This is a genomic window from Nonomuraea sp. NPDC049421, assembly GCF_040677005.1.
Taxonomy (GTDB): domain Bacteria; phylum Actinomycetota; class Actinomycetes; order Streptosporangiales; family Streptosporangiaceae; genus Nonomuraea; species Nonomuraea salmonea.
On record NZ_JBFAQA010000004.1, the window covers coordinates 53,713 to 108,530 of the forward strand.

Here is a 54,818-nt window from a genome sequence, read left to right on the forward strand (position 1 = left end):
TGGTGGCCGGCGCCGGTGACGGAGGTGTGCACGAACTGCGCCACCCCGGCGGCCCTGGCGGCCTCGATGAGGTTGACGCCCATCCGCACCTCCTCGTCGAAGTCGGCGCCGGCGGCGGTGAAGGGCGGCATCTGCACGGAGAAGACGGCGCGGGCGCCCTCGGCGGCGCGGGCCACGGAGTCGCGGTCGCCGAGGTCGCCGGTCACGAGTTCGGCGCCGAGCGCCTCGACGGCCTTGGCGCGTTCCGCGGCGGGGTCGCGGACGAGGGCGCGGACGGGGACGCCGGCGGCGAGCAGGGCGCGGGCGGTGGCGCCGCCCTGCCTGCCGGTCACGCCGGTGACCAGGACGGGTGCGGTGGATGCGGACATGATGCTCCTCATGAAGTACGGAAAATGGCGGGGCCCGCCGTTTCCTCTTGCGGTACGATATGGCGACCCCCGCCACTTAGCAACCCGAAACGGCGGGGCCCGCCATTTAGTGAGGGGGAGACGACGCCATGCCCGAACGCCAGCGCGCGGACGCCCGGCGCAACTACGCGCGCATCCTCGCCGTGGCCGAGCAGGAGGTCGACGCCCACGGCGCCGCCGCCTCACTCGAACAGATCGCCCGCGTCGCGGGCGTCGGCTCGGCCACCGTGCGCCGCCACTTCCCGACCCGCCGCGCCCTGCTGCAGGCGGTCTCCCACCAGCGCATCGACGCCCTGTGCGAGCGCGCCGACGAGCTGGCCGGCAAGGACGACGCCCGCGCCGCCCTGCTCGACTGGCTGAACGACCTGCTCACCTACTGCGTGGCCGCCCGGGGGCTGGCGGCCGCGCTCGTCTACGACGGCGAGAGCGAGCCGGTGCACCAGAACTCCTGCTCGACGCGCATCGAGGAGGCCGGCGAGCCGCTGCTGCGCCGGGCCGTGCAGGACAAGGCGGTGCACGGTGACGTCACCGTCTCCGAGCTGGTGGCCCTGATCATCGGCATCGTCCTGACCACCGAGCACCGCCCCGACGCCCAGGAGGCGGCGGAGCGCCTGTTCACCCTGACCGTGGCCGGCATCAGCCCGCAGCCCTGAAGTCTTGTCTTGGGTTGTTGACCAGTGAGGCTGAGGACGCCCCGGACCGGCTGCTGGACTGGCATGTCGCCCATTCAGATCAAGGGTTCGACCACCTGAGTGATCGAGGTCGGCGTACTGATTGACGTGCAGAGCCGCGTACGAGCAGACGTGCAGAGATGATCAGTGAATCTGCCTCTGGCACTGAAGAACGGGCTGCGAGTGGTGCTGATCCGCGAACCGTTTGAACATGGATACCGCGGTCAGGAGGAGCTGACCAGGTCGTGCGCGGCCTTGGCGAAGGCGCGGACCCGAGCGGTGGCGCCGTCGGTCCGCCACAGCAGGCCCCAGCGCAGCGGCGGGGCGTCGCTGATGGGGATATAGGCGACGTCGGGGCGTGCGTAGTAGCGCCTGGCCTGGGCGCCGACGGGGAAGGCGCCGTGGCCGGCGCCGATGAGGGTGAGCATCTCGTTGAACGTCGAGGCCAAGGGGCCGGGGTCGATCGGCCGTCCCGCAGGAGTGGCGCGCGGAGTGCGGTCCTCTCGCAGCGAGATCGGCAGGGTGTCCGGCAACTGGAGGAGCTTCACCCTGGCGAGATCGTCGAGCGAGACCGACGTACGACGGGCGAACGGATGCTGGGACGGCACGGCGAGCATCCGCATTTCGGACACCAGCACCGGACCGGTGACGATGCCCGGCTCGTCGATGGGGAACGTGCCCAGCGCGAGGTCGACCTGGTCATCGCGCAGCCAGGGCATCAGGTCGACTATCTGCGCTTCGCGGAGCTGAACCTCGCAGTCCGTCAGGCGACGGCGGAACAACTCGGCGGCCCCGGCGAGCAGTTGCCCACCCGCCGCGCCTACGAAGGCCACCCGCAGGGTGCCGGTGAGGCCGCGCCCGGAGTCGATCGCGCGCGCGACCGCCGCGGCGATCTGGTCCCAGGCGGGCCGGACTTCTTCGTACAGTTGCCGGCCAACCGCGGTCAACTCCACCCGGCGACTGGTGCGGGTGAACAACGGCACGCCAGTTCGGCGCTCCAGCTTGGCGATCGTTTGGCTGATCCGGGCGGTGGACACGCGCAGGCGCTCGGCGGTGCGGCCGAAGTGCAACTCCTCGGCCAGGGTCAAGAACGCCTCCAGCTCGTGGCGCTCCAGCATGTCACCCCCAGATCGTTAACTCCAGCTTCACGATTCTTCCACAGAGCCGCATTGATCTGCCCGTCGCTCCCCAACGAAGGTGGAGCACACCAATCGTCATTGTGACCTGCACGGGAGCAAGCATGTACGTCACCGCAGAGCACGCCCTGTCCGCTCCGACCACCGACGCGAACGCAGTCGTCCAGGAGCTACGGGACCGCGCCGAGATCCTCGATGCGCTCTACCGGTTCGGCCTGGGTCAGGACCTGAAGGACAAGGCCCTGTTCGCCTCGGCCTTCGCCCCCGACGCTGAGCTGGACTTCCGCCCGGCCGCCGCCAAGTGGGGGGCCAAGCCGCCGCTGATGTCCGGGCGCGACACCATCGTCACCACCATTCTGGCCTTGTTCACCGGCCGGGTGGACACCACACACCAGGTCACCAACACGCGGATCACGATCGATGGCGACACCGCCCGGCTCACCGCCCTGGTGGAAGCTCAGCACCTGCTCATCGCCGACTCCACCACACACGCGCTGCTGAAGAACCCCTACGACGTCGACCTGGTCCGCGACGGTGACCGCTGGGTGATCCGTCGGCTTCGCATCGACAACACCTGGTACACCGGCGACCCCACCGCGATCTTCGACAACTGACGGTCCCTTCCCTCCACCCAAGATCGGAAGAAAGATGACCAACAAGGTCAACGACCTGCGCACCATCGTCCGCGGACGGGTTCTGCTTCCCGGAGACGACGGTTTCGACCAGGCCCGGCGCCCCTGGAACCTCGCCGTCGAACAGGCCGTTCCCGCCGTGGTCGAAGCGGCCGACGACGCCGACGTCGCGGCCGTGGTCCGCTTCGCCCGTGCCCGCGAAATGGCCGTCTCGGCCCAGCCCAACGGCCATGGCGCCACCACCGAACTGGACGGCGCCATTCTGCTGCGCACCCACCGTCTGGATTCCCTCCAGATCGACCCGGCCGCCCGACGCGCCCGCGTCGGCGCGGGCGTGTCCTCGGGCGGCCTTCAGGCAGCCGCAGCGCCGTACGGCCTGACCGGCCTGCCCGGCAGTTCCCCGGTCGTCAGCGTCACCGGTGTCGCGCTCGGCGGCGGACTGAGCTGGTTCGGCCGCAAGCACGGCTGGATCGCCGACAGCGTCACCGCCTTCGACATCGTGGACGCGGAAGGGCGGCCGCGGCGCATCACCGCCGACACCAACCACGACCTGTTCTGGGCCATGCGCGGAGGTGGCGGCTCCTTCGCGATCGTCACCGCCCTGGAACTCGCCCTCCACCGCGCGCCGCACCTGTACGGCGGCCGGCTACTGTGGCCCGCCGAGCACGCCCCGGACGTGATGGACGCCTACCGCCAGATCACCGCCACCGCCCCCGACGACCTGACTGTCTGGCTGGACCTGCTGCACTTCCCCGGCTCCGACCCCATGATCGCCGTCGATGCCGCCTACCTCGGCCAGGCCGCCGCCGCCCGCGACCTGCTCAGCCCCCTGGACCGCCTGCCCCGCCCCCTCACCGACAGCAGACGGACCATGACGGTCGCCGAACTCGGCACCATCACCGCCGAACCGACCGACCCCAGCGCGGGCTCCTCACGCGCCGAACTGCTCACCCAACTGGACGACACCGCCGCCAAGACCCTGCTGGCCGACCCGATCGCCCCGCTGATGAGTGTGCAGATACGCCACCTGGGCGGCGCATTCACCCGCCCGTCCGACAGCCCGCACGGCCCGATCACCGAGCCCTACGCGCTCTACCTGTTCGGTGTGCCGGCCGACCCGGCAACCACCGAGGCCATCACCGCCAGACAACGCGCGCTCACCGACGCTCTCCCGGTGAGCGGACGCAAACCCTTCACTTTTCTCAGTCCCGGCGAATCAGTGGCCGACGCCTTCCCTCCCGCTGCGCTCCGTCGCCTTCGCGACCTCGAACGCCACCACAACCCGCGCAACACCTTCCGTGCCAACTTCCCCATCTCCGGCTGAATGCATCCCCTTTATGCCCGTCAGCGCGGGCTCGTCGCCGGTTCTGTGGGGCCGGCCTGGCGCAGCAGGGTGACCAGGTGGGTGGCGACCACGCGGCGAGCCTCCGGCGACGAGGATCATGGGACGAGCATCACTGTCAGCTGGCGGTCAGGGTGTCGCCCAGGGTGGTGCGTTCGTAGCGGACGCTGCGGCCGGTCCTGGTGCGGGTGACCAGGCCGGATCCGCGTAGGACGGCCAGGTGGCCGCCGACCGCGCCCAGGCTGAGGCCCAGCTGGCGGACCAGCTGCGTGGTCGTCGCGGGCGCCTCCAGCGCTCGCAGGATCTGCGCGCGGTGCGGGCCGATCAGCCGGGCCAGGGCGGCCGCGCCGCCGTGCGCGGGTGGCGGCCCGAACAGGTTCGCGACGCCGCGCGCCGGATAGACCAGCGCGTACGGCCAGGGCGGCTCGACGTAGCTGATGAGGGTGCCGAAGACGGTCGGCATCAGCAGCAGCCCCGTGCCGTCGAGCCGGTGCCGCTCCTGCACGTCCCGGGGGCCGGCGTGCACCTCGATCACGCCGCGCTCTGCCTCGGAGCGCCAGCGTACGCGCGGGTCCAGGTCGGACAGCGCCGCGGCCCAGCCGTCCATGGCCAGCTGCCCGGCGCGGTGCACGAGGTCGCGTTCCAGCACCGTGCGCAGCCGCGGCCAGTCGGGCTCGACCAGCGCGTGCCAGGCCGCCTCGATCGCGTCCGCGAGCCGCGTGAGCACGTCGGGGGCGGTCAGGATCTGCTGGACGTGGCGCGGCGGCGTACGCATCCCCGCCAGGTTGCGGGCGAGCTCCGCGCGCACCCGCGCCAGCGGGGTCGCCCGCACCACGGCCAGTTCGGCGGTGAAGTCACCCTCGCGGCCGGTGGGGGTGGTGAGCGCGGTGGAGTTCGGTCTGCGGGGGGTCGGTGGGGGGTGGATGAAGTCGGCGTTGTAGGCGTCGCGGCGGAACAGCGTGGTCAGGGCCCCGACCTCAGGGGTCTCGCGCAGCAGTTGCCTGTAGCGGGGGGCGATGCGTTCGGCCCAGGGGCGCAGGGGGCCGGCGGGTTGCTCGCCGGCTGCGACGCGGAGTGCGTTCATCGCCTCTCCCAGCGGGGAGATGGCGTAGCGGGTGTGGGCCACGTCGAGTGGGCCTACCTCGATGAGCAGCACTTTTCGCCTCCACCCGAAACCTTAACGCCCGCGCGGGCACCGCCCCGAGACTGGCCCGCATGATCACTACCCGGGCCACGTACCGCGAGGTGTTCGCGGTGGGCCAGTTCCGCGTGCTGTTCGCCGGTTACACGCTTCACCTCGGCGGCGAGACGGTGAAGATGCTCGCGCTGTCGGTGACCGTCTACGCCGGCACCGGATCGCCGCTGCTGGCCGCGCTGGCTTACGTGGCCGGTTTCCTGCCGTACGCGCTCGGGGGCACGTTCCTGCTGGCGTACGCCGACCGGTGGCCGCCCCGGGCGGTGATGGCCGGATACGACCTGGTCAGGGCCGGCGTCGCGGCGGTGCTCGCGGCCGGGGTGCTGCCGCCGGCGGCGATGCTGGTGCTGGTGTTCGTCACCGGCGTGCCGGGCGCGGTCGCTTCGGCGGCGCGCAGCGCGTTGCTGCCCGATCTGCTGGACGGCGACCGGTACGTGCTGGGCCGGGCCGTGTTCTCCATGGCCGCGGGCGGCACGCAAGTGCTCGGCTTCGCCGTGGGCGGGATGCTGATCGCCGCGGTGGGCCCGTACGGGGCGCTGTGGATCACGGTGGCGAGCTGCCTGGTGTCGGCCGCGCTGCTGCGGTTCCGGCTGGCCGATCGGCCGGGCCGTGGTCCGGCCGTCGGGTCGGCGGTGGGGCGGACCTGGCGCGTCAACCGCGAGCTGCTGCGCCGGCCGGATGTCCGTGCGCTGCTGTGGGCGCAGTGGTTGCCGCCCACGCTGGTGGTGGGGGCCGAAGGGGTGCTGGTCCCGTACGCGGCTCAGGTCGGGGTGCCGGGTGCGGCCGGATTGCTGTTCACCGCTGTGGCGCTCGGCATGCTCGCCGGGAACCTGGTGATCGGGCGGCTGGTCGCCCTGCGGCTGAGGGAGCGGCTGGCGGGGCCGCTGGCGCTGCTGCTCGGCGGGCCGCTGCTCGGGTTCGCCGGCTCGCCGGGACCCGTCGTGGCGGGGGTGCTGCTGGCCGTGTCGGGGTTCGGGGTGGCGTACCAGCTGGGGCTGGCCCGGCGGTTCCTCGAGGTGGTGCCGGAGGCGAACAGGGGGCAGGCGCTCGGGCTGGCGCTGACCGGGACCATGACGTGGCAGGGGCTGTTCGCGGCCGGTGGCGGAGCGCTGGGTGAGGCGGTGGCGCCGGGCCAGGTGGTCGCCGCGGCGGGCGCGGCGTCCGTGCTGGCCGTGGCGGGCCTGTGGCGCGTGCTCACGCCAGGCGGGATCGGGTGATAGGGTGCTTTCGATCGTGAGAGGGGAGGTGAGGTTGATGACCGCGGCGAAGACCGCTGCCCTGGGCAGCGCCCGGACCGACCTCACATCCCGGGCCCCGGTCCGCCCGCAGGCCTGAGCCGAACGGGCCGACCTCGTCGGGGCCCCCTTTCTCACAAGGGTTCTTACGTTGTCTCATTCCTGGATCACCCGTCCCGAGGGCGCCGGTGACGTCGCCGCCATCCGCGACATCAACCTCGCCGCCTTCCCCACCGCACACGAGGCCGACCTCGTCGAGGCGCTGCGGGCCGACCCGCAGGCATGGCTGCCCGGCCTGTCCTGGCTGGCCGAGACCCCCGGCGGCGAGCCCGCCGGGTACGCGCTGCTCACCCGCTGCCACGTCGGCGGCGAACCCGCCCTCGCTCTCGGCCCGTGCGCCGTCCTGCCCGGGCACCAGCGGCGAGGAGCCGGCGGCGCCGCCATCAGGGCCGCGCTCGACGCCGCCCGCGAGCAGGGCGAAAACCTGGTGGTGGTGCTCGGCCACGCCGAGTATTACCCGCGCTTCGGCTTCACCCCGGCCTCCGGGCACGGCATCCGCCCGCCCTTCGAGGTCGAGGACAAGTACATGATGGCCCTCGCCCTCGACCCCGGACGGCCGGTCCCGACCGGCCTGATCCGCTACGCGGCGCCGTTCGGCGTCTGATCCATCCAACCGGCGGCTCCCAGCACGACTGGGGGCCGCCTCATCCCATGCGGATGGGCCCCACGAGCATCCGCCGCCGCAGGAAGTCCTCGGTGAACGGCACTTCGGTGACCTTCGCGGCCACCGCGAAGGTCACCGCGAAGGTCACCGCGAAGGTCACCGCGAAGGTCACCGCGAAGCTCTCCGCCACGGGGTCGTCATCGTCGGAGAACTCGCCGTCGAGGCCGGTCCACAGGCCGGTGTCCCCGGTGAAGCGGCGTACCACCCCGACGGGGGTGAGGCCGCGGAAGAACGCGACGCTGAAGATGAAGCCGAGCGGGCCGCCGCCCCGCACTTCGGAGACGCTGAGCCAGCGGAACGGGGCCAGGGGAGTCATGGCGGCACCCTAGCGGGCGAGCCGGTCGAGCCAGTCGCGCAGCAGGGCGGTCTCGGCCGGGCGGAGCGGGAGGGTGTCCTGTGGCGCGGCGGTGAGTGCGGCGTCGAGGGCGAGGGCCCGGGAGGCGAGGCCGGTGTCCTCGGCCGGCGGCGGGTCGGTGGTGAGCGAGGCGATGAGGGTGTCGCGCATCCTCGCGGACAGCTCCGGCAGGCGGGACTCCTGTCCTGAGGTCTCAGGTACGCGACCGTCCGGCCCTTGAGGCCCTGCGGCGGGGGCGCCGATCAGGGACAGGGCGACGCCGGTGACGGCGGCGTGCAGGAGGCCGGCGGCGGTGCGGGGCGGCACGCGCAGGCGGCCGGCGGCGGCGATGCGCTCGAGGTAGCCCAGCAGCAGCTCGTGCGCCTCCTGGGCGGCGGGCGGGCGGCGGCCGGGGCGGTCGGTGCCGAACATCAGCACGTAGAAGGCGGGGTGGCGCAGGCCGAAGTCGACGTGCATGTCCCAGCCGCGGCGCATGTCCTCGACCGGGTCGCCGCTGTAGGCCAGCTCGTGCTTCTCGGCCAGGTAGAGGTCGAAGCCGTGCACGGCCAGGGCGGCGAGGAGGGCGTCTTTGTCGCCGAAGAGCTGGTAGAGCGAGGCGGCGCGGATGCCGGCCGCCGCGGCGACGGAGCGGGTGGAGACCGCGTGAGCGCCCTCGCGTTCGAGGATGCCGGCCGCCGCGGCGAGGATCCGCTGCCTGGTCCTGGTCTTCTCGTCGTCCACGTTGCGATGTTACGGCATTTGGCGTAACACTGGAACGGAACAGTGCTACGCATAGAAGCGTCGCAGTGATACAGCGAGGGAGAAACCGATGAACCGGATGGGATACGGCGCCATGCAGCTCGCGGGACCGAACGTGTGGGGCCCGCCGCAGGACCCCGAGGCGGCACGGCAGGTGCTGCGCCTGGCGGTCGAGCTGGGCGTGACGTTCTTCGACACCGCGAACGCCTACGGGCCCCGCATCGTGAACCAGCTGATCGGCGAGGCGCTGCGCCCGTTCCCCGACGGGGTGATCGTCGGCAACAAGGTCGGCGCGGGGCGCGGCCCCGACGGGTCGTGGATCATCACCGACCACCCGGACACCGTACGTAGGCAGGTCCACGAGGCGCTGGCCGACATGGGCGCGGAGACGAGCGAGCTGACGTACCTGCGGCTGCCGGGCGACATGCCCGGCACGCACACCGACGTGCCGCTGGAGGAGTCGCTCGGCGTGCTGGTCGAGCTCCGCGAGCAGGGGCTGATCCGCCGCATCGGCCTGTCGGGCGCCTCGCCGGAGCTGCTGGCCCGCGCGCAGGAGATGACGCCGATCGCGGCCGTGCAGAACCGCTTCAACCTGCTCGACCGCAGCGGCGTCCAGGTGCTCGAGGCCTGCGAGGAGCAGGGCATCATGTTCGTCCCCTACTTCCCGCTGGCCTCGGGGCGGCTGGCCGGCTACGCCGAGCTGGCGGGCCCCGCGCAACGCCTGGGCGTGACGCCGGCCCAGGTGGCGCTGGCCTGGCTGCTGCGCCGCTCACCCGCCATGCTCGTCATCCCCGGCACGGCGAACCCCGCCCACCTGCGCGCCAACGTCGCCGCCGCCGGCATCGCCGCCGATCTGACCGACGACGAGGTGGCCCGCCTGACCGGCCTGGTCGACGAGTCGCAGGCCAGGCTCGGGCAGCCGCACCAGTCCACGCTGGACGCGCTGACGGCGGCGGCGGAGCGCCACGCCGGCAATGTCCGGTGAATGTCCCTCCCGTGCCCTGGCGGGACGGGCGGGCGCCGGTGAGAATCGGCGGAGCCCGGCGGCGATGAGTTCCGGGCCGATGCGTGGTCTGTGAGGACGAACCCGATCGCCCGTACGCGAGGAGCAGCGCCGTGACCGTCACCTACACCTTCGACGTCTTCAGCAGTCTCGACGGCTTCGGCTCGGTGACGGCCGGCTGGAGCGGCTACTGGGGCAAGCAGGGCCCCGAACTGCTGGATCACCGCCTGGCCTGCTACAGCGAGGAGCAGCGGATGGTGTTCGGCGCCACCACCTTCCGCAGCTTCGTGGACATGCTCGCCGGCGCCGCCGACGACGCGGACGTGCGCGATCCGTGGGTGCGGCGGATGTGCGACCTTCCCGCGACCGTCGTCTCCAGCACCCTCGCCGAGCCCGTCGACTGGCGCGACGCGACCGTGGAGCGCGGCGACGCCGTCGAGGTCGTGCGGCGGCTGAAGGAGGAGTCGAAGGTGCCGCTGCGTTCGCACGGCAGCCTGGCGATGAACCGCGCGCTGATGGCGGCGGGCCTGGTCGACCGGGTGCAGGTGACGATCTTCCCGGTCATCACGGGGCAGACGGGGACGTCCCCGCTCTTCAAGGGTGCGGCGGACTTCGATCTGGAGCTGCTGGGGTCCCATACGCTCGACGGCCGCACCCAGGAGCTCGTCTACCGCCCCACCCTGCACACCTGACCGGTGCTCAGGCCAGGCTCTCACCGCCGTCGACGGTGATGACCTGGCCGGTGACGTAGCCGTTGGCCATGCAGAACAGCGCCGCGGCGGCGGCCTCCTGCGCGGTGCCGACGCGGCCGAGCGGGGCGCTCTGCCCGGCGGCGGCCACGCCCTCGTCGGAGTCGAGGCCGGGCAGCAAGCGCAGCAGCGGGGTGTCGATGCGGCCGTAGCGGATGGCGTTGACGCGTACGCGGGCGGCGGCGAGCTCGACGGCCAGTGCCCTGGTGAGGATCTCCACGCCGCCGGCGACGGCGAGCGGGGCGGTCATGGCGGGCATGGGCCGGGTGACGAGGATGCCGGAGCTGAAGGTGAGCGAGCCGCCGGCGGGCAGGCGGGTGGCCGCGGCGCGGGCGGCGGCGAAGGGCCGCCACAGGCCGTCGGCGAGGGTGGCGCGGATGTCGTCGGGCGGCAGGTCGGCCAGCGGGCCCGCGCCGCTGATGCCGCCCGCGGTGAGGTAGACGTGCTGCACCTGGCCCGCCCGCTCGAATGCCTCGTCCAGCGTGCGCTCGTCGCCGGCGTCTCCGGCCACGGTGAGCACGTCGTCCTCGCCGCCGGGTGCGGCGGCTCGTACGTGCTCCGCGGCGGCCTTGAGCTTCTCGGCGTCGCGGCCGAGGAGCACGACGCGGGCGCCGACCGAGCGCAGCAGGGTGCCGGCGGCCAGGCCGATGCCGGAGCTGCCGCCGATGAGCAGCGCGGTGGCGCCGGCCAGCGAGGCGGGCAGCGGCGTGCGGACGGGAACGGGTGTGGTCATGAGGATGCCCTTCCAGACGAAATAAACCAACCGGATGTTTTTCTTTCCGGGGTCGATACTGCCCCCAGGAGGCGCAAGAGTCAACCGGGTGGTTTAATTCCTCGCATGGCCTACGACGCGGAGGACACCAGACGGCGCATCTTCGAGGCCGCCACGGCCGAGTTCGCCCGATACGGCCTGGCCGGCGCGCGGGTCGGCCGCATCGCCGAGGAGGCCAGGGCCAACAAGCAGGCCATCTACCTCTACTACGGCAGCAAGGAGAAGCTGTTCGCCGCCGTGGTGCGGGCCAAGCTGGAAGAGGTCAGCCGCTCGGTGTCGATCGACCCCGACGCGGTGGCCGAGTCGATCGGCCAGATGTTCGACTGGTACCAGGAGCATCCCGAGCTGATCAGGCTGCTGCTGTGGGAGGCGCTGGAGGCGGGCGGCGCCGGGGCGGGTGACGCCGAGCGGCGGGAGGCCTTCCGCGGCAAGGTGCGCTTCCTCGCCGGCAGCGGCGTGGTGCCCGAGCGGGAGCAGGCCGAGTGCGTACGCGCCGGCCAGGACCTGCTGTTCACCCTCATGGGGCTCATCGCCTGGAACTTCGCGGTGCCCGGGATGTGCCGGGCGGTCCTGGACGAGGACGACGAGTGCGCCGCCTACGCCCGCCGCCGCCGGCACGTCATCGACACCGCCCGCCTGCTCACCTCCGCCTACGCCCGCAGCCTCTCCTGACCGCCGGGTCAGGCGCCGAGCAGGCGGGGCGTCCAGCGGCGTACGGCGGCCGTCACCTCCTCGGTGAGGTACTGCCGCAGGGTGTCGTCCGGCACGCCGGCCGGGCCGATCAGCGTGCCGGTGGGCAGGTCGGCCGTGGCGGCGGCCACGACGGCGGCGGCCGCCTCCGAGGCCGGGCGCTTGACGCCCTGCAGGACCTGCTCCCACAGCGGCCGCATCGGCGGCGGCAGCAGGTCGATCGTCATCTCGGCGGCGTTGGGCGTGGCGGCGGGACCCGGGTCGACGGCCACGACGTCCACGCCCTGGCCGTCCAGCCGCGCGGCCAGGTCCATGGTGTGCGCGAGGTGGGCCAGCTTGGCCCGCCCGGTGGTGGCCATCCCGTGGTAGGGGCCGGGCGGCTCGGTCTCCTCGTAGGTGGGGTCGGCCGCCATGATGGCCGAGGACGTCACGTTCACGATCCGGCTCGGCGCACCCGCCTTGAGGGTGTCCAGCAGCGCCTCGGTCAGCACGTACGGCGACAGGTGGTTGACCGCGACGCTCGCCTCGATGCCGTCGGCGCTCTCGCGGCGCCTGCTCCACATGCCGCCCACGTTGTTGACCAGCAGCTGCAGCGGCCCCTCGTCGGCGAGCCGGCCGGCAAGGGCCCGTGCGGCCTCCAGCGAGGACAGGTCGGCGGCCAGGAACCGGCCCGCCGCGCGGCCCGCCACCTCGTCCAGGCGGGCCACCGCGGCGGCGCCGCGCCCGGCGTCGCGGCCGACGACCGTGACGTCGAAGCCGGACGCGGCCAGCGCCGTGGCCGTCTCCAGGCCGATGCCGCCGGTCGCCGCGGTCACGACTGCCTTGCGAACATATGTAGACATGCGTCATCCATTCAGGAAAGGGATCGGGAAGGGCGGCGGGCCCGGCCCGCGCCTTGACCAGACAACACCGGCCGCCTGCGGCGACGGAAGTTCCTATCGGGCAGGCCGCGATGCCGCGGCGGCATAGCCGCACATGAAAGACTGCGCGGGTGAGTGATGTGGAGATCCGGCAGTTGCGCTACTTCATCGCGGTGGCCGAGGAACGCAACTTCACCAGGGCCGCCGAGCGGCTGCTGATGACGCAGCCCGCGCTGTCGCGCGCGATCAGGGCGCTGGAGCGCGAGGTCGGCGCCGAGCTGCTGGTGCGCTCACCGGGCGACGTCGGGCTCACGCCGGCCGGGCGGGTGCTGCTGGCCGAGGCCCGCACGCTGGTCGCCCAGGCGGGCAACGCGCTGGCCCGCGCCCGGCGCACCGGCGGCGGTCCGTCGGCGCTGACGGTGACGGCCTCCGGCTGCAACGCCCCGCTGATGGACGACCTGGTGCGCTCCTTCAACGACGGCGATCCCGCGGTGCCGGCGGAGGCGGTCGTGGGCAACGCCGCCGACCAGCTCGACCGGCTGCGCTCCGGCGCGGCCGATCTGGCGCTGCTGCGCGCCGCGCCCGACCCCGCCACCATGGACGGCGTGCCGCTGCTGCTCGACCAGGTGCACGTCATGCTGTCGGCGAGCCACCGGCTGGCCGGCCGTTCTTCGCTCACCACGGCCGACCTGGCCGACGAGCCGGTGCTGCGCTGGCAGGGCGGCAACCTGCAGATGATGACGCCGGAGCTGTGGCCCGAAGGCTTCCCCGGGCGTCCAGGGCCCGACGTGAGCGACGGGATGCAGCTGTTCGCGGTGGTCCGGCTGGGGCAGGCCGTCGTGCTGTGCCCGCCCCCGGCGCAGGGCTTCGACGAGCAGCCCGGCACCGTCACCCTGCCGCTGGCCGACAAGGAGCCGGTGCCGTTGCGGCTGGTCTGGCTGCGTGAGCACGCCCGGCTACCGGCGGTGCGGGCGTTCGTCCGCCACAGCCGGGCGCGGGTCGCGGCTCAGCCGGTCGTCAGTGGGTAGGTGCTGCGGGGTGAGAGCCGTCCACGCCGCCGCCGCTGCCCATGTGCCGGCGCCGCCCGAGCAGGTGTTCGCGCTGATCACCGACTGGCCGCGGCATCCGGAGTGGATGTTCATGACGACCGCGCGGCGGGTGGGCGATGACGGGCTGGAGGCGTACACCGGCCTGCGGCCGTTCGGGTTCCTCGACACGATGACGATCACGCACTGGGAGCCGCCGTACCTGATGCGGGTCGATCACACCGGGCGGGTGGTGCGCGGGCGCGGCGCCATCCGGGTGCGGCCCGAGGGTGAGGGGAGCCGGGTGGTGTGGGCGGAGGAGCTGCTGGTGCCGTTCGGGGCGCTCGGCGTGGCGGCCTGGCCGTTCATCCGGCCGCTGGTGAACGCCGTGGCCCGCCGCTCGCTGCGCAAGCTCGCGGCCCTGCTGCCCACCTCATAGCCGACCGGCCCGGTGAAGATGATCACGCGGTTCTTCCGATGAGGCGGTGGCGGGCGGCCGCGGCGGCGAAGGCGGAGATGACCGGGTGGGGCCGCCGCCCGTCGCCGGCCAGCTCGGGCTGGAACATCACGCCCAGGAAGAACGGGTGCCCGGGCAGCTCGACCGCGCGGGCCGTGCCGTCGTCGGCGTGGCCGGAGAACACCAGCCCGTGCCCGGCCAGGGTGTGCTTGTAGTCCTCGTTGAGTCCGTAGGAGCAGTTGTAGACCTCGACCGTCGAGGACGCGCCGACGATGCGCTCCATCATGGTGCCGGGCTCCAGCCGTACCCGGCTCTCGTGCCCGGCCAGCGTGCAGGCCAGCGGGGTGAGCAGGAAGTCGCGGGCGCCGGGGGTGTTCTCGGCGTGCGCGACGTCCAGCCCGCACACGTTCCTCGAGTACTCCAGCAGCAGGTGCTGGAAGCCGCCGCAGGTGCCGAGGAACGGGATGCCGCGCTCGCGCGCCACCCGTACCGCCTCCAGCGCGCCCGCCTCGTCGCGGTAGGGGCTGCCTGGCACGAGCCAGATCCCGTCGAACCCGTCCACTCCGCTCACGTCGGCGGTGGAGATCCAGTACGCGTCCACCGCGCTGCCGTCACGCTCCCGCAAGGCCCGCACCAGCAGCGGGATCCTGGCGTGGGAACGGACGGAGGGGGAGCGTTCCCCCACAAGGGCGATTCTCATGACCCCCATCGTGGCCGCCCGCGGGGCTCAAGCGCCAACGATCATTTCTTGCCGTGCTATAAGCACCTCTAATGGACCCTCATCTGCTGGCCACGTTCGTCGCCGTCGCCCGTCACGGCTCGTTCTCGGCCGCCGCCGCCGAGCTCGGCTACACCCAGTCGGCGGTCTCCCAGCAGGTCGCCGCGCTGGAGAGCGACCTGGGGCTGGCGCTGCTGACCCGCCGCCCTGTCGCGCCCACCCCGGCGGGCCGCCGTCTGCTGGAACACGCCGAGCCGGTGCTGCTGCGCCTGCGCGCGGCCCGCGCCGACGTGCTGCGCGCCGCCGCCCCGCCCGGCCACCTGCTGCGCCTGGCCGCCACCCCGCTCGCGCTCAACCCGGTGCTGGCCGGCCGCCTGGCCACGGCCTGCGCCCGCCGGCCCCGCCTGGACGTGGACGTGCACACCTGCGGCCGCGACGACGTGGCGGTCACCGTGGCCAGGGGCGAGGCGGACCTGGGGCTGGCCGACGGCATCGTGGCCCCCAGCGACCCGCTGCGCCTGCCGGAGACGGGCCCGATGACGGCCACCGGCGTCGCCGAGGAGGACCTGCACGTCATGCTCCCGCCGGGCCACCCCCTGTCGGGCCGCACGGCGCTGCGCCTGGGCGACCTGGCCGACGCGCGCTGGCTGCGCACGCCGCTGTGCCCGCTGCCGCGACTGCGCGAGCTGGCAGGCGACGGTTTCCCCGCGGCGGTCGGCTACGACGGCGAGGACGTGCACACGGTGCTGAACCTGGTGGCCGCCGGCCACGGCCTGACCCTGCTGCCCGCCCAGGCGCACCCCGGCCCCTGCGCCGGGGTGCGCCTGGCCGAGCCCCGCCTGGTGCACCGCGTGGAACTCCTGCACACCGCTCTCCCGGACGGCCCCGCCGCCGAGGTCGCCGCCATCCTGAAGGGCGGCTGACCCGGCCAGGATCGCGGCGAAGCCGAGATGCCGGCCGGCCACGATCCGCTCAGCCCCCGCCGCGTCAGGCGTGCCAGTCGGCGGGGCCGCCCGGCAGCGGGGCGGCGGGGTCGTAGGGGTCGCGGGTGAAGATGAAGGTGTTGAGGTCGAGGTGGTCGTGGGCCACCTTGAGCGTCTCGCCGGCGTAGTAGCCGTCGAGGCCGAGCCAGGTACCGTCGTCCTGGGCGACGAAGCGGGAGGCGCGGCCGCGTCCGCCGACCGGCTCCAGCGCCAGGCCGCGGTCGGCCAGCAGGCTCAGCACGTACGGCTTGGGGCCCCAGTGCCACAGGCCGGTCAGGGCGAGCAGGCCGGGGTCGGCGGGGGCGGGCTGCCATTCGTCGGGCAGGCGCGGCTCGTACTCGTGCAGGATGTCGAGCAGGTCGTCGGTGAGGGCGCCGGTGAGGCCGGAGGTGGTGTTGGCCATGAACAGCACGCCGGTGTCCTCGTCGGGGTCGGCCCACACGGTGGCCAGGAAGCCGGGCATGGAGCCGGTGTGGCCGGCCAGGCGGCGGCCGCGGGCGCGGGAGAGCTGCAGGCCGAGCCCGAACCCGCCGGTCCAGGTGTGGCCGTCGTCGACGCCGATGGGTTCGCGCATCTCGGCGAGGGTGGCGGCGGGCAGCACGCCGCTGGTGTGGCCGGACAGGAACGCGGCCCAGCGGGCCAGGTCGTGCGGGGTGGACCACAGCTGGCCCGCCGGACCCATGGCGTCGGCGTCGTGTTCGGGCTCGGCGAGCACGACGTCGGCGTAGGGGTGGACGGCGTAGCCGGTGGCGTGGGGCGGGCGGGGGCGCGGGGTGGTGTCGTGCATGCCGAGCGGGTCGAGCACCTCGGCGCGCAGGGCCTTGAGCCAGGTGGTGCCGCGCAGCCGGCCCACCAGCTCGCCGAGCAGCGCGAACCCGACGTTGGAGTAGTGGAAGCGGCGGCCGGGACGGTGTTTCAGCTCGGGTCCGCCGAGGCGGTCGAGCAGGTCGTGGGCGGGGATGCCGGGGGTGCGCTCCCACCAGTCCGTGGGCGGCTCGGCGGTCAGGCCGGCGGTGTGGGACATCAGCTGGCCGATGGTCAGGTGGCCGACCTGGGTGCCGGGCAGGTGCCGCTCGAGGGGGTCGTTGAGGTCGAGGGCGCCTTCGTCGCGCAGCCGCATGACGACGACGGCGACCATGCTCTTGGTGATGGATCCGATGCGGTATTGGGTGGCGGGCGTCGGCTGCTGGTCGCCGACGCGGCCTCTGCCGCCGAACCACGCGGTCCGCCCGTCGCGGACGATCGCCGCCGTCAGCGACGGCACCCTGCACTCGGCCTGTTCGACGGCCAGCCTGCGCAGCAGGGCGCGCGCCGTCGCCTGTCCCACCTGACTCATGAGCGACAAGAGTAGCGGCTGCTCAGCGGGAGGGTGCGCGGTCGAAGGCATCGAGGATGAGGCGGGTGGCGTCGAGGTCGCGGGTGGTGTGGCCGAGGCGAGGGACGGGCATGGCGCCGGGCCAGGTGTGGCCGCCGTCGGCGACGGTGTAGAGGCGCAGGGTGGCGCCGGGGCAGGTCCAGTCGTGCAGCCGTACGCGGGGGGCGGGGGTGGTGGTGGCGGGGCCGGTGCAGCCGAGCAGGTCGGCCCAGCCCGCGGTGGCGCGCCCGACGGGGTCCAGGACGATGAGGTCGGCGAGTTTGCGCAGGTCGCCGGTGGCGTCGCGGAAGGGGTGGCCACCGTCGTAGGGGACGATGCGGTCGTCGGTGCCGTGGAAGGCGATGATCGTGGTGGGGGCGGGCGGCTTGCAGGGGCGGGCGATGTTGATGCCGGCGACGGCGGCCACGGCCGACAGCCTGCCGTCGAGGGCGCAGATGAGGCCGGTGGCCATGGCGGCGCCGTAGGACATGCCGGCGGCGAACTGACGGTCGGCGCGGACGCACAGGCGGCGTTCGAGGTGGGCGAGCAGCGCGGTGAGGAAGCCGGTGTCGTCGGGGCCGGCGGTGCGGGGCAGGGTCCAGCCCATGCGGCCGTCGGCGGCCTGGGGGGTGGCGACGATGTAGCCGCGGCGGGTGCCGTGCTCGGCCAGGCGGCTGTAGGCGTTCTGGCGGGCGGCGGTGGAGTTGAGCCCGTGCAGGTCGAGGATGAGGGGGTGGGGGCCGTCGCCGTTGGGCAGGGCGAGCAGGAAGCGGCGGCTGAGCCCGTCGTGGGCGAGGCGGTGGGTGCCGGGTTCCAGCCGGTCGGCGGACTGGCAGCCGCTGGTGATGGCGGGCTGGGCGGCGGGGGAGGGCGGGACGGGCGCGGGCGGCGCTCCGTCGCAGCGGACGGCCAGCAGGGCGAGTGCCGCCGTCAGGGCGAGGCGGGCGAGCATGGGCGCCTCCTTCCGTCCCGCCTGCAACGCTACAGCGGCAGCCCCTGCGACGCCCCTCTTCGGCGGTCCCTTCCCCCTTGGCGGTCAGACGTCGTCGGGGAGGGTGAGCATCGTGTTGAGCACCGGGACGAGCTGCTGTTCCTCGTAGTCGAGGTGGGCCTCCAAGCGGGTGGCAAGCCGGTCGAGCTCGGTTCTCACCTGGTCGTGGCCGTGGTCGTGGCCGTGGTCGAGCAGGCGTCTGATGTCGTTCATGAGGGTGGCGACCACCTGGTGCTCCTGGCGGAGCCGGGTGAGGACGTCGGCGAGTTCGGGGTGCTCGGTGGCGAGGTGCGGGAACAGGGCGCCGTCCTCGCCCTCGTGGTGGGCGTGCAGGGCGTCGCAGAAGGTCAGGCAGTGCGTACGCAGGCCGGCCGCGTCCATCCGGGACTCGCGCAGCGCGGCGAGGTCCCGGCGGAAGCCGTCGTGCAGTTTGATCAGTTCGTCGCCCCAGGCGGCGATGCGGTCGTTCATGCCGGTTCCATCTCTCGGGTGGGTGTGTGGGTGAGGCGGGTGTGGGCGGTGGCGAAGAGGGCGGCCAGCAGCCCGGCCGCGGCGGCGACGCCGAACGTCCATGCCGGGCCGCCGGCGTCGAGCACGGCGGCGCCGACGGCTCCGGCGACGCTGCCGCCGGCGATCCTGACCAGGGCGTTGATGCCGCCGGCGGCGGCGGTCTTGGCGGGTTCGACGTGTTCGACGGCCATGGTGCCGAGGGCGGCGTAGCCGAGGCCGGTGCCCAGGCCGAGCACGGTCGCGGCGCCGTACAGGTCCATGGGGGAGGAGCCGGACAGGGCCAGCCACAGGGCGGAGGCGCTGACCAGCGCGGACCCGGCCGCCACGAGGGCTGAGGCGGTGTAGCGGCGCATGAGCGGCCCGGCGAGCACGGACGTCACGAGCATGAGCAGGGTCGTGGGCAGCAGGTAGAGGCCGACCTGCAGCACCGAGGCGCCGAGGCGGCCCTGCGCGACGGCCGAGACGGTGGTGATGGCGGTGAACAGGGCGAGCCCCATGAGGAACGACGCCACGGTGGCCCCGACGGTGGCGCGGTGCAGCAGCATGGGGATCTCGATGAGCGGGTACGGGGTGCGGCGGGCGGTCACGACCCAGACCGCGGCCCCGGCTGCGGCGGCGGCGAACAGGCCGAGGGTGGCCGGTGAGGTCCATCCCCACGCGGCGCCTTTGCTGACGGCCAGCAGCAGGCTGCCGAGCCAGAAGGCGACGAGCGCCGCGCCGGCCAGGTCGGGACGTCCGGGTGCGCGGTCGTGACTCTCGCGTACCACGGCGGTCACCAGCAGCAGGCCGAGCGCGGCGAGCGCGGCCTGGGCCCAGAAGACCGCCCGGTGGTCGCCCTCCAGCAGCCCGGCCATGATGAGGCCGCCGCCGCAGCCGACGCCGAGGGTGGCGCTGAGCACGCCGATCGCGGCGGGCAGCCGGTCGGGTGGTACGAGCTGCCTGACCAGGCCCATGGACAGGGGGAGCAGCGGCGCGGCGGTGCCCTGCAGGACGCGGCCGGCCAGCAGCAGGGGCAGCGTGCCCGCGACGGCGCTGAGCGCGGATCCGGCGGCCAGGAGGGCGAGGGTGAGCAGGGCGATGGTGCGGCGGCCGTACATGTCGCCGAGGCGGGCCAGCAGCGGGATCGACACGGCGCCGGACAGCATGCCGGCGGTGAGCGCCCAGGAGACGGTGGTGGGCGGGGCGTGCAGCAGGCGTTCGAGGCCGGGCAGCAGGGGGACGACGACGGTCATCTGCAGGGAGCCCACGGCGACGGCGAAGGCGAGGACGGGGATGGCCAACGATTTTGTATACACGTACACAAAGTAGCATGGCGGTCATGCCGACGCGTACAGGAAGGCCGCCCCGCATCTCCCGGGCGGAGATCGTCACCGCCGCCTGGCGGGTCATCGAGCAGGACGGAGTGGGCGAGCTGACCATGCGCAGGCTGGCCAGAGAGGTCGGCAGCACGCCGATGGCGCTCTACCGGCACGTACGCGACAAGGACGAGCTGCTGGTGCTGCTGCTCGACGACCACGCCGCCGGCATCCCCCGCCCCGACCTGCCCGACGACCCCCGCGAACGCGCGATCACCGCCGCGCTGGCCATGCACGAGGCCGTCTCGGGCTGCCCGTGGGCGGTCGACGTGCTGCGCGCCGACGACCTGCTGGCGGTGGGCGCGCTGTGGTACCCCGACCGGATCGTCGACGCCTGCCTGCGGGCGGGACTGACGATGGAGGAGGCGGTGGACGCGTACCGGATCATCTGGCACTACACGGCCGGCGAGATCGGCGGCCGCGCGGCCGCCCGCCGGCGCCGCGAGCAGGGCGGCCCCACCTACCGCGAGAAGGTCTTCACCGGCCTGGACGCGGCGCAGTTCCCCCGCCTCAGCGAGATCGCCGGCCGCTGGGAGGAGCTGACGGCCCGCGACACCTACGCCAAGGGCGTCCGCGCCCTCGTCACCGGCCTGCTGCCCGCGCTCAGAACCTGAGCTCCCACGACTGGTTGATCCGCCAATGCACGTAGGACTTGTCCGGGAAGCAGTCCCAGATCTGCAGGAAAGCGCCGTCGGGCGGCAGGACGGCCCGGCCGACGCCCGCGGGATTGTCGACGTCGAGACACCTGCCGCTGCCGATGTTCACCAGCCGCGTGATGCCCTCGTTGGGCCCTTTGTAGTACGACTCGATCCGCCATTGCTGGTTGGGGCCTCCATGGCAGCCCCACAGAATGACAGGAGCGCCGCGATCCGTCCGGCCGTGCGCCACGTCGAGGCAATACCGCCCGTTGACGTCGTACCACTTGATGAGGTTGCCGTCGACGAAGAAGGAGTCGTAATTGCTGCGGCTCAGCCTGATGCGCGAGCCGAGGACGCAGTCGGGGTTCTCGAGGTTGTAGGCGCAGCCGCGCGGCTCGTCGACGTGAATGGGCCAGCCCCGCCATTTGTTGGTGATCCAGGTGGGCGGACCCGAATGGTGGCCGATGCCGGCGAACGCCGCCGGCTGACCGGCGAGGAACAGCGACGACGCGGCGAACGCCTGCATCGCGATTTTTCGTGCGGACATTGCGACCCCCCGCTGACCTGCTGAGACGGAATCCTGGGAAGCAACGAGACGAGCTTATGGCGCGCACGTGCAAGAAACGCCGGCATTTCCGCAACGCTTCTGCCCGCATAACCTGACCACCGGCCCGGTTTATCGGATCGATTCCCCCATTACGCGCATGGCGGTCCGCCCGGCGGAGACGGAAAAGACCGCGCACCCGAAGCTCCCTGGCCGCCACCCGGCGCGCGTGTGACCCTGGAGCCATGGAGACCTTATTCGAGCACGCCGGCGGCCACGACAAACTGCACGAGTTCATCGACGTCTTCTATCGCAGCCTGCTGGCCGACCCGCTGCTCCAGCCGCTCTTCGGCACGGGCAGGGCCACCCACGTCGACCGTCTGACCGCCTTCACGGCGGAGACCTTCGGCGGCCCCGACACCTTCTCCACCGACATGGGCGGCTTCCCGCTGCTCATCCGCGCCCACCGGGGGCTGCGGATCACCGAGGAGCAGCGCTCGCGCTTCGTCGAGCTGTACATGCGGGCCGCCGACCGCGCGGGGCTGCCCGACGACGAGCCGTTCCGCGCCGCCCTGCGCTCCCACGTGGAGTTCGGCACGGAGGTGGCCAAGCAGAACTCCCACGCCGAGACCGACGACCAGCTCCATCCGCTGCGCGAGGTGCCGCTCTGGACGTGGGAGTGAACGCGGCGCGCACCACCGGCCGGGCCGGGTGCCGCGGCGGCGAGGATCTCCCCTAATCTCGTCGGTGTGGTGGACCGCGAGGCGGGCCCGGACGCGGGTTCCAGAGAAGCCGGCACTCAGTTGAGCGCCGTCCTTGAACGCATCACCTACGCCAACGAGGAGACCGGCTACACCATCGCGCGCGTCGCCACCGACCGCACCGGGGCCGACCTGCTCACCGTGGTCGGGCCGCTGCTCGGCGCGCAGGTGGGGGAGTCGCTGCGGCTGCACGGCCGCTGGACGTCGCATCCCCGCTACGGCCGCCAGTTCGAGGTGTGGTCCTACACCACCGTGCTGCCGGCCACCGTGCAGGGCATCCGCCGCTACCTCGGCTCCGGGCTGATCAAGGGCATCGGGCCCAAGATGGCCGAGCGCATCGTCGACCACTTCGGCACCGACACGCTCGAGGTCATCGAGCAGCAGCCCGGACGCCTGGTCGAGGTGCCGGGGCTCGGCCCCAAGCGCACCAGGATGATCGCCGCCGCCTGGGAGGAACAGAAGATCATCAAAGAGGTGATGATCTTCCTGCAGGGCGTCGGCGTGTCCACCTCCATCGCGGTGCGCATCTTCAAGCAGTACGGCGAAGGCTCCATCAACGTCGTGCGCACCCAGCCGTACAAGCTGGCCGACGACGTGTGGGGCATCGGCTTCAAGACCGCCGACACCATCGCCCAGGCCGTCGGCATCCCCCACGACAGCCCCGAACGCGTCAAGGCCGGGCTGCGCTACACCCTGTCGCAGGCCGCCGACGACGGCCACTGCTACCTGCCCGCCCCCAACCTCGTCGCCGACGCCGTCAAGATCCTCGACGTGCCGCCCGACCTCGTCACCACCTGCCTGGAGACGCTCGTCGCCGAGGAGGGCGTCGTGCGCGAGGAGGTGCCGGCCGGCGACAACCACGTACCGGCCGTCTACCTGCCGCCCTTCCACCGCGCCGAGACCTCCCTGGCCGGCGGCCTGCTCACCCTGCTGCACAACGGCCACGACCGGCTCAAGAGCTTCGCCGACGTCGACTGGGAGCGCGCCGAGCGCTGGCTGCACGGCCAGACCGGCGCCGACCTGGCCGCCGAGCAGCGCCAGGCCGTCCGCCTGGCGCTCACCCACAAGGTCGCCGTCCTGACCGGCGGCCCCGGCTGCGGCAAGAGCTTCACCGTACGCTCGATCGTGCTGCTGGCCCGCGCCCGCCGCGCCAAGGTCATCCTGGCCGCCCCCACCGGGCGCGCCGCCAAACGCCTGGCCGAGCTGACCGGCCACGAGGCCACCACCGTGCACCGCCTGCTGCAGCTGCGCCCCGGCGGCGACGCCACCTTCGACCGCGACAACCCCCTCGACGCGGACCTGATCGTCGTGGACGAGGCGTCCATGCTGGACCTGCTGCTGGCCAACAAGCTCGTCAAGGCCGTCGCGCCCGGCGCACACCTGCTGTTCGTCGGCGACGTCGACCAGCTCCCCTCGGTCGGCGCCGGCGAGGTGCTCAAAGACCTGCTGGCCGCCCCCGACATCCCCCGGGTGCGGCTGACGCAGATCTTCCGCCAGGCCCAGGAGTCCGGCGTCGTCGTCAACGCCCACCGCGTCAACACCGGCCGCCACCCCGTCCTGGAGGGCATGAAGGACTTCTTCCTGTTCCCCTGCGAGGAACCGGAGGAGATCGCCGCGCTCACCGTCGACGTCGTCGCCCGCCGCATCCCGCGCCGCTTCCGCCTCGACCCCCGCCGCGACGTGCAGGTCCTGGCCCCCATGCACCGCGGCGCCGCCGGCGCCGGCGCGCTCAACACCGCCCTGCAGGAGGCCCTGACCCCCGCCCGCGACGGCATGCCCGAGCGCCGCTACGGCGGGCGCGTCTTCCGCGTCGGCGACAAGGTCACCCAGCTGCGCAACAACTACGACAAGGGCGCGGCAGGAGTGTTCAACGGCACGGTCGGCATCGTCACCGACATCCGCCCCGACGAGCACAAGCTCACCGTCCTGACCGACGAGGACGAGCCGGTCGACTACGCCTTCGACGAGCTCGACGAGCTGGCCCACGCCTACGCGGTGTCCATCCACCGCTCCCAGGGCAGCGAATATCCGGCCGTGGTGGTCCCGCTGGCCACCAGCGCCTGGATGATGCTGCAGCGCAACCTCCTCTACACCGCGATCACCCGCGCCAAGAAGCTCGTCGTCATCGTCGGCTCGCGCCGGGCGCTCGCCCAGGCCGTACGCACCAAGGGCGCCGGACGCCGCCACACCGGCCTGACCCACCGCCTGGCCCGCACAAGTAATTGAAATGTGATCGAACTCTCCCAAACGATTCGGCGTCTTACAGGCAGGAGCATTAAGGTTTTTGGAGTGCCCTTTGCGGCGCCGTTGGCGAGAGGAAGAACTTGAACGCGCAGACCGGCCCGAGGAGACCCGCCACCGCATTCGCGCTGCTGGCAGCGGCTGCCCTGACGGCGTCCTGTTCAGGCGGTCCCGCGAGCCCTCCGCCCGACGCGCCCGACGCCACCATCGTCGCCACCCCGCAGGCGCCCACGGTCGCGATCAAGCCCGCCGAGGGCACCAGCAAGGTCCACCCGGACAAGAAGGTCGTCGTCTCCGCCGCGGGCGGCGCGCTGGAGAACGTCACGGTCGAAGCCGACGGCGAGCAGGTCACCGGGAAGTTCAACGCCGACAAGACCCGCTGGATCTCCAAGACGCCGCTGAAGCCCTCCACCCGCTACAACGTCTCGGCCACCGCCGGCGCCACCACCGCGACCAGCACCTTCACCACCGCCAAGCCCGAGCGGCCGCTGCAGGTCGCCGACGTCACCCCCAACGCCAAGGGCGAGACGCTCGGCGTCGGCGCCCCCATCATCGTGACGTTCAACCAGCCCGTCACCAACAAGGCCACCATCGAGCGGGCCCTGGAGGTCGAGGCGGAAAAGCCCGTCCAGGGCGCCTGGCGGTGGATCAACGACAAGGTCGTCATCTACCGCACCGCGAAATACTGGCCCGCCCACCAGAAGGTCACCTTCAACGCCAACATCACCGGCATCAAGGGCGGCAAGGGCCTCTACGGCGTCAAGGACTACACCGCGGACCTGAAGATCGGCGCCAAGCAGATCAGCAAGGTCGACGTCGCCAAGCACATGATGTACGTCTACAAGGACGGCAAGCGGGTCCAGACCATGCGCATCAGCGCAGGCAAGGGCAACACCCGCGAATACACCACCACCTCGGGCGTGCACCTGACCATGGAGCGCGGGAACCCCGTCCGCATGATCTCGCCCGGCCGCGAGAAGGACGACCCCGAGTACTACGACGTGATGATCAACCACGCGGTGCGGATCTCCAACTCCGGCGAGTACGTCCACGCCAAGGACAACGTCTGGGCCCAGGGCCGCACCAACGTCAGCCACGGCTGCGTCAACGCCCGCCCCGACCAGGCCAAGTGGTTCTACGACCACATGCAGCGCGGCGACGTCGTGGAGATCACCGGCACCAACCGCGAGCTGGAGTGGAACAACGGCTGGGGCTACTGGCAGATGCCGTTCTCCCAGTGGAAGAAGGGCAGCGCCCTGAGGACGGTCAAGAAGAAGTGATCCGCGTCCGTCCCGCCGGGCCGGGCGACGTGCCCGTCACGCTCGCCATGTTCGACAGCGCCGTGGCCTGGCTGACCGCCCAGGGCCGCACCGGCCAGTGGGGCAGCCGCCCCTTCACCGGCGACGAGCGCCGCACCGAGCAGGTCGCCTCCTGGCAGCGCGGCGGCGGCATGCACATCGCCGAGCACGACGGCGAGCCCGCCGGCACCATCTCCATCGGCCCCGCCCACGCCTACGTCACCCCCGCGACCGAGCCCGAGCTGTACGTCCAGGCCCTGGTCACCGACCGCCGCCACGCCGGCCACGGCATCGGCCGCGCCCTGCTCGACTGGGCCGCCGAGCAGGCCCGCGAACGCGGCCTCGGGCTGCTGCGCGTCGACTGCTACGCCGGCGACGACGGCCGCCTGGTCGCCTTCTACGAAAGCTGCGGCTTCACCCGCCTCGCCCCGTTCACCGTGGGGGAGTGGCCCGGCATGCTCCTTGAGCGCCGCATCACGGGCTGACGTCCACCAGCACCTTGCCGACCGCGCCGCCCTCCACCGCGCGGTGCGCGTCGGCGGTGCGCTCCAGCGGGAAACGCACCAGCGGCAGCCCGTGCTCCTCACCCACCGGCAGCGCGCCGCCGGCGACGGCCGCCGCGACGTCCTCGGCGCCCGCGCGCAGCGCCTCGTCGCCGACCGTGTAGAGCACCAGGAACTGGAAGCGGGTGTTCAGCGTCATGTTCTGCCGCACGTCCAGCGAGACCGGCTTGCCGCCGTCGTTGGCGTAGGTCGCGATCACCCCGCGGGTACGCAGCACCGCCAGATCCAGGGCCAGGTTCGCGCCCAGCGCCACCTCGGCGATGATGTCGACGCCGTCCGGCGCGAGCTCCCGGATCTGCGCCGCCGGATCCCCCTTCCGATAGTTGATGACGTGGTGGGCGCCCGCGGCCGAGGCCAGCCGCGCCTTCTCCGGGCCGCTGATCGTGGTGATCACCGTCGCGCCGGCCCAGCGGGCGAGCTGGATGACCGCGTGCCCCACCGCGCCCGCCCCGCCCGCGGCCAGCACCACCTTGCCCTCCAGCGCGCCGGGCCCGAGCCGCCGCGGCCCGTCCTCGGCCACCGTGAGCGCCCGGTGCGCGGTCAGCGCCGGCACCCCGAGGCTCGCCCCGACGTCGAACCCCGCCTTCTCCGGCAGCGCGACCGCCTGAGCGGCGTCGAGGAGCGCGTACTCGGCGGCGGTGCCGGTGGAGCCGCCCTGCGTGGCCATGAACAGCCAGACCCGCTCACCCACCCGCCCCCGATCGACTCCCTCGCCGACCGCGTCGATCACCCCCGCACCGTCGAGGTGCGGGACGACCTCGGGCACGCTCTGCGGGTTGGTGGCGCCCGAACGGGTCTTCCAGTCCGTCGGGTTCACCCCCGACACGGCGACGCGCACCCGCACCTGACCGGGGCCGGGCTCGGGCAGGTCACGCTCGACGAGCTGCAGAACGCCGGCGTCGCCGGTCTCGCGGTAGATGATGGCCTTCATATCGTGCCGTCCCCGTTTCTCGATGGTTGCCGTGGCCATGCTCTCCTACCCACGCCCGTGATCAGCCGATCCGGCCCCGCCTCGGCCAGCACCGCCCGCGCCCGCCCCTCCAGCAGCCGGAACCGGCACGCCGCCGCGATCTGCGCCGCCTGCCCGGCCGCGTCCCGCGCCCCCGCCACGTCACCGGCGCGCGACCGGGCGGCGGCGAGCCCGGCCAGCGCCCGCGCCTGTCCGTACGGATAACCACCGCGCGCCAGCTCCACGCCCCGCTCGAACCACGCCGCCGCCGTGCCCGCCTCACCCAGCGCCAGATACGCCTCCGCCACCGTCGCCGCCGTCTGCGCCGTCGCCTTCCTGTCGCGCACCGCGATCGCCATGTCATAGGCCCGCCGCGCCACCTCCAGCCCCGTCGCGGCGTCCCCGCGCTGCAGGTGCAGCAGGCTCAGCTCATCCAGCGTCGACAGTTCACCGCGCAGGTTCGCCGCCTTCCGGTACGCCGCCAGCACCTCGCCCAGCAGCCCGGCCGCCCGCTCCTCCGCGCCCAGACCCCGCAGCGCACCGGCCAGATTGCCCCGGTTCACCAGCGCCGAGGTCAGCCGGCCCGTCTCCTCGTTGATCGCCAGCGCCGCCCCGAACAGCCCGGCCGCCTCCCGCAGCTCACCCTGACTCAGCCGCAGCACCCCCAGCCCGTTGAGCGCCACCGCCCGCACGTGCCCGCGCGGCTCGTCCTCCGTCCGCGCCAGCGCCCGCCGCAGCCACGTCTCGGCCTCGGCGAGCCTGCCCTGCTCCAGCCGCAGCCAGCCGATCTGATGCGCCAGGTACGCCGCCGCCCTCGGCTGACCGGTGTCCGCCGCGAGCCGCTCACCGGCCAGGCAGTCCGCCAGCGCCTCCTCGTCCCGGCCCGCCGACCACAACGCCTGCCCTCGGCTGATCAGCATCGCGGTCCGCGCCGCGTCGTCCCCGGCCCGCTCGGCCGCCTCCATGCCCGCCTGCGCCGCCGGCAGCCACCCCTCCACGTGCCGCCGGATCAGGAAATAGCCACGCAACTGGTCGGTGATGCGCCACGCCGCCGCCGGATCGTCCGACGTGGCCGCCAGCCGGACGATCGCCACCAGCGCCGGCAGCTCGCCGTCCAGCCAGGCCAGCGCCTCGTCCTCACCGGCGAACACCTCCTGCCTGCGGACGTGCCTGCCGAGCCTGACCAGCTGCGGGTAGACCCACTCCATCGCCGCCGTCACCGTGTCGGTGTACCAGGCGTGCAGCCGGGCCCGCGCCGCCTCACCCTCCGGGTCCTCGGCCAGCAGCCGCCGCGCGTACAGGCCGAGCAGGTCGTGGAAGCGGTAACGGTCGGCCGCGTACTGCAGCAGCATGTTCGCCTCCAGCAGCTCCTCCAGCACCCGGTCGGCCTCGGCGGCCGGCAGGCCGAGCAGCACGCCGGTCGCGCCCGCCCCGAAGTCGTCGGCCGGATGCAGGCTGCACAGCCGGAACGCCCGCCGGGCCGCCCCGCTCAGATCGGCGTAGCCGAGCTGGAAACCGGCCAGCACGCTCGACTCGCCGGTGGACAGCTCGGCCAGCCTGCGGTTGTCGTCACGCAGCCGCCTGGTCAGGTCGCCGATCGTCCACGCCTGCCGGGTGGCCAGCCGCGCCCCGGCGATGCGCAAGGCCAGCGGCAGGTGCGCGCACGCCTCGGCCAGCGCCCCCGCCGCGCCGGGATCGGCCTGCACGCGGTGCGCTCCCGCCGTCGCGGCGATCAGCGTGACCGACTCCCGCGCGTCCAGCGGCTCGAGGTGCACCGTACGCGCCCCGGCCAGGCCCGCCATCCTGCGCCTGCTGGTGACGATCAGGTCGCTGCCGCCCGCGCCGGGCAGCAGCGGCAGCACCTGGCCCGCGTCGTGCGCGTTGTCCAGCAGCACCAGCATCCGCCGGTCGGCCAGCTCGCTGCGGAACAACGCGGCCGCCTCGGTCTCGTCGGTCCCGATCCGCCGGCCCGGCACGCCCAGCGCCCGCAGGAACCGGCCCAGCACCCGCATCGGCTCCGGCGCCGCGGAGCCGCGCAGGTCGGCGTACAGCTGGCCGTCGGGGTAGCGGCCGCGCAGCCGGTGGGCTGCGGCCAGCGCCAGCGCCGTCTTCCCGACCCCCGCGATCCCGTCGATCAACACGACCCTGGGCGGCACCCCCACCTCCTCCCATCTGCCCCTCCCGTCGGGGGTTTCCTCGCGCCGGCCGGCCGCGTCGGGGGTCTCCTGCCGCTGGCCTGCCTCCTCCAGGGTTTCCTCATTCCGGCCGGCCGCGTCCCGGGCTTCCTTGTGGCGGATGGTCAAGGCGGCTTCGATGGCGGCCAGTTCGGACGTCCGGCCGACGAAGTCCGGGGGCGGGGCGGGCGCCTGCTGGATCGCCGTCCATCCCGCCGCGTGCCGCTCCTGCCGGCGCAGGACCGCGAGGTGGGCCTCGCGCAGCCGCTCGCCGGGGTCGATGCCGAGCTGGTCGGCCAGCGCGGCCCTGATGCCCTCGTACGCGGCCAGCGCCTGCGCCTGCCTGCCGCTCGCGGCCAGGGTGAGGATCAGCTCGGCGTGCAGCGGCTCGTCGAGCTCGTGCCGCCGCGCCAGCTGGCCCACCGGCTCCAGCGCCCGTTCCGGCACGCCGAGATCGCGCGCCAGGGCGGCGAACCTGCGTACGGCGGCGGCGTACTCGGCGGTCACCGCGGCCTGCAGCGGGCTGGAGGCGAGTTGCGGCACGTCGAGGTCGCCCCGCCACAGCGCGACGGCCTTGCCGAGCCGGGCCAGCGCCTCCTCAGGCCCGTCATCGGCCGCCCGCGCGGTCAGCTCGCGAAAGCGCAGCAGGTCCAGCTGGTCGGCGGTGACCGCGAGCCGGTACCCGCCACGCCCGCCGGGCAGCACACCCCCGCCTCCAGCCCCGCCTCCAGCCCCGCCGCTGGAACTGCCGCCGGAGTCGGCCCCGCTTCGGGGCCCGCTTTCGGGGCTGGGTCCGCTTCCAGGGCCGGGTCCGCTCCCGCCTCCTGGCCCGCTCCCGCCTCCCGGTCCGCTTCCAGGGCCGGCGCTGAGGCCGGAGCCGGGTCGGGAGCCGGGTCGGGAGCCTTTTTCCAGGAGCCGGCGTAAGCGGGCGACGTGCGTGTGCAGCAGGCCCACCGCGCGGGAGGCGTCGCCGTCCGGCCACAGCAGCTCGATCAGCTCGTCCTGCCCGGCCGGAGCTCCGGCGCCGAGCGCGAGCCGGGCCAGCAGTGTGCGTTGCAGGCCGGAGCCGAGCGGGGCCCCCAGCTCGCCGTGCCACACCTCGACGGGGCCGAGCACCCGGATGCGCAACGGCCCGCCCCCGAGGACCTCGGTGTGCTGGGCGGGCCGGGCGTGCGCGGCGGCGTGCAGCCGTGCGGCCTCGGCGTCGTTCAAGGCGAGCGCGGCGGCGATGGCGCGTACGGAGTCCTGTTTCGGGGTGCGCGTCCTGCCCTGCTCGAGGTCGCGGATCGCGCCCGCGCTCACCCCGGCACGGGCGGCGAGCTGCCGCTGGGTCAGCCCGGCGCGGCGGCGCAGGGCGCGCAGCAGGTCACCGAAGCTCTCCTGCGTCACCGGTGACCGCACCCGGTGACCGTGACGTGCGACACCGCACGATCTTAGGTCAAAGTACACGAAAGGCCCAGAGTGCCGAGGCACGCTGAGCCGTTCGCAGGGGGACGGGCTAGGACACGGTCGTCACGCCCAGGATGCGGAAGGCCGCGACGCGCGCGTTGCGCAGGCTGCCCTCCGGGTGCACGGCGACCGTGGTGCCCGGCTCGAGCGCGTCGAGCACGTTGCCGTCACCCTCCCAGAACGCCACGTGCCCGACGGCCTCCGAAGTCGTCTTGTAGAAGATCAGGTCGCCGCCTTTGAGGTCCGGCCAGGCGACCGACTTGGCGTAGAACTTCGACGGGGTCTGGTGGTTCTCGGCCCACTGCCACATGTCCACCGCGCGGCGCACGGGCCAGCCGGGGAAGTGCGGGATCGCGTCGTAGCCGACCTTGACCAGGCCCGAGCAGTCCAGGCCGGGCTTGGCCGCCGTGTCCTCGCCCCCGAGCCGGTACGGCACGCCGCGCTTGGCCATGGCGTTCTTGTGGCCGATCATGCTCCAGTTCCAGATCTCCCGCACCTGCGTGCAGTGGACGCCCTGCGCGGCGGTGCCGTTCTGGACCTGCACCCGCAGGTGGTTGATGTTGTCGATGGCGGTGGGGTTCCAGTTGGACTTCAGGCCCACCTCATGGGTGCCGTTGCCGCCGTTGTGGATGTAGTAGGCATCACCCGCGGGGAAGATGAACGCCGACCCCTGGTGGTCGGAGTCGTGGGCCGAGATGCGCAGCACGGGGGAGACGCCGCCGGCCGTGCCGGTGTCGTCGACCCGCCAGCGGATCGTCACCCGGTCGCCGGCCTTCCAGTCCACCTGCAGGAACGCCTTGGCGCCCGCGCACTCGACGGTGAGCGTGCCGCTCGGGTTGCTCAGCCCGTCGGCGGAGGCCGCGGGCGCGTTGACGAAGACGGCGGCCGCGGCGGCCAAGGCCGCGAAGGACGCGAAGGACGCGAAGGACGCGAAGGACGCGACGATTCTGGATCTCAACGGGGTCTTCCTTTCACGCGGGGGTCCTCCGAAAGCCGGATCCCGGCCTCGAGGGGCGTGAGCACACCGTAGGAAAGGCCGCTGGCAGCCCTCTGTCCGTACCGCGCCCGTACCGCCTGATTAGGGTGAGAGATGACGGGCACTCCTGCTGTGAGGAACATGACGGCCACACTTGTGTCGGTGAACGTCGGGATGCCGCGAGACGTGTCCTGGCAGGGCCGCACCGTGCACACCGGCGTCTGGAAGCGTCCCGTCGCCGGACCGCGCATGGTCAGGCGGCTCAACATCGACGGCGACGGCCAGGGCGACCTGCAAGGACACGGCGGCGAGCAGCGGGCGGTGCTGGTCTACCAGATCCAGTCCTACGCCCACTGGCAGGAGCACTTCGGCCGCGACGACTTCACCTACGGCCAGTTCGGCGAGAACTTCACCGTCGACGGGCTGCCCGACGACGAGGTGTGCATCGGCGACCGCTACCGCATCGGCGAAGCGGAGTTCGAGGTCACTCAGCCCCGCGTCACCTGCTACCGCGTCGGCATGCGGCTCGGCGAGCCCGAACTGCCCGCCCTGCTGGTGGCCCACCACCGGCCCGGCTTCTACCTGCGCGTCCTGACCGAGGGCGAGGTGTGCGCAGGCGACGCCATCGTCAAGACGCGCACCGGGCCGCAGGCGTTCACCGTCGCCGGCATCGACGCCCTGCTCTACCTGCCCGGCCGCGACCCCGGCGACCTGCGCAGAGCGCTGGCCATCCCCGCGCTCAGCCCCGGCTGGCGGCAGTCGTTCCAGGAACTGGCGCAAGGACAGGCGGCGCACGCCGAGGCATGGCAGGGGTTCCGGCCGCTGCGGGTCGCCGCCGTCGTCCGCGAGACCCCGTCGGTGCTGTCGATCCACCTGCAGGCGCCCGACGGCGCTCCGCTGCCCGCCGCCGAGGCCGGGCAGTACCTCACGTTCCGGATCGCCGCCGCCGGCGACCCGCCGCCGGTGCGCAGCTACTCCCTGTCGTCCGCGCCTGGCGCGGACCGCTACCGGGTGAGTGTCAAACGCGAGGAGTACGGCCTGGTCAGCCGCTACCTGCACAGTGACCTGCGCCCCGGCGCGATACTGGAGGTCGCGGCGCCGCGCGGCGACTTCGTCCTCGCCGGCGGCCCCCGCACCGTGACCGGCCCCGTCGTCCTCGCCTCGGCCGGTGTCGGCGCCACCCCCGTCATGGCGATGCTGCACCGCCTGGCCGCCGAGCACACCGGACGGCCGCTGTGGTGGATCCACGTGGCGCGCAGCCGCGCCGAGCACCTGTTCGCCCGCGAGGCCCACACCCTGCTCGCCCGCCTGCCAGGCGCCCGCGAGCACATCTTCTACACGGCCGAGGACCACCAGGACGGCCCCTGCGAGGACGGCACGGGCGAGGACGCCCCCGGCGGTGAGGCGACGGGCCGGCCTGCCGTGGTGCACCACGGCAGGCCCACGCTCGAGAGCCTGGCCGCGCTCGGCCTGCCCGCCGACGCCACCGCCTACCTGTGCGGCCCCGCCGCCTTCATGACCTCCCTGCGCGCCATGCTCACCAGGCTCGGCCTGCCCGGCGACCGCATCCGCACCGAGCTGTTCGGCGCCCGCGACGCCATCACCCCCGGCCTGACGGCCCGCCCCGCCGTGGCCCCGCACCAGCCCCAGTACCCGTCGCCGGGGGAGCCGGGCACCGGCCCGCTCATCACCTTCGCCCGCAGCGGCCTGACGGTCGCCTGGTCACCCCGCCACCGCTCCCTGCTCGACCTCGCCGACGCCTGCGACGTGCCCACGCGCTGGTCCTGCCGTACGGGCGTCTGCCACACGTGCCTCACGCCGCTGCTGTCCGGCGACGTCGAGTACGCCCCCGACCCCCTGGAGCCGCCGCCCGCCGGCCAGGCGCTCATCTGCTGCTCGCGCCCCCGCCACGACGTCGTGCTCGACCTGTGAGGCGCGACCCCCGTCAAACGCTGTCAGAGCGGCCGCCGCCGATGAACGGCACCCTGGCCGGCCGAATAACATTCCGCGAACGTTCATGGTGAAGACACTGGTCAGACCTACCGCAAGCTGACCGCGATAGGCAGAATCCAGCAAGCACGAATGTGAATACACCATGAACGAAAGCAGGACCGCACGACCATGCAAGCGCGCGCTATCAGTCAACGGGGACCGACGGGCGAGCGCCGGTTAGCACTGCTCTACCTCGCGCCCTCACTGCTCATCTTCGCGATCTTCGTCTTCTATCCCCTCGGCAGGACCTTCTACCTGTCCACCATGGGGACCGACATCATCGGGCGGGCCAACAAGTTCGTCGGCCTGGACAACTTCACGGCCATGTTCTCCGACCCGGCCTTCTTCAAGGCGATCGGCACGACCGCGCTGTTCGTCCTGTTCACGGTGGTGCCGGCGATCCTCGGCGCGCTCGCCGTCGTGCTGCTGCTGGAGTCGCGCATCAGCGGGCAGCGCATGTTCCGCACGGTGTTCGCGCTGCCGTTCGCCTTCTCGGTCGCGACCGCGTCGGTGATCTTCGCGCTCATCTACAACCCCGCCGTCGGCATGGCCAACGGCATCCTCAGCCACATCGGCGTCGAACGCATCGGCTGGCTCACCGAGCCCGACCTGGCCCTCATCTCCGTCTCCATCACCACCGTCTGGATGACGCTCGGCTACAACGTGCTCGTCCTGTCGGCCGGGGTCGGCGCCATCCCCACCGAGGTGGTGGAGGCGGCCAGGCTGGACGGCGCCACCGGATGGCGGCTGCACTACCGCATCACCATCCCCATGCTGTCGCCGCAGCTGTTCTTCCTCATCGTGATCTCCACGATCCACGCGCTGCAGAGCTTCGGCCAGATCCACATCCTCACCAAGGGCGGCCCCGACGGCGCCACCTCCACGCTCGTCTACTGGATCTACGAGAAGGCCTTCAGCTACGGCTCCTCCGACTTCGGCACCGCCAGCGCCGCCGCGATCGTGCTGCTGGTCATCGTGCTGATCTGCACGGGCATCCAGTTCGGCGTGCTGGAAAGGAAAGTCCACTACCGATGAGCCGCTCTTCCACCACCTCATCCTTCACGAGCAAGCTCGTCGTCTACGTCGTGCTCGGCGTGTGCGCCCTGCCGGTGGTCTTCCCGCTCTACTACGCCGTCGTCGGCGGCATCATGACCCCCAGCGACCTGGCCAGCTACCCGCCCAAGCTCATCCCGACGGCGATCGACCTCGGCAACTTCACCTCGGCGCTCGACACGATCCCGCTGGCCCGCCAGTACCTCAACTCGGCGATCCAGACCGGCATCGTCACCATCTGCCAGCTGCTGAGCAGCGTCCTTGCCGCCTACGCGTTCGCGTTCCTGCGCATGTGGGCCAAGACCGCGATGTTCGCGCTGTTCATGGTGACCCTCATGGTGCCGTGGGAAGCGATCATCCTGCCGAACTACCTGCTCATCTCCGACCTGGGCCTGACCAAGGGACCGCTCACCTACCTCGGGCTGACCCTGCCGTTCCTGGCCCACGCCTTCGGCACGTTCCTGCTGCGGCAGTCGTTCCTGCAGTTCCCCGTCGAGGTCCGCGACGCCGCCGTCATGGACGGCTGCGGCCACCTGCGCTTCCTGTGGCGCATCCTGCTGCCGCTGTCGAAGCCGGCCATCGCCGCCGTCGGCGTCTACGTCTTCATGACCACCTGGAACCAGTACTTCTGGCCCCTCATCCTCGGCAACGACGACAGGTACAAGACCCTGCAGATCGGCGTGTCCATGCTGAACGACGCCGAGTCCTCCAGCCCCACCCTCATCCTGGCCGGGGTCACCCTGGCCCTGCTCCCCACCCTCGCACTCGTGATCTTCGGACAGCGCTTCATCATCCGCGGGCTCACCGCGGGCGCGGTCAAGTGACCTCCTCGAACCAGAAACGGAGTTCCCCCCATGGCATCACCCCGAACCCGGCACCTGCGCGGCGCACTGGCCGTCGCGGCCGCGCTGTCGCTCACCCTGGCGGGCTGCGGCAGCGACGGCGGCTCAGGCGAGGGCGGTGAGGCCGCCACCGCCCCCGGCCCCGACGCGATCACCGAGCCCGTCGAGATCGAGTTCTGGCACTCCATGAAGGAGAAGAACGAGCTCGCCATCAAGGCCATGGTGGACGACTTCAAGAAGGCCAACCCCAACATCACCGTCAAACCGGTCTTCAAGGGCGACTACGACCAGATGATCGTCGCCTACAAGCAGGCCGTCCAGCAGGAGGCCACCCCGCCGCTGGTGCAGATCTACGACATCGGCTCCCGCTTCATGTACGACGCCCAGCAGGTCGTGCCGATGTACAAGTTCATCGAGGCCGACAAGTTCGACCAGAACGCCAACATCGAGCCCAACATCGCCAGCTACTACACGATCAAGGGCAAGCTCTGGTCGATGCCGTTCAACTCCTCCGCGCCGCTGCTCTACATGAACGCCGACGCCGTACGCAAGGCTGGCCTCGACCCCGACAAGCCCCCGGCGACGCTGGACGAGATCGGCGAATGGGCCGAGAAGCTCACCGTCAAGGAGGGCGGCACGGTCAAGCAGTACGGCTTCAACGCCGCCCTGTACGGCTGGTTCGTCGAGCAGCTGACCGCCCAGGACAACGCCGAGTACTGCGACAACGGCAACGGCAGAAACGGCCTGGCCACCAAGGTCAACTTCGGCGCCGGCGCCGGCCCCAAGTTCGCCGAATGGCTGGGCACCCTGGTCAAGGAGGGCTACGCCACCAACACCGGCCGCCCCACCGACCAGGCGCAGAACGCCTTCAAGACCGGCACCGTCGCCCTGCACCTGGAGTCGACCTCCGCCCTCGGCGGCTACACCCAGGCCGCCGAGGGCAAGTTCGAGCTGAAGACCGCGCCGTTCCCCAAGCCGTCGGCCTCCTCCACCGGCGGCACCATCATCGGCGGCGCGTCCCTGTGGATCGACGCCGTCGGCCACAGCGACGCCGAGAAGCGCGCCGCCTGGGAGTTCGTGAAGTTCTCCAACACCCCTGAGCAGCAGGCCAAGTGGCACGCCGCGACCGGGTACGTGCCGGTCAACCCGCAGGCCAAGTCCAACGACGACCCCAACTTCCAGGTCGCGGTCACCCAGCTGCGCGCCCAGCAGCCGTCGCCGGCCACCTCCGGCTGCCTGCTCGGCATCATGCCGGAGGCCAGGAAGGCGGCCGAGGTCGGCCTGGAGCAGGCCGTCCCGGCGGGCGCCGGCCAGGAGCCGAAGACCTCGGCCCAGCAGGCGATGCAGGCGGCGGCCGACGGGCTGCAGCAGGCCATCCAGAAGTACAACGCCAACGTCGGCCAGTAACGGCGCGCCCTTGAGGGCGCGCCGCCGTCCCGGCCCGCGGACCACGGCCGCGCTCCCCGGCGATCGTCCGGGGAGCGCGGCCGCGCTCATACGGGGAGAAGACGCCGGTGGGGCTTTCAGGCGGGGCTTTCAGGTGGAGTCGCCCCAGCCGCGGCGGGCGGCCAGCAGCGTGAACAGCTCAGGATCGGGCGAGGCGTCACCGCCGCCGGCGGGGGAGCCGGACGGGAGCGGCAGCGCCGCCCGCCACCGCATGAGTGCCTGATCCAGAAAGGAGCGGGCGACCAGCTCGGCGGACGCGAACGGCTTGGGCAGGTAGTCGTCGGCGCCGAGGCTGAGCTGTCATGCCGTCAACGATGCCAGATCCTCGGTCGCAGCCCGGTCGCAGCCGCCGTGTCATGCCGCCTCAGACGATCTTCTCTTCCACACCGGGCCAGCCTGACGCCCGGCTTGCTGAATGGTTCGGGAAAGGGATTCCGCACACGATCACATGAGAGGTGCCGCCGGGCAGCCCGCTCGTCCGAAGCTCATGACACGCCTCTCACCAGCGCCCCTACACCAGCGCCAGCTGAGCCGCCCTCGGCTCACGACGCACCGGCGCGGGAGCGCCGCATTCCATCCCGTACGCCCGGCACAGCTGCGCGATCTGCCCCGTGATGCGCCGCTCGTAACCCTCCGACGGCGACCCCGCCCGGTCGTACAGCTCCTCATACCGCTCCACCAGCGCCGGATGCGCCCGCCCCAGCCACTCCAGATACCACTCCCGCGTCCCCGCCGGCAGCCGCAGCACCACCGGCTCCACCACCCGCGCCCCCGTCGCCGCGATCCGCCGCACCGTCGCCCCCAGCTGATCGGCCGCGTCACTCAGCAGCGGCAGCACGGGCGCCATCAGCACCCGGCACTCCACCCCCGCCTCCACCAGCGCCGACACCAGCTCCAGCCGCGCCTGCGCCGACGGCGCGCCCGGCTCGACCGCCCGGCGGATCCGCTCGTCCACGAACGCGATCGACACCGCCACCCGCGCACCCGCCCGCGCCAGCAACGGCGCATCCCGCAGCACCAGCGCGCTCTTGGTGTAGACCGTGAACGGCGTCCCCGACGCCGCCAGCGCCCCGATCACCCCCGGCATCAGCCGGTACGTCTCCTCCGCCGCCTGATAGCAGTCACCACCCACCCCCACCGCCAGCTCCTGGCCGTCCCACCGCCCAAGCTCCGCCCGCAACCGCTCCACCACGTTCGGCCGCACCACGATCCGCTCGTCGAAATCGGCCCCCGCCCCCAGCCCCAGCCGCCGATGCCCCGCCCGCGCCCCACACCCCCGGCACGCATGAGCACACCCGCGATAAGGGGAGACGGCCCACTCCTGGACGATGCCCGCCGCCGGCGGCACCCGCTCGATCACCGTACGGGCCTGCATCTCATAGAAACCGCCACGCACCACCGCACGCCGCTCGATCAGCGGCCGATCATCGGCAGCCTCGTCATCGACCAACGCCAGCACGTCCCAACCCACGCCACCCAGTGGAACACGTTTTCGACAGCGTTTTCAAGCAGTTCCCGCCAACGCGAGCCCGGGGGAGAAGAGCCCTAAAATTCGGTACGCCCGTACCACTTCGCTCCGGGAGACCCCCATGGCCTGGCTCCTGCTCGCCCTCGCCATCGCCTCAGAAGTCCTCGCCACCAGCGCACTCAAACTCTCCAACGGCCTGACCCACCTCGGCTGGAGCATCGTCGTCGCCGCCGGCTACCTCACCTCCTTCGCCCTGCTCGCCCGCGTACTCAAACTCCACCTCGACATGGGCACCGCCTACGCCGTCTGGTCCGGCGCCGGCACCGCCGCCATCGCCCTCATCGGCGCCGCCTTCATGGGCGAGACCCTCACCGCCCTAAAGATCGGCGGTATCCTCCTCATCATCGCCGGCGTCGTCGTCCTCAACCTCGCAGGTGGCCATTGACCCCACACCGCAGCCCCGCCCAAGACCGCAGCAGACGCCGCCGCGCCACCCTCCTCGACGCCGCCGTCCACCTGCTCACCCACGGCGGATTCGCCGCCGTCACCCACCGCGCCGTCGCCCACCACGCCCGCCTGCCCCTGGCCGCCACCACCTACTACTTCGCCTCACGCGACCAGCTCATCGCCGAAGCCTTCGCCCAGCTCGTCGACCACGAACTCGCCACCACCCGCGCCTGGATCACCCGCCACGGCCCCCACCACCTCCTCGACCAGGTCGCCGCCGCCGACCACACCCGCCAGCTCGCCCTGTGGGAGCTCTACGTCCACGCCGGCCGCGACCCCGCCCTGCAGGCCATCGCCCGCCGCTGGAGCGACGGCTGCCTGCGCATCCTCGCCGACACCCTCCGCCTGCCGCCCGACGACCCCCGCCTGCGCCTGCTCTACACCACCGTCTCCACCCTCTGGCTCGAGCACCTCGTCGAACGCCGCCCCCTCGACGAAGCCCGCACCCTGCTCACCCTCGCCATCGAGCACGCCATGATGGGGTGCCGGTAAGAAACGTCCCATAGGCCCTGAACGAGCGTTGCTGCGGGAGCAACGACCACTTGAACCTGCGGAGCCCGAAGCCCCGAAGGCCGGGTGGTCGTGATGGGCCCGGTCGAGGCCCAGCGTTCCGCCCAGCGCCCAGCAGGACCAGGCCAGTCCCAGCCCGGAGGCCACACCAGGAGGCCCGCACCCACCCAGGAAGAGAAGATCACCGGCATGGCCGGCAGCCGACGGCCCCCTCGCCGGGCCAGCGCCAGCTCCAGCGCGATTCCGGTCGTCGCCATCATCACGGTAACGACTGGTCCTGCTGCGCGTCCTGGAGCTCGAACGGGTCCACCTCCGCTGGGCTCAGTGGGCACTGGCCGTCCTTGCGGCCAGAGCGGCCAGACCGTCGCGGCAGGAGGGGTAGCGGGGCGTCCAGCCCAGCTCGCCGATGGCGCGCCGGTTGGACAAGCGGATGTGGGTGGTGACCATCAGGCTGCGCACGTACGGCAGGGCGGCGAGGAGCCGGCCTGGCACCCGCCGGGGAGGAGGCGCCCCCGCAGCTTGCGCGACGGCGCGGAAGTAGGCCTCGAAGGTCACCGGCTGATCATCCACGATGTTGTACGGCTGGCCGGGGCGGCCACGGTGCAGTGCGGCGAGGGTGGCCGAGGCGGCGTCGTGGATGTGGATCAGCGAGACGGTACCGCTGGGGCTCGGGGCGGGCAGCCGGCGTCGCCGGGCGAGGTGGATCAGCCGCCGGGTGGCGGGCTCCGGACCGTAGAACATGCCATAACGCAGGGCGACGCCGTCGATGCCCGGCGTGCCGAGGACCTGGTCCTCGTTGCTGCGCAGGGAGATCATGTGCCGGTCGAAGCCTTTGTGGCCGGTGCGAACGGCGAAGGGGTGGTCCTCCTCCAGCAACCGCTCGCCGTGATCGCAATAGCCGTATCCGAGGAAGAACGACTGGGTGAGGAAACGGCGGGCACCGAGTTCGGCCGCGGCACGCAGCAAATGGGCGGTGCCCCGCTCGCGCAGTGCGTCGGTGGCGTACAGATGTCGGTGCAGGAACGGCACGCCGGTGATGGCTGTCGCCTGGTGGATCACCGCGTCGGCCCGCCGGCCCTCCAGAGCGGTCAGCAACTCCTCGATGTTCATGATGTCGGCTCGCACCGGCTGCGCGCCCAGCGCGGCCAGCTGAGCCGCGCCGGCCGCGGACCTGGTCAGGCCGAGCACGTGATGTCCCTCGGCCAGCAGCATGGGGATCAGGGCGGAGCCGAGTGCGCCGGTCGCGCCGGCCAGCAGGACCCTCATGATCCCGCCTCCGCCTGGCCGCGCAGCTGCCGGATCCGTGCGATCCAGGCCGCCAGCGCCGCCGCGGAGACCGCCAGCAAAATCCATGGGTCGGAGGCGTTGCCGCCCAGCGGCAGGTCGAGAGCGTGATTGACGGCGTGGAAGGTGTTGGTGAACACGAAACCGGCCAAGACCACGGCCAGGACGTCGCGCCAGCGCAGGGCGCACAGCATCATCAACCCGATCCCGATCTGAAACACGCCCGCGTCGTGCAGGAAGTGCACGTGATTGGGCCAATTGGCGAAGCGGGCGAAGCCGGCTGGATCCAGCCGGGCCCAGCATCCGGTGCTCAGCATGGTCAGCGCCGCCAGCACCACCACGGCCTTGACCAGTCCGTCCTTGGACATCTGTCATGGTTCCTTTCCTTGCCTCTGCTCATGAGAGGCGTGGCGCGCCCCGGAGCGTGACATGGACGCCATGTGATCCAGGGCACATGTCACATCTGGGCCGCGAATCCTCTTATATGGGCAGGACATGGCGTTTAAGGAGACAGATGGCCGCCGCGGACACCACCTTCAACCAGCACAGAAACCTGCTGTTCACCCTCGCCTACGAGATGCTGGGCAGCGTGCACGACGCCGAGGACGTGGTGCAGGAAACCTGGCTGGCCTGGGACACCGTGGAGGCCGACCAGATCGAGCACCCCAAGGCATACCTGGTGCGCATCGCCGTACGGCAAGCGCTGGCACGCTCGCGCCGTCTGCGCGCCGCTCGGGAGGACTACGTGGGGCCCTGGCTACCGGAGCCCCTGCTCACCGCAGCCGACCCCGCCGAGGCCGCCATCCAGGCAGAAGAGCTGACCTTCGGCCTGCTGGTGGTGCTGGAGACCCTCTCTCCGCTGGAACGGGCGGCCTTCGTGCTGCGAGAGGGATTCGGCTACGAGCACGCCGAGATCGCCCGCCTCCTGGAGCGCTCTCCCGCGGCGGCCCGCCAGCTGATCCACCGCGCCCGCGAGCACGTCCAGGCGCGGCGGCCGCGCTTCCCCGCAGACCCCGACCTTGCGCGCCAGGCCGCCGAGCGTTTTCTGGCCGCCACGCTCGGCGGCCACCTCGGAGATCTGATGGATGTCCTCGCCCCCGACGTCACCCTGTGGACCGACGGCGGCGGCGCGGTGCCGGCCGCCCTGCGCCCGGTGAACGGGGCAGCCAAGGTGGCACGCCTACTCGCAAAGCTCGGCCCCCGCTATGGTCACCTGCGCGCCCGCTGGCTCCACGACAGCCAGCCCACCGCGCTGCTGACGGCTGAGGATGAGCTGCTCGCGGTGCTGGTGTTGGACCTGGACGCCGTTACCGGCAGGGCGCGGCACATCTACGGCATCGTCAACCCTGGGAAACTCACCCACCTGTCGCCGGCCACCAACTACGTGTAATCGCTGCCGTCCCCGGCGTGCGCGACCTCCCTTACCGGCACCCCATAATGAGGTCCGTGATCCACCACCTCGCCCTGCACGCCGACTGGCAGCACGCCCAGAACGCGGGGGAGTACCGCATCTCCACCCTCGGCCGCACCCTCGACGACGAAGGCTTCATCCACTGCAGCCGCGACCTCGCCCAGCTGCGCACCGTCCACGACACCTTCTACGCCGACGTCACCGAGCCGCTGCTCGTCCTCGACATCGACCCCACCGGCCTCGACGTCCGCGTCGAGAACGGCTACCCCCACCTGTACGGGCCCCTGCCGCTGACCGCCGTCACCGCCGCCCGCCCCTACACGCCCTGAAGACCCGCCATGGACACCAGGACCGCCGCCCAGCGCTTCGCCGACACCTGGCAGCACGGCTGGACCCACCACGACACCGGCGCCATCATCGCCCTCTACCACGACGACGCCGAACACCTCAGCATGCCCTTCCGCCCGCCCCACCGCGGAAAGAAGGCCATCGCCGACTACATCACCTGGTCCTTCAGCGGCGAGACCGACCCCCACGTCACCTTCGCCACCCCGATCGTCGACGGAGACCAGGCCGCCATCGAGTTCCGCGTCCACGCCCACGAGGACGGCCGCCCCGTCACCCTCGCAGGCTGCGTCTTCGCCCGGTTCACCCCCGACGGGCTCGCCATCCGCACCCGCGACTACTGGCACACCACCGACGGCCACACCTGACCGCCGGCCGTCGACCAGTCAGCGCACCACCCGCAACGGCACCCGCCCAGCAGGAACCGGCGCTGCAGGAACCGGCGCTGCAGGAACCGGCCCAGCAGGCACCGGCGCGGGGGAGGGCTCCCGCCGAGGCTGCGCCTGCACCCGAGGCTGAGGCCGAGTCGGCTGTGCCTGCTGCTGTGCCTGCTGCTGTGCCTGCTGCTGCGCCGGGTGCTGTGGCTGCCCCTGAAGCTCAGGAAGCGCCCGCTGCTGCGCAAGCCGCTGCTCCTGCTCGGCCGCCTGCCGCTCCGCACAACCACCCGCGCAGTACCCGTTGGTCACGATCAGCCGACCGCGCAACGTCGTGTACGCATCCTTCCCCGAAGCGGGCAGAACCCCCCGGCACACCGGGCATAACACCGACTCAGTCCCCACGTGCTGCTCCTCTCGCGGCGCGAATAGCAGGAGCTCCACCCTAAAACGCCACCCCCCGAGGGCGACACCCAATCAACACAAAGTCAATTCCGCCGTCAATGCCCCCGCCGGCCCGCCCAGGCCACCGAAACCCCCGCTCACCACCCCCGATATCACCCTGCGCACGCACCCCGACACAGCTAAAAAATCTTCACACCCGGCACACCCATCACAAGGGCAGGGGAGAGGCACCCACCCCACCCACCAGCACCCATCACGCTCCGCGCACCCGCCCCACCTGCGACAAAACGGCAAAACCCCGCTATTTCCTGACTTCCACTGCGCACAACCGCACAATAACCACCCGCATTACGCACACAAACATCGCAAATGTGCGCCACCTCACAAAACCCCGAATTCCATGTGATCCTCAAGCAATGGCCCACCCACCCCAGAACCACCACCACCGCCTGGGCCGCCATACTCACCGGCCGGCTCATCATCGCCGCCGTCACCCTCTTCACCGACCGCCCCACCGGCTCGGCATCGACGAACTCATCGCCTTCGGGGGAGGAGCACCACTCGGACTCCTCACCGAATACACCATCTTCCGCCGCCGCCCCTGAATGGACACCCTCACCCTCGCCACGCCGCGGCGTGGTTCGCGCTCAGGAGGGGACGGGACGGGCTGACGTTCGCCGCCACGCCGGCCACCGCCGCGTCCCTGCCATTGACCGCCGGGGGACTCATCACCGGCTCACCGCCGCAGGACGTCGCGGACCCCGGCGCGCTCGAGCGGCCGGCCGTGGTGGCGCCGCCCATCGTCCCGCTGCTGCTGGCCGCGCAGGCGCTGCTGTGGTGGGTGCACCGGCGCCGGGTGAGCGAGCGTACGGTGACGTTCTTCTGACAGCCCCTGCCGGAGAGGCCCCAGAAACGGTCTACTTGACATAATGTTCATTATCAAGCAACGAGCAGCCGCGGCGAATAAAGCCCGCACGCCCGGGCAGACGCCTGCACATGCCCGCCCTCGCCATCACCACACCGAGCCTCGTCGCGATCACCGCAGTGGTCACCGCCGCCGCCATCTGGCTGATCATCTTCGCCGTCCGGCTCACCAGGAACCCGCGCAACCGGCCGACGATCAGCATCGACCTCGTCGATCAAGCACGAGAGCTGAAGGCGGTCGGCCAGATCCAGGAAGCCGTCTTCCTCGTACGCGGCGAAACCGGCATGAGCCAGCGCGCCGCCGCACGCTTCGTCAACCGTTTATGACCCCGGGCCCCCGCTTCCGGCCGCCCTCACCCTCGATTCCGATACCAGACAGAATGTGGGTTCTGTCGGGTATAGCGCTTTTCATCCCGTTCATGCCGATTTAACGTCGTATGGCGGGACACGCGATGACGTCTCGTTGCGGCACTCGACACGGACGCGGCGAGCGGATCCCCTGGGAGAAGCCGTCGTGAAGGCGGTGCCCGCACGCCGGAGGCGAAGCTGGAGCGCGGGCAGGTCGCGTCCAGGCCGGACTACAGGGGCGCTCCCCTACCCCGCCAGGCTCGTGGCCGGGAGTTCCCCTCGCTTGAGGTCACGGACGGTCACCAGTTACGAGTGCGACCGAACCAGACATTTCGGGCTTGGAAGGTGGTGTCGCCGGTGGGGCCGGGCTGCTGGTGCCATTCGGGGTCGCCGGGTTCGACGCCGGAGGCCCAGGAGCCCATCTGCAGGTTGATGATGAGGTACTGCGGGATGCCGGCCCAGCCCACGCCGCGGTGGGTGGCCTGCCATTGGCCGTCGAAGTAGTAGTCGAGCAGGACGTCGTCGCCGTCCTTCTCCATCCAGAGGCGGTAGCGGTGCCAGGCGCCGGGGTCGGTGACGGGTAGTGGGGTGCGTTCTGCGGGGTCGTTCTCGCCGGCGGCTTTGGTCCAGGTGTTGAAGAGGTTGGTGGAGTCGCCGACGTATTCGAGGATGTCGCTCTCGGGGGGCCAGTCGGGGTAGATGCCGGTGGTCCAGAAGGCGGGCCAGATGCCTTGGCCGGTCTGGGTGCGGAATTCGCCTTCGATGTCGTACTCGGGGAATTGGTCGTTGATGAGGATGGGGGTGGTGGCGTGGACGGCGCCGGAGTGGTACCAGATGGGGGCGTTGGGGTTCGAGGGGCTGTTCTCGGTGCTGGTGGTGAGGCGGGCGGCGGTGAGGGTGAGGACGCCGCCGGAGAGGGTGGTCTTGCTGGGGAGCATTTTGGCGGCGCCGTTGTGGTATTGGCCCCAGGGGTAGCCGTGTTGCCAGCTGTCGGTGAAGCCGTCCTGGTCGTCGAATGACGTTTTTTCGACGATGTTCTCCCAGGTGGGGGCGGTGGCGCGGGCGGGGGTGGCGAGTCCTGAGAGGCCGGCGGCTGTTGCGGTGGCGAGGGTGAGGAGGGTGCGGCGGTTGAGGGTGTGGTCGGGCATGTGGCTCCTTTCTTGATCGTTGTGAGTCGTACGGTAGAGGGTTTCGGGGTGTGGTGGGTGCGGTAGCTATGAGTCACTTGTCATGACTCATAGTGATTGGACGGGATCATGTCTCGTGTCTGTGTCGTCGCCGCTGTGCTCGTGTTCGGTGCCGTGCTGCCGGTGGGCGTCGCGTCGGCCGCTTCCGCTGAGGTGCTCCGGGCGGGGACGGTCACGATCGCCGATTGTGTGATCGGGGCCGGGATCATCATGCCGAGTTCGTCGAGTCCGACGCGGCTGGTGTGTGTCGGGGGTCTGCACAACGGCAAGCCGGTGGGTGGTATCGCCTGATCGCCTGGCTGTGGTGGGCTGCTCCCCCGCGCCTGCCCGGGGACGGCGGGGCGGTCGCCGGCCATGCGGAAGTGGGGGCGGTATCCCGGAGCGGCCGTTGGAGTGGGTGTCCTTGGGCGGTCAGGTGAGGGTGACGTCGCCGCCCGCGGGGTGTTGGCAGCGGCCGTGGGGGCGGGGGTGGTCGAGTTGGCGGCATTCCCAGGTGGTGCCGTCGACGTTGACGGTGAAGTTGGGGAGGTCGTCGCCTGGGGTGGGGCGGTTGCGGTGGTAGGCGTCGGCGACGTGGCGGGCGGTGGTGCAGGCGGTGGCGGGTTGGGTGGGGAGGTCGGCGGTGATGTGGAGGCCGGTGGGGGTTCGTCCGCAGTCGGTGGTCCGGGCGGCTGCTGGTGGTGGGTGGGCGGCGGTGTCGTGGGTCGGTGTGGTGGTGCAGGCGGTGGTGAGAGCCGTGGTGAGGGCGGTGGTGAGAGCGAGGGCGGCGGTCAGGGTGGTGAGGGTGGTGTGCATGGTGTGTCCCCCTTCTCTGGTCAGGATGCGGGGTGACGGCGGGTGGGTGGGTGTCGTGGGGGTGAAGGTCGGTTCAAGGGGTTTTGGGGGTGCGGGAAGTCGGGGTGGGCGGGCGGGTTTGGATCGTGGTGGGGCGGGGTTGTGTCAAGGGGCCGGCAGTGGATTCTGTCCTGGGCGTGACCTGGGGTGGGGTGGTGGGGCGGGATGCTGGGGGTGTGGTGATGTGTCTCGCATGGGCGGGCTGTCATCGCCGGGGGCGCTCGGGCTACTCCCCCGCTCGGGCGCCCCTTCTTCGTGGGGGTGGGGGCGGTGACCTGGCGGGATCTTACGGGGCAAAGCGGGTCAATCTGGGGCCGAGGACGTGGCTTTTTGCCGTGATTGGTCACCAGCAGTGGAGATTTCATGTCAGCATCATGTGCATGTATGGGTCATATGGGACTGCCGTAAAGGGTCGTGACGCGTGCGGCGATCCGCCGTCCGCCTGGTAGCCCCTCCCCTGGTGACCGCTGCTCCCTGTTCGGAAAGAAGTTCCCGCGTTGCGTATCTTGCTGCTCTGTTCCTCCTTCAACGGCCTGACCCAGCGCGCCTGGCTCGAGTTGCGCCGTTCCGGGCATGACGTCGGTGTCGAGCTGGCCATCTCGCAGGAGCAGATGACGGAGGCGGCCGAGCTGCACAAGCCCGATCTGATCATCTGCCCGTTCCTGAAGGAGCGGGTGCCGGACGCGTTGTGGCGCACCCACCGTACGGTGATCATCCACCCGGGGCCGCCCGGGGACCGGGGCCCGTCCTCGCTGGACTGGGCGATCGCCGACGCCGAGCCCGAGTGGGGCGTCACCGCGCTGCAGGCGGTGGAGGAGATGGACGCCGGCCCCATCTGGGGGTACCGGACGTTCCCGATGCCGGCCGAGCCGCCGCGCAAGTCGGCGCTGTACAACGGGCCGGTGTCGGACGCGGCGGTCGAGCTGGTGGCGGAGGTGGCGGCCAAGGCGGCCGATCCGGCGTTCGTGCCGGTGCCGCTGGACTACCGCTCGCCGGAGGTGCGGGGCCGGTTGCGGCGGGCGATGCGGCACGCCGACCGGGAGTTCTCCTGGAGCGAGCCGACCGAGGACATCCTGCGGCGGGTGCGCGCGGCCGACGGCGCGCCCGGCGGGCGGGCGGTTCTGTGCGACCTGCCGGTGCGGGTGTTCGACGTCTACCGGGGTCCTGAGCTGGCGGGGACGCCCGGTCAGGTGGCGGGGCGCCGGGAGGGCGCGGTGCTGGTGCACACCGGTGACGGCACGCTTTGGGTGGGTCATGTGAAGGTCGAGCGGGAGGGCGGCATCAAGCTGCCGGCGACGCTGGCGCTGGGCGACCTGGTGGCCGAGGCGCCGCAGCGGCCGGGCTACAGCGAGATCACCTACGACCGCAGCGAGGGCGTGGGTGTGGTGAGTTTCGACTTCTACAACGGCGCGATGTCGACCGATCAGTGCCGGCGGCTGGCCTCGGCGCTGCGGTACGCGGTCGCGCAGGACACGCGGGTGCTGGTGGTGCGCGGCGGTGAGGTGTTCTCCAACGGCATCCACCTGAACGTGATCGAGGCGGCGCGGCAGCCGGAGCAGGAGGCGTGGATGAACATCAACGCCATCAACGCGGTGTGCCGGGAGATCGTGGGCTGCACGAGCCAGCTGGTGGTGACCTCGATCGGGGGCAACGCCGGTGCGGGCGGGGTGATGATGGGGCTGGGCGCCGATCGGGTGATCGTGCGTGACTCGGTGGTGCTGAACCCGCATTACCGCACGATGGGGCTGTTCGGCAGCGAGTACTGGACGTATTCGCTGACGCGCCGGGTGGGTGCGGAGCGGGCGCGGGCTCTGACGCAGGAGGCGTTGCCGATCGGCGCGGCGGAGGCGGTGGAGTTCGGGCTGGCCGACAAGGCGCTGGCGGGTTCGCGGCTGGACTTCGAGCGGCGGGTGCTGGAGTACGCCGAGCGGCTGGCGGCCGATCCGGGTTATGACCGGTTCCTGGCGGGCAGGCGGCATGCGCGGGAGGCCGATGAGCGGCGTAAGCCGCTGGACGCCTATCGGGCCGAGGAGCTGGCGGAGATGAGCCGGGACATGTTCGACGATCAGAACGGGTTCCGGCAGGCGCGGCAGGCGTTCGTGCACAAGGTGAAGGCGGAGGCGACGCCGGAGCATCTGGCGCGTCTTCGGGAGTTGTCCGGCGCGTCGGCACCCTCGGGCGCAACTACATCTCATATGTGAGATATGGTTCCCTGTTGTGGCAGATGATTACCTTGTGCGGATCGGCCGGCTGATCCGGGACGCTCGCCAGCATCGCGGTTGGACGCAGCTGCAGCTGGCGGATGCGCTGGCGACGAGCCAGAGCGCGGTGAACCGGATCGAGCGCGGAAACCAGAACATCAGTCTTGAGATGATCGCCCGGATCGGCGAGGCGCTCGACAGTGAGATCGTCTCGCTCGGCTATGCCGGGCCGATGCATCTGCGGGTGGTGGGCGGCCGCCGGTTGTCGGGCAGCATCGACGTCAAGACGTCGAAGAACGCGTGCGTGGCGCTGCTGTGCGCGTCGCTGCTCAACTCCGGCCGGACGATCCTGCGCAAGGTGGCGCGGATCGAGGAGGTGTACCGCATCCTGGAGGTGCTGGCCTCGATCGGGGTGCGGGCGCGCTGGATCAACGAGGGCAGCGACCTGGAGATCGTGCCGCCGTCCCGGCTGGAGCTGGAGGCGATGGACACCGAGGCGGCGCGCCGTACCCGGAGCGTGATCATGTTCCTGGGTCCGCTGATGCACCGCACGGAGCAGTTCCAGATCCCGTACGCGGGCGGCTGTGACCTGGGCACGCGTACGGTGCAGCCGCACATGTCGGCGTTGCGGCACTTCGGGCTCGACATCACCGCGACGGGTGGTTTCTACCATGCGCGGGTGGATCGCGGGGTGGCGCCGTCGCGGCCGATCGTGCTGACCGAGCGGGGCGACACGGTGACGGAGAACGCGCTGCTGGCCGCCGCCCGCCACGACGGGGTGACGGTGATCCGCAACGCCTCGTCCAACTACATGGTGCAGGACCTGTGCTTCTTCCTGGAGCAGCTGGGCGTGCGGGTGGAGGGCATCGGCACGACGACGCTGACGGTGCACGGGGTGCCGCACATCGAGCGGGACGTCGACTACTCCCCGTCCGAGGATCCGGTGGAGGCGATGAGCCTGCTGGCGGCGGCGGTGGTGACGTCGTCGGAGCTGACGATCTGCCGGGTGCCGGTGGAGTTCCTGGAGATCGAGCTCGCGGTGCTGGAGGAGATGGGGCTCGATCACGACAGGGGCGGTGAGTACGCGGCGGCGAACGGCCGTACGCGGCTGGTGGACCTGACGGTGCGGCCGTCGAAGCTGGTCTCCCCCATCGACAAGATCCACCCGATGCCGTTCCCGGGCCTGAACATCGACAACGTGCCGTTCTTCGCGGCGATCGCGGCCTCGGCGCAGGGGTCGACGCTGATCCACGACTGGGTGTACGACAACCGTGCGATCTACCTGACGGAGCTGACCCGGCTGGGCGCGTCGGTGAAGCTGCTGGACCCCCACCGGGTGCTGGTGGAGGGGCCGACGCGGTGGCGCAGCGCGGAGATGATGTGCCCGCCGGCGCTCAGGCCGGCGGTGGTGGTGCTGCTGGCGATGATGGCGGCCGAGGGCACGTCGGTGCTGCGCAACGTGTACGTGATCAATCGGGGGTATGAGGATCTGGCCGAGCGGCTGAACGCGCTGGGCGCGCGGATCGAGACCTTCCGCGACATCTGACCCTTGCCTGGCCTTGCCTGCCCTTGCCTGCCCTTGTCTGAGCCTGTCCTTTGAGCGGCGCGGCCCCCGGATCTTGCTGTCCGGGGGCCGCGCCGTTGTCATCGCCGCGTGGCGCGGGTGCGGTTGGCGCGGATCTCGTCGTGGTGGCCGGCCGCCCAGCCGATGAGCTGCCTGACGATCTCGTGCAGGCCGGCGGCGAGCGGGGTGAGCGCGTACTCGACGCGTGGCGGCACCTCGGCGTAGGCGGTGCGGGTGATGAGGCCGTCCTGGGTGAGCTGGCGCAGGGTGTGGGTGAGCATGCGCTGGGAGATGCCGGGGATGTGGCGCTGCAGGTCGGTGTAGCGCATCGGGCCGCCCTCCAGGACGGCGATGATCAGCATGCTCCATTTGTCGCCCACTCTGTCGAGCACCTGGCGGACGAAGTCCATGTGCTCGGCGGGGATGCCCGCGCACGGCCCGGCCGCGGCCGCCATCTCGATGCCTTGGCCGTCGATGCCTTGGCCGTCGATGCCTTGGCCGTCGGTGGCTGGGCTGTCGTGCATGGCGCCCGTTCCTCTCCGTCGCGCACATCGGTGTGCCTTTTGTAGCGCCTTCCATACTGGCTCATACTGGCGTTACGCACAAAAGGGAGGAATTGGAGGTCAGGGCGGTTTCGGGGCACCGCCGCCCGGACCTGGTCCGTCCTCCTGCTCGCCTCGCCCGCCGCTCCGGCGGACTCGACATGGAAAAGGTCTGACTGTGCCCACTCTCGCCATCGTCGGCGCCGGCCCCGGCATGGGGCTGGCCATCGCCCGCGCCTTCGGCCGCCGCGGATTCGACGTCGCGCTGATCGCCCGTACCAAGGAGAAGCTGGCGGCCCTGGCCGGCCGGCTCGGCCGGGAAGGCGTCACGGCGGAGGCGTTCCCCGCGGACGTCCTCGACCGTGACTCCCTGACCGCCGCCCTGGACGCGGCCAGGGACCGTTTCGACGGGATCGACGTCCTGGAGTACTCACCGGCCCCGCACGCCCCGGTGCCCGGCCTCACCCCGGCCCTTCCCTCCGAGGTCACGGTCGGCACTCTGCAGCCGATGATCGAGTACCAGTTCTACGGCGCCGTCACGGCCGCGAGAGCGGTCCTGCCCGCGATGCGCGCGGCCGGCGCAGGGACCTTGCTGTTCACGACCGGCGGCGGCTCGATCGACCCGGTGCCGATGTTCGGCAACGTCAACGCGGCCGGGGCGGCTCTGCGCAACTGGGTGCTCAACCTGAACAAGGAGCTGGACGGCGGCGGCGTGCACGCCGCCCACGTGGTGATCAACGTGTGGATCGGCGACCACGGCCCGGAGGGCGCTGCGACGGCGACGCCCGAGCAGATCGCGCCCTTGTACTGGGAGCTGCATGAGCGGCGTGACCGCGCCGAGGCGGTCTTCGGCGCCTGACCGGCCCCCGCCGGAGGCGGGCCGCCGTGTCCGGGCCGCCTCCGGCGCCACCGTCGCTCAGAGGGCGGTGCTGGTCGCCGGTGTCGTTTGTCGGTGCCGCCCGCTACCGTCGTGTGTGGATCTTCGAGTCGTGACGTGCGGAAAGGGGTGGCCGGTGCGGCCTGCGGAGCTCGACCGGTTGACGGTGGCGGAGGCGGCGGACCGTTACGTGGAGCTGGTGCGCGCCAGGACACTGACGGGGGCGCTGTCACCGTCCACGGCAGAGGTCTATGCCCGAGACGTGGCCACGCTGGTGGAGCTGGCCGGCGCCGACGTGGTGCTCGACGACCTGACGGGCGAGGACGTCGATGCGCTCCTGCTGGCCTTCGCGCGCCGCCCGGACGGACGTAAGGGGGTGGCGCGGGAGAAGGGGGCGGGGCAGTCCCCGTCGTCGCAGGCGCGTTTCCGCCGGTCGATCTCGGCGCTGTTCAAGCACGCGGCGCTGGCGGGGTGGGTGCAGATCAACCCGATGACGCGCTCCAGCGTGACGGCCAGGGAGCGGGGCGGGCTGCCGCCGCAGCGGCGGGCGCTGACCCGCGAGCAGGCGCAAGGTCTGATCGGGGCCGCGCGTGCGCTGCCGGAGACGGCTCCGGAGCAGGGCAGGCGCCGTGACCAGCGTACGGAGCTGCGCGACGCGGTGATCGTGCTGCTGCTGGCGACGGTGGGGCCGCGGGTGTCGGAGCTCGTACGCGCGAACGTGGAGGACTTCTACACCAACGACGGGGTGCGTTACTGGCGGATCTTCGGCAAGGGCGGCCGTACGCGTGACGTGCCGCTGCCCGACGACGTGGCGGCCGTGCTGCAGACCTACCTGGAGCGGGGCCGGCCGGCGGGGGCCGACAAGGCGCTGCTGCTGTCGTGGCGGGGGCGGCGGCTGGCGCGCGGCGACGTGCAGGCGGTGATCGACCGGGTGCAGGCGCGGGTGCCGGCCGACCAGCGCCGCTCGGTCACCCCGCACGGGCTGCGCCACACCACGGCCACCCATCTGCTGGCGGACGCGGTGGACATGGACGCGGTGCGGCGGGTGTTGGGCCACGGCGACCTGTCCACGCTGGGCCGCTACCGCGACGACCTGCCCGGCGAGCTGGAGGTCGCGATGCGCGCCCACCCCCTGCTGCGCGACCGCCCCGAATCCTGACCATCCTCCGTGAGACGCGGCTGCCCTCTGGCGGAGGCTGGGGTGGTAAGGCGACGCCGGTTCCGCCAGTGATGTGGTCGGTGAGCAGGCGACCTGAACGCCGATGCCGCAGACGCGCCAACAGGCGCTCAGGTTGTTCGGCCATGTGGAGATCCTGTGCGAGGTGGCGGAGCTGACCGCTGATGTGGGTCAGGCGGGCTGGAGGTCGTCGAAGAGGGTGATGGCCGTGGCGGGGTCGGGGCCGACCAGGCGGTCCAGGCCGGCGGCCGTCATCTCGGCGAACGTGGCGGCGCGGGCCCGCATGCGCTCCTCGAACGCGCGCACGGCCGTGTCCACCTCCTCGTCCGCCTCCCCGTCGCAGGCATCGTTCAGGGCATCGTTCAGGGCTTCGGCGAGTTCGGCGCCTTCGATCATGGCGAGGTTGGCGCCCACGCCGAGGGGCGGCATCAGGTGGGCGGCGTCGCCCAGGAGCGTCACGCCGGGCACGTGGTCCCAGGTGTGGCCGACCGGCAGGACGTGCATGGGGCGGTGGGCGAAGGTGGTGCCGCGGCGCAGCAGGTCGAGCACGGGGGCGGCCCAGCCGTCGAACAGGGCTTCCAGCAGCGGCCTGACGGCGTCGGGGCCGGCGGCGTTGAGGGCGGCGGGGTCGAGGGCTGTGAGGTCGAGGGCGGGCCGTCCGGTGAGGCCGAGGTGGCGGGCGGGGTCGGTGTGCCAGTCGAGGGGGGCGCGGAACTGGGCGTACACCTTGACGTGGCCGCCGCTGTTGCGCTGGGCGACGACGGCGCGGTTGACGCCGTAGACGGCCAGGGCGCCGTCGCCGATGAGGCGGGCGAGGTCGGGGTGGGCGGTGTCGACGTCGTCGAGGGAGGTTTCGAGCAGGGTGACGCCGGTGTAGCGGGGGGTGGCGGGTGACAGGGCGCCTCGGACGCGGGACCAGGCGCCGTCGGCGCCGACGACCAGGTCGTACGTGCGGGCGCGCCCGTCGGCGCAGCGCACCAGGACGCCGCCGGGGGCGCCCGGCACCACCTCGGTGACGTTCGTGCCCCATTGGACGTCCAGGGGGCCGAGCAGGAGGTCGCGGAGCTGGCCGCGGTCGATCTCGGGGTTGGCGCGCTCGCCGGGGCGGGGCCGCCAGTCGCGCAGGACGGTGCCGTCGGTGCCGAGGATGCGCATGGCCTGGCCTTCGGGGCGGGCGAGCCGTTCGAACCCGGTGGTCAGCCCGGCTTGGGCGATGGCGCGCTGGCCGAGGTTCTCGTGCAGGTCGAGGGTGCCGCCCGGGGGGCGGGCGTCGGGGGCGGCGTCGCGTTCCAGGACGGTGACGGGGTGGCCGTGGCGGTGCAGGACGCGGGCGAGGGTGAGTCCGCCGAGACCGGCGCCCACCACTGCTATACGGTGTCTCATGTCGATACACCGTATAGTGGCGATACGCTGTATTGCAACGCTACGATGTCAGCCATGACCGTGTGGGATCGGCCGGAACGGCCCGCTCGCCCCGCCCCGCTCGACCGCGAGCGCATCGTCGCCACCGCCATCGCGCTCGCCGACGAGGGCGGGCTTGAGGCGGTGTCGCTGCGGAAGGTGGCCGCCCGGCTGGAGGCCGGCCCGATGCGCCTGTACGGCTACATCTCCACCAAGGAAGAGCTGTTCGACCTCATGGTCGACGAGGTCAACGCCGAGCTGCTGCCCGCCGAGCCGCCCCGCGACTGGCGTGAGGCGCTCGCCGGTCACGCCCACCGCACCCGGCAGGCCGCGCTGCGCCACGAGTGGCTGGCCGACCTGCTCGGCGGCCGCCCCACGCTCGGCCCCAACGCGATGGCCGTCACCGAGGTCCTGCTGGCCTCCCTCGACGGGCTGGCCGACCTGGCGACCGTCATGCGGGCGGTGGAGACGCTCAGCGCGTACTGCACGGGCGCCATCCGCCGCGAGATCGCGAACCTGCGGGCCGAGCGCGCCACGGGCCTGTCCGAGAGCGACTGGCAGCGCGCCCGCGGCCCCTACGTCAGCCGCATGCTGGCCACCGGCCGCTTCCCGGCGCTGGCCAGGTTCGTGC

57 protein-coding genes (2 of these 57 only partly in view) are annotated in these 54,818 nt (G+C 72.0%); 33 read left to right on the top strand and 24 right to left on the bottom strand.

Going from position 1 to position 54,818, the window contains the following annotated elements:
• Positions 1-368 carry the beginning of an NmrA/HSCARG family protein gene (locus AB0K18_RS08425; RefSeq protein WP_364911748.1) on the bottom strand. Its footprint begins 547 nt before the window's first position, so only the first 368 of its 915 coding nucleotides appear in the window; its start codon is at positions 366-368; the stop codon falls past the left edge of the window.
• Between the two features lie 128 nt (positions 369-496).
• On the opposite strand from AB0K18_RS08425, the gene AB0K18_RS08430 reads away from it, so the two are divergent.
• The gene (locus tag AB0K18_RS08430) at positions 497-1,060 is read left to right on the top strand and encodes a TetR/AcrR family transcriptional regulator (protein WP_364911751.1); all 564 of its coding nucleotides are present in this window, start codon (positions 497-499) and stop codon (positions 1,058-1,060) included.
• Between the two features lie 242 nt (positions 1,061-1,302).
• On the opposite strand, the gene AB0K18_RS08435 is transcribed toward AB0K18_RS08430, so the two are convergent.
• The gene (locus AB0K18_RS08435) at positions 1,303-2,196 is read right to left on the bottom strand and encodes a LysR family transcriptional regulator (RefSeq protein WP_364911754.1); all 894 of its coding nucleotides are present in this window, start codon (positions 2,194-2,196) and stop codon (positions 1,303-1,305) included.
• A gap of 122 nt (positions 2,197-2,318) precedes the next feature.
• On the opposite strand from AB0K18_RS08435, the gene AB0K18_RS08440 reads away from it, so the two are divergent.
• Both AB0K18_RS08440 and AB0K18_RS08445 read left to right on the top strand, forming a co-directional pair.
• Positions 2,319-2,828 (top strand): nuclear transport factor 2 family protein, encoded by a 510-nt coding sequence (locus AB0K18_RS08440; RefSeq protein WP_364911757.1) that lies wholly within the window; start codon positions 2,319-2,321, stop codon positions 2,826-2,828.
• 34 nt (positions 2,829-2,862) lie between these two features.
• On the top strand, positions 2,863-4,170 hold the full coding sequence (locus AB0K18_RS08445) for an FAD-binding oxidoreductase (RefSeq protein ID WP_364911760.1): 1,308 nt from the start codon (positions 2,863-2,865) through the stop codon (positions 4,168-4,170).
• 136 nt (positions 4,171-4,306) lie between these two features.
• On the opposite strand, the gene AB0K18_RS08450 is transcribed toward AB0K18_RS08445, so the two are convergent.
• Positions 4,307-5,344: a winged helix-turn-helix domain-containing protein gene (locus tag AB0K18_RS08450; protein WP_364911763.1), complete on the bottom strand. Its 1,038-nt coding sequence runs from the start codon at positions 5,342-5,344 to the stop codon at positions 4,307-4,309.
• A 59-nt stretch (positions 5,345-5,403) separates the two neighbouring features.
• Between AB0K18_RS08450 and AB0K18_RS08455 the strand changes: the two genes are divergently transcribed.
• Complete coding sequence (locus tag AB0K18_RS08455; RefSeq protein ID WP_364911766.1) at positions 5,404-6,600, top strand: MFS transporter; 1,197 nt, start codon at positions 5,404-5,406, stop codon at positions 6,598-6,600.
• A 169-nt stretch (positions 6,601-6,769) separates the two neighbouring features.
• The gene (locus AB0K18_RS08460; protein WP_364911769.1) at positions 6,770-7,282 is read left to right on the top strand and encodes an N-acetyltransferase; all 513 of its coding nucleotides are present in this window, start codon (positions 6,770-6,772) and stop codon (positions 7,280-7,282) included.
• Positions 7,283-7,322: 40 nt separating this feature from the next.
• Here AB0K18_RS08460 and AB0K18_RS08465 read toward each other — a convergent pair whose 3' ends face one another.
• Positions 7,323-7,658: a hypothetical protein gene (locus tag AB0K18_RS08465; protein ID WP_364911772.1), complete on the bottom strand. Its 336-nt coding sequence runs from the start codon at positions 7,656-7,658 to the stop codon at positions 7,323-7,325.
• A 9-nt stretch (positions 7,659-7,667) separates the two neighbouring features.
• Positions 7,668-8,417: a TetR/AcrR family transcriptional regulator gene (locus AB0K18_RS08470; protein WP_364911775.1), complete on the bottom strand. Its 750-nt coding sequence runs from the start codon at positions 8,415-8,417 to the stop codon at positions 7,668-7,670.
• Positions 8,418-8,505: 88 nt separating this feature from the next.
• Between AB0K18_RS08470 and AB0K18_RS08475 the strand changes: the two genes are divergently transcribed.
• Together AB0K18_RS08475 and AB0K18_RS08480 are read left to right on the top strand one after the other, a co-directional pair.
• Positions 8,506-9,420 carry an aldo/keto reductase gene (locus tag AB0K18_RS08475; protein ID WP_364911778.1) on the top strand — a complete coding sequence of 305 codons (915 nt, stop codon included), beginning with the start codon at positions 8,506-8,508 and terminating at the stop codon, positions 9,418-9,420.
• Positions 9,421-9,551: 131 nt separating this feature from the next.
• Complete coding sequence (locus AB0K18_RS08480) at positions 9,552-10,130, top strand: dihydrofolate reductase family protein (protein WP_364911781.1); 579 nt, start codon at positions 9,552-9,554, stop codon at positions 10,128-10,130.
• 7 nt (positions 10,131-10,137) lie between these two features.
• On the opposite strand, the gene AB0K18_RS08485 is transcribed toward AB0K18_RS08480, so the two are convergent.
• Positions 10,138-10,920, bottom strand: a complete 783-nt coding sequence (locus AB0K18_RS08485; protein ID WP_364911784.1) for an SDR family oxidoreductase — start codon at positions 10,918-10,920, stop codon at positions 10,138-10,140.
• Between the two features lie 105 nt (positions 10,921-11,025).
• Between AB0K18_RS08485 and AB0K18_RS08490 the strand changes: the two genes are divergently transcribed.
• Positions 11,026-11,631: a TetR family transcriptional regulator gene (locus AB0K18_RS08490; RefSeq protein WP_364911786.1), complete on the top strand. Its 606-nt coding sequence runs from the start codon at positions 11,026-11,028 to the stop codon at positions 11,629-11,631.
• A gap of 8 nt (positions 11,632-11,639) precedes the next feature.
• Here the strand turns inward: AB0K18_RS08490 and AB0K18_RS08495 are convergent, their stop codons facing one another.
• Positions 11,640-12,491, bottom strand: a complete 852-nt coding sequence (locus AB0K18_RS08495) for an SDR family NAD(P)-dependent oxidoreductase (protein WP_364911789.1) — start codon at positions 12,489-12,491, stop codon at positions 11,640-11,642.
• Positions 12,492-12,640: 149 nt separating this feature from the next.
• Here AB0K18_RS08495 and AB0K18_RS08500 point away from each other — a divergent pair, with 149 nt between their 5' ends.
• Positions 12,641-13,537 (top strand): LysR family transcriptional regulator, encoded by an 897-nt coding sequence (locus AB0K18_RS08500; protein ID WP_364911791.1) that lies wholly within the window; start codon positions 12,641-12,643, stop codon positions 13,535-13,537.
• Positions 13,538-13,547: 10 nt separating this feature from the next.
• Positions 13,548-13,973: an SRPBCC family protein gene (locus tag AB0K18_RS08505; RefSeq protein ID WP_364911793.1), complete on the top strand. Its 426-nt coding sequence runs from the start codon at positions 13,548-13,550 to the stop codon at positions 13,971-13,973.
• A 22-nt stretch (positions 13,974-13,995) separates the two neighbouring features.
• Here AB0K18_RS08505 and AB0K18_RS08510 read toward each other — a convergent pair whose 3' ends face one another.
• A complete protein-coding gene (locus AB0K18_RS08510; protein WP_364911796.1) occupies positions 13,996-14,691 on the bottom strand; it encodes a gamma-glutamyl-gamma-aminobutyrate hydrolase family protein in 696 nt (231 codons plus the stop codon).
• A 71-nt stretch (positions 14,692-14,762) separates the two neighbouring features.
• Between AB0K18_RS08510 and AB0K18_RS08515 the strand changes: the two genes are divergently transcribed.
• Complete coding sequence (locus tag AB0K18_RS08515; protein WP_364911799.1) at positions 14,763-15,632, top strand: LysR family transcriptional regulator; 870 nt, start codon at positions 14,763-14,765, stop codon at positions 15,630-15,632.
• 64 nt (positions 15,633-15,696) lie between these two features.
• Here the strand turns inward: AB0K18_RS08515 and AB0K18_RS08520 are convergent, their stop codons facing one another.
• The 4 genes from AB0K18_RS08520 to AB0K18_RS08535 form a co-directional block, all read right to left on the bottom strand.
• Positions 15,697-17,028 carry a serine hydrolase domain-containing protein gene (locus tag AB0K18_RS08520; RefSeq protein ID WP_364911802.1) on the bottom strand — a complete coding sequence of 444 codons (1,332 nt, stop codon included), beginning with the start codon at positions 17,026-17,028 and terminating at the stop codon, positions 15,697-15,699.
• A gap of 22 nt (positions 17,029-17,050) precedes the next feature.
• Positions 17,051-17,998 (bottom strand): hypothetical protein, encoded by a 948-nt coding sequence (locus AB0K18_RS08525; RefSeq protein ID WP_364911804.1) that lies wholly within the window; start codon positions 17,996-17,998, stop codon positions 17,051-17,053.
• Between the two features lie 84 nt (positions 17,999-18,082).
• Positions 18,083-18,508 carry a hemerythrin domain-containing protein gene (locus AB0K18_RS08530; protein WP_364911806.1) on the bottom strand — a complete coding sequence of 142 codons (426 nt, stop codon included), beginning with the start codon at positions 18,506-18,508 and terminating at the stop codon, positions 18,083-18,085.
• Positions 18,505-19,827, bottom strand: a complete 1,323-nt coding sequence (locus AB0K18_RS08535) for an MFS transporter (RefSeq protein ID WP_364911808.1) — start codon at positions 19,825-19,827, stop codon at positions 18,505-18,507. Before AB0K18_RS08535 ends, AB0K18_RS08530 begins: the two co-directional genes overlap by 4 nt.
• A gap of 38 nt (positions 19,828-19,865) precedes the next feature.
• Here AB0K18_RS08535 and AB0K18_RS08540 point away from each other — a divergent pair, with 38 nt between their 5' ends.
• Entirely contained in the window at positions 19,866-20,516 is a 651-nt protein-coding gene (locus AB0K18_RS08540; RefSeq protein WP_364911811.1) for a TetR family transcriptional regulator, read from the top strand.
• Here AB0K18_RS08540 and AB0K18_RS08545 read toward each other — a convergent pair.
• Positions 20,506-21,087: an RICIN domain-containing protein gene (locus AB0K18_RS08545; protein ID WP_364911814.1), complete on the bottom strand. Its 582-nt coding sequence runs from the start codon at positions 21,085-21,087 to the stop codon at positions 20,506-20,508. The two genes, AB0K18_RS08540 and AB0K18_RS08545, sit on opposite strands and share 11 nt — an antisense overlap.
• A 242-nt stretch (positions 21,088-21,329) precedes the next feature.
• On the opposite strand from AB0K18_RS08545, the gene AB0K18_RS08550 reads away from it, so the two are divergent.
• The 4 genes from AB0K18_RS08550 to AB0K18_RS08565 all read left to right on the top strand — a co-directional run bounded on the left by AB0K18_RS08550 (position 21,330) and on the right by AB0K18_RS08565 (position 25,869).
• Positions 21,330-21,767, top strand: a complete 438-nt coding sequence (locus tag AB0K18_RS08550) for a group II truncated hemoglobin (RefSeq protein WP_364911816.1) — start codon at positions 21,330-21,332, stop codon at positions 21,765-21,767.
• A gap of 120 nt (positions 21,768-21,887) precedes the next feature.
• Positions 21,888-24,071 (top strand): ATP-dependent RecD-like DNA helicase, encoded by a 2,184-nt coding sequence (locus tag AB0K18_RS08555; protein WP_364911819.1) that lies wholly within the window; start codon positions 21,888-21,890, stop codon positions 24,069-24,071.
• A gap of 98 nt (positions 24,072-24,169) precedes the next feature.
• On the top strand, positions 24,170-25,366 hold the full coding sequence (locus AB0K18_RS08560; RefSeq protein ID WP_364911821.1) for an Ig-like domain-containing protein: 1,197 nt from the start codon (positions 24,170-24,172) through the stop codon (positions 25,364-25,366).
• A complete protein-coding gene (locus AB0K18_RS08565; RefSeq protein WP_364911824.1) occupies positions 25,363-25,869 on the top strand; it encodes a GNAT family N-acetyltransferase in 507 nt (168 codons plus the stop codon). Before AB0K18_RS08560 ends, AB0K18_RS08565 begins: the two co-directional genes overlap by 4 nt.
• On the opposite strand, the gene AB0K18_RS08570 is transcribed toward AB0K18_RS08565, so the two are convergent.
• The 3 genes from AB0K18_RS08570 to AB0K18_RS08580 all read right to left on the bottom strand — a co-directional run bounded on the left by AB0K18_RS08570 (position 25,859) and on the right by AB0K18_RS08580 (position 31,477).
• A complete protein-coding gene (locus AB0K18_RS08570; RefSeq protein WP_364911827.1) occupies positions 25,859-26,878 on the bottom strand; it encodes an NADPH:quinone reductase in 1,020 nt (339 codons plus the stop codon). The genes AB0K18_RS08565 and AB0K18_RS08570 overlap by 11 nt on opposite strands.
• On the bottom strand, positions 26,875-30,471 hold the full coding sequence (locus tag AB0K18_RS08575; RefSeq protein WP_364911829.1) for a BTAD domain-containing putative transcriptional regulator: 3,597 nt from the start codon (positions 30,469-30,471) through the stop codon (positions 26,875-26,877). Before AB0K18_RS08575 ends, AB0K18_RS08570 begins: the two co-directional genes overlap by 4 nt.
• Positions 30,472-30,568: 97 nt before the next feature.
• The gene (locus AB0K18_RS08580) at positions 30,569-31,477 is read right to left on the bottom strand and encodes an NlpC/P60 family protein (protein WP_364911832.1); all 909 of its coding nucleotides are present in this window, start codon (positions 31,475-31,477) and stop codon (positions 30,569-30,571) included.
• Positions 31,478-31,636: 159 nt separating this feature from the next.
• Between AB0K18_RS08580 and AB0K18_RS08585 the strand changes: the two genes are divergently transcribed.
• From AB0K18_RS08585 to AB0K18_RS08600, 4 genes are all read left to right on the top strand, one after another.
• A complete protein-coding gene (locus AB0K18_RS08585) occupies positions 31,637-33,427 on the top strand; it encodes an MOSC and FAD-binding oxidoreductase domain-containing protein (RefSeq protein WP_364911835.1) in 1,791 nt (596 codons plus the stop codon).
• Between the two features lie 189 nt (positions 33,428-33,616).
• A complete protein-coding gene (locus AB0K18_RS08590) occupies positions 33,617-34,522 on the top strand; it encodes a sugar ABC transporter permease (protein WP_364372940.1) in 906 nt (301 codons plus the stop codon).
• A complete protein-coding gene (locus AB0K18_RS08595) occupies positions 34,519-35,364 on the top strand; it encodes a carbohydrate ABC transporter permease (RefSeq protein WP_364911837.1) in 846 nt (281 codons plus the stop codon). The genes AB0K18_RS08590 and AB0K18_RS08595 overlap by 4 nt, the downstream gene beginning before the upstream one ends.
• A gap of 30 nt (positions 35,365-35,394) precedes the next feature.
• Positions 35,395-36,789 carry an ABC transporter substrate-binding protein gene (locus AB0K18_RS08600; protein ID WP_364911840.1) on the top strand — a complete coding sequence of 465 codons (1,395 nt, stop codon included), beginning with the start codon at positions 35,395-35,397 and terminating at the stop codon, positions 36,787-36,789.
• A gap of 129 nt (positions 36,790-36,918) precedes the next feature.
• Here AB0K18_RS08600 and AB0K18_RS08605 read toward each other — a convergent pair whose 3' ends face one another.
• Together AB0K18_RS08605 and AB0K18_RS08610 are read right to left on the bottom strand one after the other, a co-directional pair.
• On the bottom strand, positions 36,919-37,041 hold the full coding sequence (locus tag AB0K18_RS08605) for a hypothetical protein (RefSeq protein WP_364911842.1): 123 nt from the start codon (positions 37,039-37,041) through the stop codon (positions 36,919-36,921).
• A 298-nt stretch (positions 37,042-37,339) separates the two neighbouring features.
• A complete protein-coding gene (locus AB0K18_RS08610) occupies positions 37,340-38,299 on the bottom strand; it encodes a radical SAM protein (protein WP_364911845.1) in 960 nt (319 codons plus the stop codon).
• 118 nt (positions 38,300-38,417) lie between these two features.
• Here AB0K18_RS08610 and AB0K18_RS08615 point away from each other — a divergent pair, with 118 nt between their 5' ends.
• Both AB0K18_RS08615 and AB0K18_RS08620 read left to right on the top strand, forming a co-directional pair.
• The gene (locus tag AB0K18_RS08615; RefSeq protein WP_345407234.1) at positions 38,418-38,741 is read left to right on the top strand and encodes a multidrug efflux SMR transporter; all 324 of its coding nucleotides are present in this window, start codon (positions 38,418-38,420) and stop codon (positions 38,739-38,741) included.
• A complete protein-coding gene (locus AB0K18_RS08620) occupies positions 38,738-39,295 on the top strand; it encodes a TetR family transcriptional regulator (protein ID WP_364911848.1) in 558 nt (185 codons plus the stop codon). The genes AB0K18_RS08615 and AB0K18_RS08620 overlap by 4 nt, the downstream gene beginning before the upstream one ends.
• A 339-nt stretch (positions 39,296-39,634) precedes the next feature.
• On the opposite strand, the gene AB0K18_RS08625 is transcribed toward AB0K18_RS08620, so the two are convergent.
• Positions 39,635-40,579 (bottom strand): NAD(P)-dependent oxidoreductase, encoded by a 945-nt coding sequence (locus AB0K18_RS08625; RefSeq protein WP_364911851.1) that lies wholly within the window; start codon positions 40,577-40,579, stop codon positions 39,635-39,637.
• Positions 40,576-40,965, bottom strand: a complete 390-nt coding sequence (locus AB0K18_RS08630) for a hypothetical protein (RefSeq protein WP_345407243.1) — start codon at positions 40,963-40,965, stop codon at positions 40,576-40,578. Before AB0K18_RS08630 ends, AB0K18_RS08625 begins: the two co-directional genes overlap by 4 nt.
• 146 nt (positions 40,966-41,111) lie before the next feature.
• Here AB0K18_RS08630 and sigJ point away from each other — a divergent pair, with 146 nt between their 5' ends.
• The 5 genes from sigJ (at position 41,112) to AB0K18_RS08655 (ending at position 44,383) form a co-directional block, all read left to right on the top strand.
• Entirely contained in the window at positions 41,112-41,987 is an 876-nt protein-coding gene (gene sigJ, locus AB0K18_RS08635) for an RNA polymerase sigma factor SigJ (protein WP_364911855.1), read from the top strand.
• Between the two features lie 56 nt (positions 41,988-42,043).
• Entirely contained in the window at positions 42,044-42,337 is a 294-nt protein-coding gene (locus AB0K18_RS08640; protein WP_345407249.1) for a DUF952 domain-containing protein, read from the top strand.
• A gap of 9 nt (positions 42,338-42,346) precedes the next feature.
• Positions 42,347-42,721: a nuclear transport factor 2 family protein gene (locus tag AB0K18_RS08645; protein WP_364372973.1), complete on the top strand. Its 375-nt coding sequence runs from the start codon at positions 42,347-42,349 to the stop codon at positions 42,719-42,721.
• A gap of 1,120 nt (positions 42,722-43,841) precedes the next feature.
• Positions 43,842-44,018 carry a hypothetical protein gene (locus AB0K18_RS08650; RefSeq protein ID WP_364911859.1) on the top strand — a complete coding sequence of 59 codons (177 nt, stop codon included), beginning with the start codon at positions 43,842-43,844 and terminating at the stop codon, positions 44,016-44,018.
• 110 nt (positions 44,019-44,128) lie between these two features.
• A complete protein-coding gene (locus tag AB0K18_RS08655; RefSeq protein ID WP_364911862.1) occupies positions 44,129-44,383 on the top strand; it encodes a hypothetical protein in 255 nt (84 codons plus the stop codon).
• 320 nt (positions 44,384-44,703) lie between these two features.
• On the opposite strand, the gene AB0K18_RS08660 is transcribed toward AB0K18_RS08655, so the two are convergent.
• Entirely contained in the window at positions 44,704-45,552 is an 849-nt protein-coding gene (locus tag AB0K18_RS08660) for a family 16 glycosylhydrolase (protein ID WP_364911865.1), read from the bottom strand.
• A gap of 108 nt (positions 45,553-45,660) precedes the next feature.
• Here AB0K18_RS08660 and AB0K18_RS08665 point away from each other — a divergent pair, with 108 nt between their 5' ends.
• Entirely contained in the window at positions 45,661-45,882 is a 222-nt protein-coding gene (locus tag AB0K18_RS08665; RefSeq protein ID WP_364911867.1) for a hypothetical protein, read from the top strand.
• Between the two features lie 120 nt (positions 45,883-46,002).
• Here AB0K18_RS08665 and AB0K18_RS08670 read toward each other — a convergent pair whose 3' ends face one another.
• Positions 46,003-46,386, bottom strand: a complete 384-nt coding sequence (locus tag AB0K18_RS08670) for a hypothetical protein (protein ID WP_364911870.1) — start codon at positions 46,384-46,386, stop codon at positions 46,003-46,005.
• A 536-nt stretch (positions 46,387-46,922) separates the two neighbouring features.
• Between AB0K18_RS08670 and AB0K18_RS08675 the strand changes: the two genes are divergently transcribed.
• Positions 46,923-48,626 (top strand): enoyl-CoA hydratase-related protein, encoded by a 1,704-nt coding sequence (locus AB0K18_RS08675; RefSeq protein ID WP_364911873.1) that lies wholly within the window; start codon positions 46,923-46,925, stop codon positions 48,624-48,626.
• Positions 48,627-48,660: 34 nt separating this feature from the next.
• Positions 48,661-50,172 (top strand): UDP-N-acetylglucosamine 1-carboxyvinyltransferase, encoded by a 1,512-nt coding sequence (locus AB0K18_RS08680; RefSeq protein WP_364912731.1) that lies wholly within the window; start codon positions 48,661-48,663, stop codon positions 50,170-50,172.
• 98 nt (positions 50,173-50,270) lie between these two features.
• Here AB0K18_RS08680 and AB0K18_RS08685 read toward each other — a convergent pair whose 3' ends face one another.
• Positions 50,271-50,714: a helix-turn-helix domain-containing protein gene (locus AB0K18_RS08685; protein WP_364911876.1), complete on the bottom strand. Its 444-nt coding sequence runs from the start codon at positions 50,712-50,714 to the stop codon at positions 50,271-50,273.
• 196 nt (positions 50,715-50,910) lie between these two features.
• Between AB0K18_RS08685 and AB0K18_RS08690 the strand changes: the two genes are divergently transcribed.
• On the top strand, positions 50,911-51,591 hold the full coding sequence (locus AB0K18_RS08690; protein WP_364911879.1) for an SDR family NAD(P)-dependent oxidoreductase: 681 nt from the start codon (positions 50,911-50,913) through the stop codon (positions 51,589-51,591).
• A gap of 154 nt (positions 51,592-51,745) precedes the next feature.
• The gene (locus AB0K18_RS08695; protein ID WP_364911882.1) at positions 51,746-52,768 is read left to right on the top strand and encodes a tyrosine-type recombinase/integrase; all 1,023 of its coding nucleotides are present in this window, start codon (positions 51,746-51,748) and stop codon (positions 52,766-52,768) included.
• Between the two features lie 189 nt (positions 52,769-52,957).
• Here the strand turns inward: AB0K18_RS08695 and AB0K18_RS08700 are convergent, their stop codons facing one another.
• Positions 52,958-54,169 (bottom strand): NAD(P)/FAD-dependent oxidoreductase, encoded by a 1,212-nt coding sequence (locus AB0K18_RS08700; RefSeq protein ID WP_364911885.1) that lies wholly within the window; start codon positions 54,167-54,169, stop codon positions 52,958-52,960.
• Positions 54,170-54,223: 54 nt separating this feature from the next.
• Here AB0K18_RS08700 and AB0K18_RS08705 point away from each other — a divergent pair, with 54 nt between their 5' ends.
• Positions 54,224-54,818: the 5' portion of a TetR/AcrR family transcriptional regulator C-terminal domain-containing protein gene (locus tag AB0K18_RS08705; protein ID WP_364911887.1), read on the top strand. It continues 92 nt past the right edge of the window; only the first 595 of its 687 coding nucleotides appear in the window; its start codon is at positions 54,224-54,226; its stop codon lies beyond the right edge, outside the window.

What these genes read in the sequence shown, in the direction of transcription:
- AB0K18_RS08430 (WP_364911751.1), top strand. Translation starts at nt 497, where the DNA reads ATGCCCGAACGCCAGCGCGCGGACGCCCGGCGCAACTACGCGCGCATC.
- AB0K18_RS08435 (WP_364911754.1), bottom strand. Translation starts at nt 2,196, where the DNA reads ATGCTGGAGCGCCACGAGCTGGAGGCGTTCTTGACCCTGGCCGAGGAG.
- AB0K18_RS08440 (WP_364911757.1), top strand. Translation starts at nt 2,319, where the DNA reads ATGTACGTCACCGCAGAGCACGCCCTGTCCGCTCCGACCACCGACGCG.
- AB0K18_RS08445 (WP_364911760.1), top strand. Translation starts at nt 2,863, where the DNA reads ATGACCAACAAGGTCAACGACCTGCGCACCATCGTCCGCGGACGGGTT.
- AB0K18_RS08455 (WP_364911766.1), top strand. Translation starts at nt 5,404, where the DNA reads ATGATCACTACCCGGGCCACGTACCGCGAGGTGTTCGCGGTGGGCCAG.
- AB0K18_RS08465 (WP_364911772.1), bottom strand. Translation starts at nt 7,658, where the DNA reads ATGACTCCCCTGGCCCCGTTCCGCTGGCTCAGCGTCTCCGAAGTGCGG.
- AB0K18_RS08475 (WP_364911778.1), top strand. Translation starts at nt 8,506, where the DNA reads ATGAACCGGATGGGATACGGCGCCATGCAGCTCGCGGGACCGAACGTG.
- AB0K18_RS08485 (WP_364911784.1), bottom strand. Translation starts at nt 10,920, where the DNA reads ATGACCACACCCGTTCCCGTCCGCACGCCGCTGCCCGCCTCGCTGGCC.
- AB0K18_RS08490 (WP_364911786.1), top strand. Translation starts at nt 11,026, where the DNA reads ATGGCCTACGACGCGGAGGACACCAGACGGCGCATCTTCGAGGCCGCC.
- AB0K18_RS08495 (WP_364911789.1), bottom strand. Translation starts at nt 12,491, where the DNA reads ATGTCTACATATGTTCGCAAGGCAGTCGTGACCGCGGCGACCGGCGGC.
- AB0K18_RS08510 (WP_364911796.1), bottom strand. Translation starts at nt 14,691, where the DNA reads ATGAGAATCGCCCTTGTGGGGGAACGCTCCCCCTCCGTCCGTTCCCAC.
- AB0K18_RS08515 (WP_364911799.1), top strand. Translation starts at nt 14,763, where the DNA reads ATGGACCCTCATCTGCTGGCCACGTTCGTCGCCGTCGCCCGTCACGGC.
- AB0K18_RS08520 (WP_364911802.1), bottom strand. Translation starts at nt 17,028, where the DNA reads ATGAGTCAGGTGGGACAGGCGACGGCGCGCGCCCTGCTGCGCAGGCTG.
- AB0K18_RS08525 (WP_364911804.1), bottom strand. Translation starts at nt 17,998, where the DNA reads ATGCTCGCCCGCCTCGCCCTGACGGCGGCACTCGCCCTGCTGGCCGTC.
- AB0K18_RS08530 (WP_364911806.1), bottom strand. Translation starts at nt 18,508, where the DNA reads ATGAACGACCGCATCGCCGCCTGGGGCGACGAACTGATCAAACTGCAC.
- AB0K18_RS08540 (WP_364911811.1), top strand. Translation starts at nt 19,866, where the DNA reads ATGCCGACGCGTACAGGAAGGCCGCCCCGCATCTCCCGGGCGGAGATC.
- AB0K18_RS08545 (WP_364911814.1), bottom strand. Translation starts at nt 21,087, where the DNA reads ATGTCCGCACGAAAAATCGCGATGCAGGCGTTCGCCGCGTCGTCGCTG.
- AB0K18_RS08550 (WP_364911816.1), top strand. Translation starts at nt 21,330, where the DNA reads ATGGAGACCTTATTCGAGCACGCCGGCGGCCACGACAAACTGCACGAG.
- AB0K18_RS08570 (WP_364911827.1), bottom strand. Translation starts at nt 26,878, where the DNA reads ATGAAGGCCATCATCTACCGCGAGACCGGCGACGCCGGCGTTCTGCAG.
- AB0K18_RS08585 (WP_364911835.1), top strand. Translation starts at nt 31,637, where the DNA reads ATGACGGCCACACTTGTGTCGGTGAACGTCGGGATGCCGCGAGACGTG.
- AB0K18_RS08590 (WP_364372940.1), top strand. Translation starts at nt 33,617, where the DNA reads ATGCAAGCGCGCGCTATCAGTCAACGGGGACCGACGGGCGAGCGCCGG.
- AB0K18_RS08595 (WP_364911837.1), top strand. Translation starts at nt 34,519, where the DNA reads ATGAGCCGCTCTTCCACCACCTCATCCTTCACGAGCAAGCTCGTCGTC.
- AB0K18_RS08600 (WP_364911840.1), top strand. Translation starts at nt 35,395, where the DNA reads ATGGCATCACCCCGAACCCGGCACCTGCGCGGCGCACTGGCCGTCGCG.
- AB0K18_RS08605 (WP_364911842.1), bottom strand. Translation starts at nt 37,041, where the DNA reads ATGCGGTGGCGGGCGGCGCTGCCGCTCCCGTCCGGCTCCCCCGCCGGC.
- AB0K18_RS08615 (WP_345407234.1), top strand. Translation starts at nt 38,418, where the DNA reads ATGGCCTGGCTCCTGCTCGCCCTCGCCATCGCCTCAGAAGTCCTCGCC.
- AB0K18_RS08625 (WP_364911851.1), bottom strand. Translation starts at nt 40,579, where the DNA reads ATGAGGGTCCTGCTGGCCGGCGCGACCGGCGCACTCGGCTCCGCCCTG.
- AB0K18_RS08630 (WP_345407243.1), bottom strand. Translation starts at nt 40,965, where the DNA reads ATGTCCAAGGACGGACTGGTCAAGGCCGTGGTGGTGCTGGCGGCGCTG.
- sigJ (WP_364911855.1), top strand. Translation starts at nt 41,112, where the DNA reads ATGGCCGCCGCGGACACCACCTTCAACCAGCACAGAAACCTGCTGTTC.
- AB0K18_RS08645 (WP_364372973.1), top strand. Translation starts at nt 42,347, where the DNA reads ATGGACACCAGGACCGCCGCCCAGCGCTTCGCCGACACCTGGCAGCAC.
- AB0K18_RS08655 (WP_364911862.1), top strand. Translation starts at nt 44,129, where the DNA reads ATGCCCGCCCTCGCCATCACCACACCGAGCCTCGTCGCGATCACCGCA.
- AB0K18_RS08660 (WP_364911865.1), bottom strand. Translation starts at nt 45,552, where the DNA reads ATGCCCGACCACACCCTCAACCGCCGCACCCTCCTCACCCTCGCCACC.
- AB0K18_RS08665 (WP_364911867.1), top strand. Translation starts at nt 45,661, where the DNA reads ATGTCTCGTGTCTGTGTCGTCGCCGCTGTGCTCGTGTTCGGTGCCGTG.
- AB0K18_RS08670 (WP_364911870.1), bottom strand. Translation starts at nt 46,386, where the DNA reads ATGCACACCACCCTCACCACCCTGACCGCCGCCCTCGCTCTCACCACC.
- AB0K18_RS08685 (WP_364911876.1), bottom strand. Translation starts at nt 50,714, where the DNA reads ATGCACGACAGCCCAGCCACCGACGGCCAAGGCATCGACGGCCAAGGC.
- AB0K18_RS08700 (WP_364911885.1), bottom strand. Translation starts at nt 54,169, where the DNA reads ATGAGACACCGTATAGCAGTGGTGGGCGCCGGTCTCGGCGGACTCACC.